We start from the raw sequence: 56,270 nt of genomic DNA on the forward strand, positions 1-56,270 counted from the left end.
AAAGTTCAACGCTGTTTGACAACGTTGGTCCGACAAGACTTTCCCCAAGATGCAATCCGGCAGGGTTGGTCCTCTGAACGGCCTTTCGACGGGCATACAACTGAGAACTTGAAGCGAAAGCTGGCATCCGACTGGCTGCGCGTCGAGATCAAAGCGCCATTGGAGACCGAGCTTCAGTGGCGAGCGCGCAACGAAAGATAGGTCGGGTTCCGACCGAACGCCATTAATCCCGCTCGACCAGGTTGCTCCCGTAATTTGGTATTCTGTTGAGGCCTTAGAGCCAGGCTCCGATGCGTTGTCGGATCCGGCGCTGATGGCGCGCGAGGAGACGCAGCGGCACAGTCAAACGCCAAGTGAGGCGCGAGCGCATCCAGGCGAGTGAGGCGGACGCCCCTGCAAGCCGTGCTTCTAGATCGCAGACCTCGGCTCGGAGGGCGGCCACCGCTGCCGTATGGGCTGATCGCTGCTCCGTCTCCTCAGACCGTCTCTGTGCGAGAGCAACCTCCAAGGTGGCGACAAGGTCCACATGCTTCGCCAAGGAGCGGTCGCGCTCTGCCACGGCATTTTTTCTTTCCGCCAGCGTTCGGTCACGCTCCGCGAGCACCTCGTGCAGCCCGGCGATCCGCGCATCGCGCTCCTCGACGGCGCGGATATTGAGCGCATCGACCTGTCCCCCCCATTCGCGCAGCCGGGTGGCCCGATCGATCGTCTGAGCCCGCGCGAACAGGGTCTCCATGGCGAAGTTCCGGTGTTCGATAGTTCCGATGCGCAGAGACAGGGCAGCGACGCGCAGGGCGATCTCCTCCCCCGGCTGAACATCGCCTTCCTCATCAAAGACCTCCCGGTAGAGGGGGTCGTCGAATTCAGCGAAGCGTCCCAGGACCTTGGCGTGCTCAAACGAGCTGCGCAGCCGCGTCTCTGGGCTTGGGGCGCTGGTGTTGGCGTGGTTGGCGCGGATGCGGAAGGCCGTCAACGGCTCGGGCAGCAGGTGGATGCCGTGGCCCGCCATGAGCATCCGGATCCACATGTCGAAATCTTGGAGGTTGGTGAGGCGCGGGTCGTAGGGCCCGACCGCCTCGTAGGCCTCGCGGCGGATCATTGCGGTCGGCGCATTCAGGACGTTGCCTTGAAAGAAGAAGTGCCGAAGCCATGCGCGGCGGGGGAAGGGCGCAAAGCGCAGCGCGTAGGCAAAATCGTTGAACGCTGTGGTCGGGAGACCGTCCTCATCCACCGGCCGCGGTAGGCCGAAAACCAGGGAAACCTCTGGATGTGCGTCGAGGAAAGCGACTTGGCGGCGCAGACGTCCCGGCAGCGCCCAGTCGTCGGAGTTAAGGATCGCAAGGTAGCGTCCCCTGGCCCTCGCGATCGTGGCGTTCATCGCCGCTGAAATGCCCCGGTTCTCCGGCCAGCATTCGAGGCGGATGCGCGGATCGGTGAAGCTGCGAAGGATGTCGGCCGTCCCGTCCGTGGAGCCGTCGTCGGTCACAACAATCTCAAAGTCCTGGAAGGACTGGGCTAGCAAGCTCTCGATCGTTTGGCGGACGTACCGGACGTGCTGAAACGACTTCACCAGGACGGACACGGTCGGGGCCGCCCCAGGCGTGGCGGGGACCAGCGGCGGCAGCGGTGTCGGGTCCGCCCGGCGCAGGGCCTGCTCCTCCCACCACAGGGGGCGGATACAGACCTCATTCGGCACCACCTGCGTGAGATCAACCGACTCGCGATCCATCTCATCCCAGAAGGCGCGCAGCCGCTCGCGGCCCCAGAGGTAGTGCTGGCCTAGGCCCTGTGCACGGTCGACCTGTCCAAGCCGCTCGGCCTGCAGCGCCTCGCGGTTAGCGTTCCGGATGAAGCCGAGGTGCTTGTAGTGCCACAGTACCAGGTTGTCCTGAGCGGGCAGGCATAGGTCTCCCTGCGGTACCGCCCCGTGACGGCCAGGGCCGAAGCCGGTCTCGCGCAGGGCCTCAGGCTTAAAGAGGCTGAGCTTGTTGAATGCTATGCGCGGTCGCCCGTGGATGATGCGCTGAGTCAATAGCCCCACATCATCGGGCATGTCTAGGTGATTCAGGTCGAAGCCCAGGGCCGGGATCAACGTAACCCCCCGGTCGGCCTCCTCGGCGAGATACCCGGCCATCTCCCGTCCGGGCACATGCAGGTGCTCGTCGATTGCTGTGACGACGATCCAGTCGGCTAAGCCGCGGCTCTCCTTCCACACCTCGTTTTGCAACGCCCGGTGCGACAGCACGAAAGATTCTGCATTGGTACGAACGAAGCGGCGCAGTTCCACCTTCGGATGGGCGTGTAGGATGTCGAGGGAGCCATCGGTGGAACCGTCGTCGTAGATGACGTAGCGGTCGACCCAGGGATCGTAGTGCCGGAAGAAGAAGCCGAGCATGTCGGCCTCGTCCCAGCAAATGGTGTAGAGGTGGACGATCGGCGTCTTCACGTGACTGCAAGCCCCTTGTAGCCGCCGCAATCGCTGCGAACGAGACGAGCAGGGTTGCCCCGCACGAGGGCCCCGGCCGGCACATCGCGGGTCACCACCGAACCGCCGCCGATCACAGCGTTCTCGCCGATCGTCAACTCCGGCAGAACGGTGGAACCGGCCCCGAGCACCGCACCCCGGCCAATGGTGACGTGCCCCGCCACGACGACGCCAGGCCCGATCGACACGAAGTCACCGAGACGCGAGTGATGCCCGAGGCTCGCCCCGCGGTTGATGAACGTAAATGCGCCGAGCACCAAACAACTGCCGAGGCTGCACCCGGCATTGACGTAGCTGCCCAGCCCGATCTCCAGCCGTCGGGGCGCCGGGACGCTGCTATCGATCAGCGTGAACGGGCGCGTCAGCCCGGCTCCTTCGGCCTCTCTCGCGGCGACCTGCCGGTGGACCGGGGTGAACAAGGGCACGAGGAACGGCAGCGCCCGCAGCGCCTCGTCCAGTTCCTCGACCGACCGATGCGGCAGGTCGGCGGGCAGGTGACACGCGCCGGGGCGGTTACGGATACCGGCCGCCACGGACAGGCCCGCCCTATGGAGGCTCTCTTCAACATCGACGAGAACTGGCGAGCCGGTGCCAAACAGGATTATGGCGGTCATCTCGCCATCGCCGCGAAGGTCACGACCGCAGCGGAGATCCGCTCGGCGTGATCGCCCGCCACCTCCGGTTGGATCGGCAGGCTGAGAAGCGTCTGGCTTAGGGCCTCGGTCACCGGGAGACGCCCGTCCGCGTTCTCGTAGAAGGCGGGGTGGCGATGAAGACCCGGCGCGTAGTGGACGGCGCTGCCGATACCCGCCAGCGCGAGGTGATTCATGAGACCGTCCCGATCGGGATGAGTCAGCGCAAACTGGTGATAGACGGAGCCCCCATGATCCGGCGGGAGCCCAAGGTCGGGAAAGTCAGTAAGGGCCGAGCGGTAGCGGGCGGCGATCGCCCGGCGCTCGGCATTTGCGGCGTCGAGGTAAGGCAGGAGCGCCGCGAGGATGGCCGCCTGGATCTCGTCGAGCCGCGAATTGAAGCCGAGCGTCCGGCTAATGCGCTCGCCCTGCGCAAAGCCGTAATTTCGCAGCGACCTCACCCTCTCGGCCAGCCCGGCATCGTTCGTCACGACGGCACCGCCGTCGCCGACGCAGCCGAGATTCTTGGTGGGGTAGAACGAATAGGCGGCGGCATGGCCGAAGGTGCCGAGAGGGCGGCCATCAAGGGTGGCACCGTGGGATTGGGCGCAATCCTCGACCACCGCCAGCCGGTGCCGGACGGCAAGCGCCATGAGGGTAGGCATATCGGCCGGGTGCCCGAACAGGTGGACCGGCATGATCGCAGCGGTGCGCGGGTTCACAGCGTCGGCAGCGGCGGCGGGGTCGATGCAGCGGGTACGGGGATCGACGTCAACGAAGCGGGGCTGCGCGCCGCACTGAAGCACGGCCTGCGCGCTGCCGGCGAAGGTGAGGGCCGGCAGAATGACCTCGTCGCCGAGTCCGACCCCGAGCGCACGCAATGCCAGCGCCAGCGCATCCGTCCCGGAGGCGACGCCGACGCAGTGCTCGCTCCCGCTATAGGTCGCGAAGTACGTCTCGAAGCCGGCCACGGCCGAGCCCAGGATGTAGCCGTGTCCGCCAAGCACGGAGGCGACGGCCGCATTGATCTCGCCCCGGAACCGAGCGACACGCCACTGCGGCGCAGCTTGAGGGATCATGCGGCGCGGTCGGCCAAGATCAGGTTGGGTTGCGCGCAGGGGTAGTGGCGCGTGTCCGAGAACCGAGCCGACGCACAGACGAGAAGAATCGTGTTTGGCGCAAAGTCCAGCAACGAAACGACAACTCCGGGTTTAATCCTGTAGCGCCCTCGGTTTGTGAGACACCGGGAAGGAGCCTACGCGGCGAGAGCCGCGGGTGAAAGTCGTGCCTGGCGGGCGGCGGCGGGCGATTGGAAGCCGAGCCGCTCGATGAGCCAGGTGGTGTTGTAGGTCTCTCGGAAGGCCAGGAGTGCGTGGCGCAAGGCCTCCAGGGTGTCGAAGCTCTGCACCCAGAGCAGGTTCTCCTTCAGCGTCCGGATGAAGCGCTCAGCGCAGCCGTTGCCCTCGGGCGCACGCACGAAGGCGGGCGAGCTCTCCGCCCCCAAGAAGACCAACTCGGCCTGGAAGTCGTGAGCCATGTAGCAGCTGCCGTGATCGTGCCGGATGGCGAGCCCGCGTGCCACGTCCTTGGCGACGGCGCCGAAATGGCGGCGGACGCCCTGGCGCAGCGGCTCCAGCGCCTCGAAGCGGGTGCCGCGCCGGGCGGCATGGATGCCGACGCACTCGGCGTTGTGATGATCGATGGCGATGAATACCGCGACCTGTCCCTCGCCCGTCCAGGTCGTAGTCATGTCGGTGCCCCACATCGTGTTCAGCGCCTCGGGGATGATGGTGCCGTCGTGGTTGCGCGGGCCCCGGGAGGATCCGACGCGGGCGGGGGCGAGCAGATCGTGCTCGCGCATCAGCCGCAGCACGCGCTGTTTGGAGGTGCGCACGCCAGCCACGCGCAGCCGTGCCCAGACCTTGCGGTGGCCTTCACCGTGGAACGGGCTGGCGGCCAGGACGCCGCGGATCCGCGCCACCAGGTCCGCGTCCGGCATCGGGCCGGTCGGTCCAGGCCGCTGGGCCTGCGGCCTTGCGGGATGACGCTGCCGATAGACGCTGGCACGCGCGGTCCGCCAGACCCGGCAGACCCAGGCCAGACCGTAAGGCCTGCCGCGGCTCGGCGAGGGGGTCCGGCTCATGGCCTCCACCTCCGCCGCGCTAAAGGGCGGCCGCCCTCCAGGAGCGCGATCTTGGCCTCCAGAAGCTCGCGCTCCAGCAGCATCTCACCGAGCTTGGCCTTCAGACGGGCGCTCTCCAGCGCCTCGCCATCGGTCGCGCGGGTCGCCAGGTGGGCCTCGCCGCCGGACAGAAAGGCATCGCGCCAGTCGCTCAAGGTCGCCGCCGTGACGCCCAGCTCGCGAGAGACCATCTCCAGGTCCTCACCGCGGATCAGCCGCAGCACCGCATCGCGCTTGCGCTGCCGGGACATCCGCCCGCCTCGCCCCGGACTTGCCGCCACGGCCGTCGTTGTCTCTGTCGTCATCATCCACCTCTGCTGCGGACAGCGTCCGCTAACGAGGTGTCTCACTCAACCCTAGGGCGCAGGAATCCAAACCATCTCATTGCCGCTGCTGAGGCGAACGCCGGCTTTCTGGTAGCCATTATTGGCCTCGACAAGCACAGAACCGCTCAACGCGATGATCGCCTCGTCGCAAGAATTGGCGTGGCCGCCGCGGGGCATGCCCGCCATCCCAGCCTTGATGAAGAACACTCGCTCGAGGGGGAACGGAAGGTTGTTGAAATCCTCGAATGCCCCCAGCTCCCCGCGGAGATCGACGTTGACTCCATGCTTTAGAAGTTCAGCACCCTCGATCAAGCGCACGACTTCCTCCCAACGAGACGCTTACTTAGCTGTTGGCGAACTAACTAACATCTTTGTGATTAGATGCAAATACGAGCAATAAAGGCAAAGTCAGTTGCCTAAAATGCCCGAATCGATTTGCCGAAGCATCTCGCGCTTCCGAACCGCTACAGAGGCTGCACCGTCGATCTCTCCCAAGGGCTTCGGCATTGATCGCGTGGTGCTGCAGCACGACTGCACGATGCAAATTTGCGCCTCTGAGGTAATTCTACAGACCCTCCACCGTCTGCTTTTCGGACCCCACTATCCGCAAGCCGACCGGCAGGAACCCACCCGACGCAGTCGTTCACGCGCAACCGTGCGGATCCAGCAAGCGGACGTGTGTTCCGGTGCTACTATGGCAGCCACGTGCCTAACCCAGCCGTTCGACTGTTGGTCACGACTTCCCCGAAGCGGTCATGGCGAATTGTAACGCCGTCACTGCCCTACTGATGGCCCGGGCAAACAACCTCGATTCCAAAACAGATTTTTTGCGCTACCTTGAGCCGACGCACTGGGTGGATCGGCCGGCCTAGCCTCAACGGGGGACGCCTTCATGTTCGATGAGTACGGCATCCCACGCGGTGCCGAGCCAGGCGACACGGACATGCCCGCCCTATACCATTTCGTGTACTGCAGCCGTGCCGCCAAGGGCATCGATTACGCCGAAGTCGGCCGCCTCGTCGAGTTAGCACAGCGCCATAATCTCGCGCGTGGCATCACCGGGGTCCTCGTATTCGGCAGTGGTATCTTTTTCCAGTGGATCGAAGGGCCGGCGGCCCAGATGAAGAAGTTGATCGCGAGCCTGCATCGCGATCCGCGGCATCACGATCTCGTCGTGCTGGACCAGAGTGAAGAGGAGCGGGAGCGCCTCTATCCGACTTGGGACATGGAGAGGGTCGAGGCCGACGATATCCGTGTTGTCCTTCAGGACGCACTGGAGAGCGCCGAAGACCAAAATAATGCTGCGGCGCTTAGGCGGATCCTGATGCAACTCGATACAGGACCTCTGCATTCGCTCGGGCGAGGATAATCAAGCCCGGATAATGAGATCCGTCGGACGTGCTGTCAGCTTCGCAGATGTAGATATCACCGAACGATGATGGTCCGATATCAGGAAATCCGGCTCATCCTTTACAACGTCGCAATCTGAGTTTCTCATGGCGCACAGTGATCGAGCGGCCAGCAAGGCTGCCGGCGCGAGAGCGCCCAGGGGGGACGATGCAGAATTTCGGTGCGTCCGAACATCTGTGGGGCGATGGTGTCAGGCACGATAGCGAGGGCGCGGCTGAAGCGCGCCGGCAGTACGCAAGAAAGCGGGCCGCCGAGTCAGCACGCGAACGCTTTCTCGCCCTGGAGCTAGTCGTCCAGGCTGAAATTATCCCTCAGTTGGTCCTCCTCCATCGCGGTGTGAGCACCGAGCTGACCAAACCCGCATACAAGCCCAATGAGGGGCAGATCGCGGCCTTTACCGATCTCACCCTCTCGCCGGACGATCGGGCTGTGATCGAGGCTTTCTCGGCTCTGGTCGCGGCAGGCTATCCTCTCGATCGCCTGTTCCTCGATCTTCTGGCGCCGTCCGCCGCCCTGTTGGGGCGCATGTGGGACGAGGACCTCTGCGACTTCTTCGAAGTTACCACCGGGGTCGCCCGGCTCCAGCATCTCGTGGCGCGCTTCCGGGCCGACGACGGGCTGGCCTCACTCGATCGGAAGCGCCGCCTGCTCCTAATGGGGGCGCCAGGTGAGCAGCACACGTTGGGTGTGCGGATCGTCGAGCAGTTTCTGACGAGGGCAGGCTGGGCCGTGTCTCTCGTCCTCTCCTCCAGTCCAGAGGAGATCACCGATTTGGTAGCGTCAGAATGGTTCGGCGTCGTCGGACTGACGCTCAGTAGCGAGACCCGCGTCAATCCACTTGCGACGGCGATCCGCTCTGTTCGCGATGCGTCGTGCAACCGAGCCATCGGCGTCATGGTGGGCGGCCCGATGTTCCTACAGAACCCGAACCTCGTACGACAGGTCGGAGCGGACGCCTCCGCGGTGGACGCGCCGACGGCGGTGCTCTTGGCCCAACGGCTGCTCGATCTCTCGCTCGAGCATCACAAGGCGTGAGGTTTCAACCGCATCGACAGCCGACCGCCCGGCTTGATGACGGCGCAGCAGGGAAATGCCTCGACCGCCTTGCCGGCGGCGTCGTGGTCAGCGGCGCTCACCCATCCTTCGACTGATCATGCCCCAGTGTGGGCCTAATGCAGAGGGCTGGCCAGGCGCGTGATGTCGTGTCATGGGCCGGTCTGTGACCGATCATCCCACCGCCTCCCAGCCCGTGCCGCTTGCAAGTCTGGGTTGGTCCGACTTCTTCGAAGACCAGCGCGAGCCCCATGAGGCCGATTTCGCCCCAATGCGGATTGCCTCAATCCACCGCTCTCGCCTGACCGCCCTATCGGAGGCCGGCTCGGTCGAGTTGACGCTGGGCGTTCGTGCTATCGCGGGCGACTTTACGGTAGGCGATTGGATACTCGTCGCCCCCCAGACCCAGACTTTGCATCGCCGTCTCGGCCGCAGGACGGTTATGGAGCGGCGCACGGAAGGCAGTCAAACTCTTCAGGCCGCTGCGGCCAATATCGATACCCTCTTCATCGTTACCTCCTGCAACGCCGACTTCAATCCCGCGCGCCTGGAGCGCTATCTGGCCCTGGCCAATCAAGGCGGCACGACCCCGGTGCTCTTGCTCACCAAGGCCGACACAACCGACGATCTGGAAAATTACCAGAGCCAAGCGTCCCAATTGCAACGCGGGCTCGAAGTCGTGACCGTCAATCCACGTCTCTCCGACGCTGCAAACAGGCTTGCTCCGTGGTGCGGAACAGGGCGAACCGTGGCGCTCGTCGGCTCCTCCGGTGTCGGCAAATCCACTCTGGTGAACACCCTGGCGGGCCCGGGTCAGGCACTTGCTCAGCAGACCGGAGGCATTCGCGAGCACGATGCGAAGGGACGCCACACAACCACTTTCCGTTCGCTGCATCGCATTGCCGCCGGCGGCTGGGTCATCGATACGCCGGGAATGCGAACGCTGCACCTGGGTGGCGCCGCGGAGGGAATCGAAACTCTGTTCGCCGAGATCGTCGAACTCGCGCCCTCGTGCCGATACCGTGACTGTACCCATGCCTATGAGCCCGGTTGCGCCGTCAGCGTCGCTGTCGCTGAAGGCAAGATCGAACCTGAGCGATTGATCCGGTGGCGGAAACTTTCCGAAGAGAACCGCAACAACACGCCGACATCCGTTGGGCCGAGGGGCCGCCCGCGTGTCCACCGGTAGGCTCCGCGACTCATTTCTGCGGCATTGAAGCCGTATGCAAGTGATCGCCCCCCATGGGAGTGGTCCTCGCTTTGGTGCGGCTCTTGTCGCGCCCTACATGTCCACGATGAGAGATTTTCGAACGATCGGGACCTTATGTGAGTCGGGGATCATCTCCGAAGACGAGGTGGACGCGGCAGTCGAAGCGTTGTTGTCTGGCGTGGGGGAAAGCGAGTTTCACTTCAAAGCAGGCTATCGATTGAACCTCGTCAAAGCGGTTCGCAGCCACCCCGGCGCTCAGGAATTCGTTAGTCGCCCAAAAGTTGGGGTCGGACTGAAGCGTCCCTTTGTGCGCGCTGCCATTCTTCAGGCGCGACCCGTCCGGGGTGAGGGCTAGCGCCTTTCCCGGGAAGCTTGGATCGTGCCGTCGATCTCGTCCTTGCGACCGGAGCGCAGCAATCCAGGTTAGCACGAACAACCCAAGCAGATCGCCGCCTGCGACGCCATCTCAGAGGCTAGTGCGGCAGCGCTCATCGTGGTGAGTTTCAGGATTTGTTTTCTGCTTCCTCTGTCGTCACACGAAAGTCCATGAGGGTGTTCGCCCCAAAGGTAAGCGTCAGCGGTACGTCGGCAGCATCGCGACCGTAGGCGATCAGGATCCGGCCGATCCGTGAACTGTTGTTGCGTGGGTCGAAGGTGTGCCAGCGGCCGTCGAGATACACTTCCATCCAGGCGGCGAAATCACCCGGCGCGTGCGGTAAAGGCAGACCGATATCGCTGACGTAACCGTTGCAATAGCGTGTTGGGATGTTAAGGCAGCGGCAGAACGTGATTGCCAAGTGCGCGTAATCGCGACAAACGCCCCGCTGCTCCTCGAAGACGTCGAAGGCCGTCCGAGTCGGGCGGGCATGCTCGTAACCAAATGTGATTCGATCATGCACATAATCGCAGATCGCCTGCACACGGCCCCAACCGGGCGGTATATTCCCGAAGAGATTCCAGGCGATGGGCAAGAGGCGATCGGTCTCGCAATACCGGCTGCCGAGAAGAAAGAGCACGCTCTCTGAAGGCAGTCTTTCGACCGCGATCTCCTGGGCGTCGGCCTCCCGCGCATCGCCGCTGCCGTGATCCCGCACGATCGTATCGGTCTTGAGGGTGAAACGCCCTGCTGGAGCAACCATGCGGTTGCACCAATTCCCAAAGCTGTCGCGATAGCCATCCAGCGGAACAGCCGGGCTCGTGATCAGGTGGTCGGGCCGTTCGAGATCAGAGAAGCGCGATGCGTGGACGTTGAGCATCGCGATGACAGGAGTGGGCTGCGGAAATTCGTAAGTCATCTCGCAGCCGACGTGTATGCGCATGGGATCTCTCGAGGAGCGGTATGGGGTTCCGCGCTAGTCCAAGCCGAAAGCGCAAGCTCGGGATCGCCTAACGCCGCAATCCGGCGGCCTCAATCACATGGCCTGTCCGGTCACACTGATCCGAGCTTAGTATCGCTCGAAGCGCTCTCCGGCAAACCGCCATACGGCGCGCCGGAAAGCTTCCTAAGTTCATTCGGAAGATCAGAAATCCATGCCGCCCATACCCCCCATACCGCCGCCGGCGGGCATGGCAGGAGCCTCCTTGCGCGGAGCCTCGGCGATCATCGCCTCGGTGGTCACCAAGAGGCCGGCCACCGAAGCCGCCCCCTGAAGGGCAGCGCGAACGACCTTGGCCGGATCGACGATACCGGCCTGGAGCATGTCGACATACTCTTCGGTCTGGGCGTTGAAGCCGTAGGTCGAGGAGGAATTGTCTAGGATCTTGCCGACGACGATCGAGCCTTCCACGCCCGAATTCGAGGCGATCTGACGGATCGGGGCCTCGAGAGCCTTCAGGACGATCTTGATGCCGGCTTGGACATCCGGATTGTCGTTCGAAAGGCCCTGAACGGCCGCCTTGGCACGCAGGAGCGCCGTGCCGCCGCCGGGGACGATGCCTTCTTCGACCGCCGCGCGGGTGGCGTGCAGCGCGTCGTCGACCCGGTCCTTCTTTTCCTTAACCTCGACATCGGTCGAACCGCCGACGCGGATCACAGCGACGCCGCCCGCGAGCTTGGCCAGACGCTCCTGCAGCTTTTCACGGTCGTAGTCCGAGGCGGTCTCCTCGATCTGCCCCTTGATCTGCGAGATCCGGCCCTCGATGTCGGACTTCTCGCCCGCGCCGTCGATGATCGTGGTGTTCTCCTTCTCGATCCGCACGCGCTTGGCGCGGCCGAGCATCTCGAGCGTGACGTTCTCGAGCTTGATGCCGAGATCGTCGGCGATCATCTGACCCTTGGTCAGGATCGCGATGTCCTCGAGCATCGCCTTGCGGCGATCACCGAAGCCCGGCGCCTTGACGGCCGCGACCTTCAGGCCGCCGCGCAGCTTGTTGACGACGAGCGTGGCGAGAGCCTCACCCTCGATGTCCTCGGCGATGATCAGGAGCGGCTTGCCGGTCTGAACGACGGCCTCGAGCACCGGCAGCAGGGCCTGCAGCGAGGCGAGCTTCTTCTCGTGAATGAGGACGTAGACGTCCTCCAGGTCAGCCCGCATCTTCTCCGCATTCGTGATGAAGTACGGGGAGAGGTAGCCGCGGTCGAACTGCATGCCCTCGACGACGTCCAGCTCGGTGTCGGCGGTCTTGGCCTCCTCGACGGTGATGACGCCTTCGTTGCCCACCTTCTGCATGGCATGGGCGATCATCTCGCCGATCTCCTTGTCGCCGTTGGCGGAGATCGTGCCGACCTGGGCAATTTCGTCGGAGGAAGCGACCTTACGGGAGCGGCCCGCGATGTCCTTCACGGCAACGGCCACCGCCTGATCGATGCCGCGCTTCAGGTCCATCGGGTTCATGCCGGCGGCGACATACTTTACGCCTTCACGCACGATGGAGGCGGCCAGGACAGTCGCGGTCGTGGTGCCGTCGCCAGCCATGTCGCTCGACTTCAAGGCCACTTCGCGCACCATCTGGGCGCCCATGTTCTCGAACCTGTCGACCAGCTCGATCTCCTTGGCGACCGTCACACCATCCTTGGTGATCCGGGGCGCACCGTAACTCTTCTCGATCACGACGTTGCGGCCCTTCGGGCCGAGCGTCACCTTCACCGCATTGGCAAGTAGCTCGACACCGCGCAGCATCCTCTCGCGGGCATCGACCGAAAAACGAACGTCTTTGGCGGACATGTTAGGGAGCTCATCATCTGTCGTTCGGCCCCAAGGCGTGCTGGAACGGGCGCCTCGAAGGGCAGGGCGGGTTCAAGACCGTGCGTGGCCTGATCGGAGCTAGGCGACGACGCCCAGGATGTCGGATTCCTTCATGATTAGGAGGTCCTGACCATCGATCTTGACCTCGGTGCCGGACCACTTACCGAACAGGACGCGGTCGCCGGCTTTCACATCGAGTGTGTTGATCTTACCCGCCTCGTCGCGTGCGCCGGGACCGACAGCCACAACCTCGCCCTCCTGCGGCTTCTCCTTGACCGTATCGGGAATGATGATGCCGCCCTTGGTCTTTTCCTCGCCCTCGATGCGACGGAGCACTACCCGGTCGTGTAGCGGACGGAATTTCATCGTTAGATCCTGATCGATCCCTAGCGAGATCCAACCACGACGGTTGGCGCTATCGCGGGATGGGTAGCGGCGACGCAGCGCATCGCAGCCCGACTGACCCGTCCTTAGCACTCGCTACACTTAACTGCTAATGTGCCCACGAAGAGAGACAGGGAGGATCGAGGTGGCGGCAATGCGCCCGACGGCACTCGACCTTCTGCGGATCGAGTAGCGGCCCCCTGCGCGGGATCCTCAGCGTACCGAACCGGGTCGGAGGCAGATCGGCCTTTTTGGAAAGTGCCGAGTGCGGATCTAGCGGTTGCCATGGATCGGCAGGAGGCCGTCCGCGCTTCTGGCCAGCCTATCCCGAATCCGTCGTTCCGCCTTCGGCCAGAGGCTGCCGAACTTCGAACGTCTGCTTCCGGGCAGACTGCCAACTTCCGCTCATGGCCGGAAGCGGCCGGTCGGCTTTGAAGCTCGGATTGCAGACAAACGGACATTCAGCGCGGCGCATTTGGTGGGTTTAGAGTACCACCCTCAGGATCATCGATATCATACCACCGAAGGTGTGCATCAAGTTGCGAATCGCGCATGACGCTGATGACGATGGCCCAAACCGAGCCCTAGTTGATCCCAGCTCCAATGTTGTGATCTGGGACCCAATGTTCGGGTCTAAAATCACCTGAAGTTGAGCGAGGCCGCATTCCGACGAGTGCGGCCTCGCTTACGTTTTCTAGTTAGTTCTTCCACCCACGCTTCAGTGCGATAGGCCAAGCACGCGAACAATCGCATCCAAGCCATCGGTAAGGGCAGCAGGGCCGGGCTGCAGGATGAGTGGGGACTTGATCTCGACGATCCGTCCCTGCGCAACCGCCGGCATCGAGGACCAGCCGGGCCGCGACGCGATGCGGGACGGCACCACCTTCTTTCCGCACCAGGATGCCAGGATGACCTCTGGCCTGGCGGCCAACACCGCCTCGGATGTCACGATGCGGTCCTCGGCCGCCGGCTGCCGGGCGAGTTCGGGGAAGACGTCGTCACCACCCGCGATGCGCACGAGCTCGGATACCCACCCGATGCCGGAGATCATCGGCTCGTCCCATTCCTCGAAGTACACCCGTGGCCGCGGGCGTCCGTGCGATTGTCCGGCGACCGTCGCCAGTCGCTCCTCGTAGCCGCGGGCCAGCGCCTCCGCGCGGTCCCTCGCATCCACGAGGGCCCCCACCGTCCGGATCATGGCGAGGATGCCGGCCACGTCGCGCTGGTTGAAGAGGTGGACCGCGACGCCGGCCCGGGCGAGGTCGGCCACAATGCCGGCCTGCATGTCCGAGAAGGCCAGGACCAGGTCCGGCGCGAGTGCCATGATCTTGGGGATGTCGGCGCTGGTGAAGGCCGACACCCGGGGCTTCTCGCGACGTACCTGGGGCGGGCGGACCGCGTAGCCGGAGACGCCGACGATCCGGTCCTGCTCCCCCAGCAGGTATAGGGTCTCGACCGTCTCCTCGGTCAGGCAGACGATCCGTTCGGGCGGGAAGCGACGCATGCCTATCCATAGCGCAGGCGACCGCGTGCCGTCCGCCTCAACTCATGTCGGGGTCGCTCAAGCGTCGAGGACCGACCGTATCCGGGCGCCGAGCTCGGCGATGCCGTAGGGTTTCGTCAGGAGGTTGGTTCCGGGTTCGAGGGTCCCGTTGTGCATGACCGCGTTGCGGGCGTAGCCGGTCGTATAGAGGACCCTCAGTTTCGGGAGCACGCCGCGGGCCCGCTCGGCGAGCTCCGGACCGGTCATGCCGGGCATGACGATGTCGGTGAACATCAGGTCGAAGGTGCGCCCGGCCTCGATCATGCGCATGGCGTCGTCCCCGCCCGGGGCGTGCGAGACGTCGTAGCCGAGTTCGCGCAGAGACTCGACCGAGCAGGCCCGCATCCGCTCGTCGTCCTCGACCACGAGCACCGTCTCGGTCCCGCGCGCCTCGCCCACGTCACTACGGACGGTCGTCGCCGGGGCCTCCTCCGGACCGCGGTAACGGGGAAGGTAGACCTTCAGCGTCGTGCCGTGGCCGGGTTCCGAGTAGATCTTCACGTGCCCGTTCGACTGGCGGATGAAGCCGAACACCTGGCTCAGGCCGAGCCCCGTCCCCTTGCCGGGGGGCTTGGTGGTGAAGAACGGGTCGAACGCCCTGGCGACGACGTCGGCCGGCATGCCCGATCCGGTGTCGGAGACCGAGATCAGGACGTACTGGCCCGGGGAGGCCTCATGGTCGCGACCGTAGTCGTCGTCGATGCTGGCGTTGTTCGTCTCGATGGTGAGGCGGCCGCCGTCCGGCATCGCGTCGCGGGCGTTGACGCAGAGGTTGAGGATCACGTTCTCAAGCTGGCTCGGGTCGGCGTGCGCCTTCCACAGGCCGGCCGCGAGCACGGTCTCGATCCGGACGTCCTCGCCCAGCGTGCGGACCAGCAGGTCGTGCATGTCGGCGACCATGCGGTTGGCGTCGACCGGGACGGGTGCGAGCGGCTGCAGCCGCGAGAAGGCGAGCAGGCGATGGGTGAGCGCCGCGGCCCGGCCCGCCCCGTCGAGGGCGGCGTCGACGTAGCGTCCGACGTCGGTCTCGCCCTTGTCGAGGCGACGTTGCAGCAGGTTCAGGCTGCCGACGATGACGGCGAGCATGTTGTTGAAATCGTGGGCCAAGCCCCCGGTCAACTGGCCGACGGCCTCCATCTTCTGCGATTGCCGCAGTTGAGCCTCCGCATCGCGCCGCTCGGTCACGTCGACGGCCTCGGGCACCATGCCGACGACCGTGCCGTCGGTGCTAAGGACGGGCCGCATCGCGAAATCGAAGATTCGCCGCCGCCCGAGCATCGTGGCCTCGACCTCGTCGCGCACGGTCCGGCCCGCGGCGACCTGGTCGACCCACCCACGCACCCGGTCCGGCAAGCCCGGCGTCTCGGTGAACCAAGGCGTGTCCCAGAAGGGGCGTCCGACGACCTCGTCGAGGGTGCGCTGGACCGCCCGCAGGGACACCGCGTTGGCGTCGATGAGCCGGCCGTCCCGGGCCAGGAGCCCCTGGAACTGGTAGATCGTCTCGAAGACCGTGCGCAGCCGGCCCTCCTGCGCGCGGAGGGTCTCGGTCCGGGTTGCGAGGTCCCTCACGGCCCGCCGCAGCTCAATCTGCGCCATGACCTGGCGCGCCAGCACGGAGATGGCTGTCGCCTGGTGCGGCTCCAGTCCCTGCGGGCGAGGCTCGCGGTCGAGGACGCAAAGGGTGCCGACGGCCTGCCCGCCCGCCGTCACCAGCGGCGCCCCGGCGTAGAAGCGGAGGCCGTCGGCCTCCTCGACGGACGGGTTCGCCCTGGTGCGCTCGTCGCACCGGAGGTCGGGTATCACCGTCAGGCCCGGCTCCGCGGCGGCATGGACGCACAACGACCTCGCCAGGCCGGTCTCCGAGGCCTCGAAGCCGACGCGGGCCTTGAACCACTGACGGTCCTCGTCGAGCAGCGTGATCAACGCCATCGGCGTCCCGCAGACCTCCGAGGCCAGCAGGGCGATGTCGTCGAAGGCCGGTTCCGGCGGGGTATCGAGGATACCCAACTCGGCCAAGGCCCTCGCCCGCAAGGCGAGATCCAATTCCTTAGGCATTGCGCCACGTTGCGACGCGGGCCGTGATACGGTCAAGTCTATCGTGTGCCTCAGGATTAACCGCCCGCGGCGAGCATCTAGCTGGTTCGGGTGTATCTGTGACCTTTCGGCCCAGGCGTGCCCGGGCCGATGTTAGAGGCACTGTTCTGGGACCGCCTCGGGATGGCGAACTGGAACGTGCGGCCGCGTCTGCGCCGGCGGGTAGGGTTGCCCCGGGCCTGCGGCCGGCTTCCGACCGCACCGGTCGATGCATCGTCGGCTCGAAAGGCCAGGGACAACCGGCGCGACCGAAGACGGCGAGACGAACACGCGACGGGATCTGCGATAAGGAAGCGGCGCCAGGAGCGGGTTGGCAGGCCGGGAGGAGACTCGGGACGGTGGAAGAAGGAGCGCAGGGCGGCGACGGCGGCCTCGGGACGGCAGCGGCCTTCCGTTCGGGCGGCGGTCGCATGGGGGCGATGCTGCGCGGGCACGACTGGTCCGGTTCGTCGCTCGGTGATCCGGGGACATGGCCCGCGTGCCTGCGCTCGACCGTGAGCCTGATGGTGGGCTCCCGCTTCCCGATGTTCGTCGCCTTCGGCCCCGAGCTCCGGCTCGTCTACAACGATGCCTACGCCGAGATCCTCGGCCAGAGGCATCCGGCCGCGCTCGGCGGCCGATTCCGCGACGTCTTCTCGGACGTCTGGTCCCACGTCGAGCCGCTCGTCGACCGCGCGCTCGCCGGCGAGGCGACATGGTCGGAGAACGTGCCCTTCCTGATCGTCAGGCATGGTTACGAGGAGACGGCTTCCTTCACCTTCTCCTACTCGCCCCTCCGGGACGGGGACGACCGGGTCGTCGGCATGTTCTGCGCCTGCTCCGAGACGACGGCGCAGGTCTCCGCGCAGGCGGACCTGAGCGAGTCCGACGTCCGCCTGCGCCTCGCGACGGAGGCATCCGGGATCGGGTTCTGGGACGTCGACGTCGTCAACGACACCGCGTTCTGGCCGGACAGCGTGAAGGCGATGTTCGGGATGTCGTCGGACGGCCCGGTCACGGGGGCGGAATTCCTCGCGGGCGTGCATCCGGCCGACAGGGACGCGACGATGTCGGCCTTCGCCGCCGCGGTCGATCCCGGGCGGCGGGCCGCCTACGACGCCGAGTACCGGACCGTGGGCCGGGACGACGGGGTCGTCCGGTGGGTCGCCGCCAAGGGACGCGGCCTGTTCGAGGACGGACGCTGCGTGCGCGTGCTCGGGACCGCCATCGAGATCACCGCCCGCAAGCGGTCCGAGGAAGCGCTCCGCGCGAGCGAGGAGCAGTTCCGCGTCCTCTCGCAGGTGTTGCCGAACCTCGTTTGGGCTACGGATGCGGCCGGGGCGGCATACTGGTTCAACGAGCGCGTCTACGCCTATGCGGGCATGCGTCCCGGCGACCTCGACGCGGAGGGATGGCTCGCCATCATCCATCCCGACGACCGGGCCCGTGTGGCCGAGCGCTGGGCCGCCATCGTCGCCGCCCGCTCGGACTACCAGTGCGAGTATCGCCTCCGCCGCGGGGACGGCACCTACCGTTGGTTCCTGGCGCGGGCGCAGCCGGTCCTGGACGCCGACGGGACCGTCGTGCGCTGGGTCGGCACCAGCACCGACATCGACGACCAGAAACTGGCCATGGCCGAGCTCCTCGGCTTCAACGAGAGCCTGGAGCAGCGCGTCGCCGAGCGTACCGCCGAGCGCGATCGGGTCTGGCAAAACTCGCGCGACCTGCTGGTGGTGGTCGGCGCCGACGGCCTCTTCCGGGCGGTCAATCCGGCCTGGCAGGCCATCCTCGGGCAGAGCCCGTCCGAGGTGGTCGGGCGCAGCTTCCTGGAATTCGTCTGGCCGGAGGATGCCGCCCTCACCGAGGCGGCCCTGGCCCGGGCCTCGGCCGCCGACGACCTCGACAACTTCGAGAACCGCTACCGCCACGCCGACGGCACCCCGCGGTGGATCTCCTGGCGCACCTCCGTCGAGGGTGGCCTCGTCTACGCCTACGGACGCGACGTCACCGCGGAGAAGACCCAGGGGGTGGCGCTGCTGCACGCCGAGGAGGCGCTGCGCCAGTCCCAGAAGCTGGAGGCCGTCGGCCAGTTGACCGGGGGCGTGGCCCACGATTTCAACAACCTGCTGACCATCATCCGCTCCTCGGTGGACTTCCTGCGCCGGCCCGCCCTCGCGGAGGAGCGCAAGGTCCGCTACCTCAACGCCGTGTCCGACACGGTCGACCGGGCCGCCAAGCTGACGGGACAGCTCCTCGCCTTCGCCCGGCGCCAGACGCTGAAGCCGGAGACGGTGGACGTCGGCACCCGCCTGCGCGGCGTCGCCGAGCTCCTCGACACCGTGACGGGCGCGCGCATCACGGTGCGGACGGAGTTGCCGGAGCATCCCTGCTGCGTGCGCGTCGACGTCAGCCAGTTCGAGACCGCCCTCGTGAACATGGCGGTGAACGCGCGGGACGCGATGGACGGCGAGGGCACGCTGACCCTGCGCCTCGATTGCGGCGTGCCGTTGCCGTCCATCCGCGGTCATGCCGGCGCCGCCGGGCCGTTCGCGGCGGTCTCGCTCGCCGACACCGGCTCCGGCATCCCCCCGGACGTCCTCATGCGCATCTTCGAGCCGTTCTTCACCACCAAGGAGGTCGGCAAGGGGACCGGCCTCGGCCTGTCCCAGGTGTTCGGCTTCGCCAAGCAGTCGGGCGGCGACGTGGCCGTCGCGAGCCAGCCCGGCCGGGGCACGACCTTCACCCTGTACCTGCCCGAGGCCGAGATGGACTTCGTCGCCGGCGGCGGCGGCGACGAGGCGGCGCACCTGGAGCCCGGCGGCGCCGGCCAGCGCGTGCTGGTCGTGGAGGACAACGTCGAGGTCGGGCGGTTCGCCACCCAGATCCTCCAGGACCTCGGCTACGAGACGACCTGGGCGGCCAACGCGGAGGAGGCGCTCGACAGGATCGGTCCGGACGGCGGCGGCTTCGACGTGGTGTTCTCGGACGTGGTGATGCCGGGCATGGGCGGGATCGAGCTCGCCAAGCTGCTGCGGGCCCGCCTGCCGAACCTGCCCGTGGTGCTCGCCTCCGGCTACAGCCACGTCCTGGCCGAGAAGGGCGCCCACGGCTTCGAGCTCCTTCAGAAGCCGTACTCGGCCGATCAGGTCTCGGCCGTCCTCCGCCGGGTCGTCCGGAACCGGCGCTCGCGAAGGACCTGAGGTCGCCTGGCCGGTGGCGGACACCGGAGGTTGCGGCATCGCGACCGACCTGGAACCGGAGCGTAATAGAGGGACTTTTACCGCGGAAATCCGGATTGTAGCCACTCTTGCGCAAGCACGTGGCGCCTGAAGAACCGAGGATAGATCCCGCGATGATCTATAGGCTTGCGCTTGCTCTTCCGTTCGCCCTGGCCCTCTGCGGTACCGCCACCGCTCAGACGGCCGCCCAGCATGGGCGAACGGCCCTGATACACGGGAACTACTGCGGTCCGGGCAACAACGCCCCCGCCGCCCCGGTGGATGCCCTGGATGCCGCGTGCGCACGACACGATGCATGCACGCCCGATGGCGGGTTGGCGACGAAGGCCTGCAACCTTCGCCTCCAGCGCGAGGCCGAGGCCATCTCGCATGATCCCCGGCAATCGGACGACCTGAGGGCCATGGCCGGCCTGGTATCCATGGGTGCTTCGATGATGCTGTCGTCACGGGAGCCGGAACACCCGGCGGTGGACGCCCGGGGCCGTGGCGCCAAAGCCTGGGCGGCCTATACCCGCTAGGCGATGACGGCTGTTCCCAGGTCGGGAGGCGAACCGGAGTGCCCGGCTCGCCATCTCGTGTCTGTGGGAGGTCCCTATGACGGTTGGCTGTCGAGGCAGGGTTGCGACGAGAGCCGTTCTCGTCGGAAACCCATCACCGGATTCGCCGTTGGATCATCCATGTCGGGGAAGCGCGCGCCGGAAGCATCAGTGATCCTCGTCGTCGAGGACGACGACCACGTGCGGATGAACGCCGTCGAGGCGCTGCAGGACAATGGATTCAGCGTCATCGAGGCGCGTCACGCGGACGAGGCCTGGAGCATCCTGGAGAGCCGCGGCGACATCGGCGTCGTGTTCACCGACATCGACATGCCGGGCTCCATGTGCGGCCTGACGCTTTCGGAGCGCGTGCACCGCGCATGGCCCGAGATCCGCTTGGTCCTTACCTCCGGCCGCCACCGCCTGTCCGCCCGGGACGTGCCGGACCACGGTCGGTTCGTGGCGAAGCCTTACCGTGCGTCCGAGGTCATAGACGCGATCCACCACGCCGTCTGATCGGAGACGGTCGGGGCGCGGGACGGGCATGCCGTCCCGCGCCCGTGCGCACTAGGCCTTGCCGGTGACCTTGTCGGCGACGTGCTTGGCGCTGTCCTTGACGTCGCCGGTCGTCTTTTGGGCCTCGCCCTTGAGTTCCTGGGCGTGGCCCTCGGCCTTCATCTTGTCGTTGCCGGTCGCATTGCCGATGCCCTGCTTCACGTTGCCGACGGCCTCGTTGGCAAGGCCCTTGATCTTGTCGGTGGTGCTGCTCACGGCGCTTCTCCCAAACCATGACCGGGATCGGTCGAGGTGCGCAGGAACGGCCGCGGTACAGTTCCCGTTCCTCGATGGCCATCACGGCCCCGCGATGGAGCCCCCGATCCGATGGGCGGCGGGATACGTATCTCTGCGACACATCCCACTACCGCGCGTGTCGGCCTTCGCCGGCGAAGGGGTCTACACCTACGTGAGGGACGGCGCCCTGACCCTGGCGGGGCTGCGCGGAAGCCGGGCGGCGCAATTGATCGGGCGGCGCGGGGCCCGCAACCAGGTGGCGGAGGACGCGCGCCACCTCCTCCTGACGGGTCGCCTCAAGGACTGACGCCCGACATTCAGTAGAAGGCTAGCGTCGCGCTTCGAGGGAGGCCACGGCGTCGCCGTTCCAGACGATGCCGAACCCGGCCAGTTCGACGGCTTCCGTTACGACCGCCTTCCAATCCGCGAGCGGCCGGTCCTCGGCTCTTGCGTAGACGGACTCGCAGATCCGGTTGACGCTGCCGACCGACGCGGCGCCCCGCTCTTTCCAGTGTCGATTCAGTGGCACCAGGGCGGCATCGTAGAGCCGCGCGCGTTCGTCCATGGCCAGGAGGTCGAGGCGCATGTCCTCGAATTCCGCGGGACCGATCATCTCAGGGACTCCCTCATGCTCGTGCGGGCCGGTCCGCGCGGGGGCGGACCGGCGAACGGAACGCTACGGCAGGGCGCCGATCATGCCCTTGGCCTCGGTCATGGTGTTCTCGCAGGCCCGCTGGTTGCCCCGGCGGTCCTCCGCGACCGCCCGTGCGATCAGGGTTCGTGCCTCGGCGACGTGGTCCGCGGTCGAGACCGTGGCGGGGTCGCTCGGCGCGTTTAGGCGCACCGTGGTCACGCCGCGGGGCGAGCCCGTCCGGAGGGTGTGCCCCGCCTGCAGGCCGGTGACTTGCACGGCGCCCGCGCTGTCGAGGCGGCGTTCGATGGTTCCGATCTGCTCCGCGCAGGAGGATGCCAGCGCGGGCAGCGGGAGGGTGGCGAGGCCTAGGGCGGCCAGAGTCATTGCGAGGCGCATCGTGTCGCTTTCGGAGGATGGCAGCGCCGCGGCCCCGTCCGACGAACGGGCGACCCGGTGCCGTCCCTCACGCGGCGATGCGAGGGTAGCGCTCGAACAACCCTCTTCGGCAATTAATGTTGCACCGCAGCATAAACGATTCGGCGCGTTCGGCCTTTCGCATGCCGGTGCAGCCCGAAGCGCGGATGAAGCACAAGGTTATCCACACCCATCAACACCCGAAAATTTCGGCAGGCGTGGCCGCTTGGCGGAACCTGCCCCGTGTGTTCCACTTTTGTTCTTTGCGGATTCGTGGAGCGCACGCATGCAGGTCCTGGGTATCACGGTCGGGTTGCCGACCCCGGTTCCCATCCTCGCCAGGGCGGTCCGCGCGGGCTTCCCCAGCCCCGCGGACGACTTCGTCGAGGACGAGATCGACCTTCAGCGCTTGCTGATCGCGAACCGGCCGGCGACCTTCCTCGTCCGGGTGGCGGGCGACAGCATGCTCCTGGCCCGCCTGCACGACGGCGACCTCGCGGTGGTCGACCGGTCACTGAGCCCACGCAACGGCGACGTGGTGGTAGTCGACGTCGACGGCGAACGCTCGTTCAAGGTCTGGCGCCGCCAGGGCCCGCGGGTGATCCTCTCCTTTGCCAACCCGCGCTTCCCCGAGTTCCGCCTCGCCCCGGACGCGGTGGTCGAGGTCTGGGGCGTGGTGTCGGGGTCGATCAACCCAAGGCGCCGCGCGGAATGACCCGGGCTTACGCCCTCTCGGACGGCAACAGCTTCTACTGCTCGTGCGAGCGGGTGTTCGACGCCCGGCTGGCCCGGGTGCCCGTGATCGTGCTGTCGAACAACGACGGTTGTGCGATTGCCCGGACGTCCGAAGCGAAGGCGCTCGGCATCCGCATGGGCGAGCCGTTCTTCAAGATCCGAGACATGTGCCGGTCGCAGGGCGTGCGGGTCTACTCCTCGAACTACGCCCTATACGGTGACATGTCGGCCCGGGTGAACACGGTCTACCGGGGCTTCTCGCCCCGCATCGAGATCTACTCCATCGACGAGAGCTTTTTGGATCTCTCGGACGTGCGCGAGGCCGACCGCGTGACCCTGTGCCGGGACATGCGGGAGACGGTGCGGGTGTGGACGGGCATCCCGACGTGCGTCGGCATCGGCGCCACCAAGACGCTCGCTAAGCTCGCCAACCACGTGGCTAAGAAGGCACCCGAGCTCGGCGGGGTCTGTGACCTGACCGATCCGGTGCAGTACGACCACTGGATGGCCCGCATCCCGCCCGAGGACATCTGGGGCGTCGGACCGGCCAACGCCCGCAAGCTGGAGGCCCTTGGCTGCGAGAGCGTCGCCGACGTGCGCGACCTCGACACCCGGGCGGTGCGCAAGGCCATGACGGTGGTAGGCGAGCGCCTCGTGCAGGAACTGCGCGGCATGGCCTGCCTCGACCTTGAGGAGGTCGCACCGACCCGGAAAGGGTGCGCCGTGACCCGCAGTTTCTCCGACCGCGTCGAGGACCTCGCGACCATGGAGCAGGCCGTCGCGACCCACGCCGCCCGGCTGGGCGAGAAGCTGCGCGCGGGGGGACTCGGGACCGACCATGTGACGGTCTTCTTCCACACCTCGGAGCACGACCGGGACCGGCCGCAGCGCTCGGTCTCGTCGGTGGTGACCCTGCCGGAGGCGTCGAACGACACCCTCGTGCTGGTGAAGGCGTGCCTGCACGGCGTCCGGAAGACCTGGAGGGACAGCTACCGCTATTCCAAGGCCGGTGTCGTCACGACGGATCTCGTGCCCCTGGCGGCCTCGCAGCGGGCCTTCCCGGGCCTGGGGCAACTCGACCGGGAACACGGGGCGGCGCTGATGGGGGCGCTGGATGCCTGCAATCGGCGTTTCGGGCGGGGCGCGGTCGTCCCGGGCAGCGCCGGGTTCGCCCCGAGACGTGAGTGGTCGACCAAGTTCGAGATGCGCTCGCCCCGCTACACCACCAGGGTCGACGAGGTGCCGGTGGTGATGGCGGCTTAAAGGGCTGACGAACTCGAACGTGGTCAGTAAGCCGTACCTCCGGAAGAAAGACGCGTTCATGCATGGGCCCGGGGATGGCGACGGCTTCGCCTCGTCGCGGCTCCCCGCGGAGGGAGGGCCGCATGTCGCGGTCGTCGTTGGCCCCTTGCACGTGCCCCGAGACTGGCCGGAAGAGTCGACGCTCGTCGGCAAGCCATTCGGTGCCGGGTCGTCCGACAACACGTCCGCAGTATCCTGCCCGAAGAGTACCGACCTTAGCCGTCGAGGACGCGGGGACGCCGATGGTCTTGCCCCGCTTCCGTTGGGCGATGCCGTCATCCGCCTATCCGCGTCGAACCTGGGTTTCGCACGCGCCATCGTCGCGATGAAGTTGCTGATGTCGGCCTATCGCTTGCGATCGTCCTAACTTGATCATCCAGGCCAAGGCGTGATGCTAGGTCGCGCCGCCCTGGCTCCCGGTGGAGCGCCACGAGGAGTCCTACTTGGTCCTCGATTTCGCGCCAGCCATGTCTGCTTTAGAGATGCAGCCGAACACCGACAAATGACCGGCTTGGGCGCAAAGCGGAAGATCCGCTTGTATGCGTCCCAGAAGGCTCGCGCTGCGATGTTAGTAAACTGACAAGGCCGTTATTCTGCAGGACTGTCCCTTGCACACCGCTATCCGATGACCTCGCCAACGGACGATCGTCGCTGTCGAACCCGTTCCCATGGTTTGATGGGTGCCCCAAAACGTTGCTACGAAGTGCGAACTCGGAGCGAAAAAGCTTTTTTGCAGTGGGATTGAGCGTGCGACGTTGAATCCCCTTCTCCGCCAGTTACCTTTCCGCCGCACCATCCCGTAAGCGCTGCGTGTCGACATGCCGGCCGTGCTTGGAACGGCAGGGCCCGGGATCTCCGACGAGAGCGCTCCTGCCTCGCTCAAAGGGAGCCGGGCTGGTCGGTTATTCTGAGTCAGCCTCACAACCCGCGATGAGGTTGAGGCGCGAAGCCGAATTCGCCGGCTGGATGGCGAAGCTGGGGCTCTTTCGCTTTCCTCAGGAATCTCGGCTAAAGCGATTGTTGGCAATATACCTATAGTTTCGAACCTAAATTCGTCGGTCATTAACAGTATTTGCTATCACTGAATCAGACCACAAGGATGACTATCAAGCATAACTCCCGAATATTCGGCGATAGAATATCCGATTATTCACCTATCATCCGACGGGTCCGGCATATTTTTCCAGCAGCGCCCAAGATTCGCCGCCGAATTTTGTTTTCCACGTCTTGTAAAAATCTGTCTTTTCCAGATGCTGCCGAAATTCATTGGGGTCGGTTGAATTAAAAATCATACCCTTGTTTTCCAGGGAAGCCTTCAGTGCGAGACTGTCCTTGAGGTTGTCTTCGCGCTGTCTTAGTGCGGCAGCATTGAAGTGCTTCGCCATCACATCTTTGAATTCGGTGGGTAATGATCTCCATGAGCGACCGCTGGCCAGTAGCCAAAAGCCGTCCCATGCATGGTTGGTGAGTGAACAGTATTTCTGGACCTCGTAGAACTTGGTCGCATTGATGATCGCCAGCGGATTCTCCTGTCCATCCGTAATCTTGGTCTGGAGCGCGGCATAAGCTTCACTCAGCGGAATGCTTGTTGGTGCAGCATTGAGCGCCGCAAACAGCGAGACCCAGAGCGGAACGACCGGCACGCGGATCTTGAAGCCTTTCAGATTGCTCGGGTTTACGATCGGTTTCGTGCTTGTCGTGATCTGGCGAAAGCCATTGTCCCACATCGCTTCAAACGGCTGCAGGTTCGCCTTCTCGATGTTGCGTCGCATGAAGGCGCCGACCTCACCGTCCATCGCCGGCCAAACCTTGTCGTAGCTCGGGAAGACGAACCCGATCGCCGGGAGGGCTGCGGAGGGAACCAGGGTCGACAACAGGGTCGTGGGCATAGTGGCGAGTTCGAGCGCCCCAGAGCGCAACTGCGAGATCATGTCCGTGTCGCTGCCGAGCTGGTTGTTCGGAAACACGGAGATCAGAAGACGCCCGTTCGTCTCCTGTTCGATCGCGCCGATGGCCTCGGCGAGCCGCACGTTGAGGGAATGCGTGAGCGGCACATCATTGCCGAATTTCAGCTTCGTCGGCGCGCCTTGCGCGCGAACGATCGCAGGGCTGAACACGCTGGCCATCCCCATGACGGCGGCGCCCGCCAGACGAAGCGCCGTGCGGCGGCTCAGGGCGGCGGGGCCATCGCGACGCGCGGCCTCGTCGTTCGGTTGACCCACGGCGTTTCTCCCTCGTTCGCGACTTGGCCGCCGCTCACTCGACTGGCGTCCATCTGAATTCAGATATTGAATGCGAATATGCTTGGCGGCAAGACCGAAATCCGTCCGCCGTGGGCTCTTCCCCCTTTACGACTTCGTGATCGCGCGTTCGACGAAGGCGATTACGCTGGCAATATAAGCGCCGATGGGCGTGCCGCGTTTCCGGTATTTCGCACGCTTGACGTACCAATCCTGCAGCAATGGCTTGATGAGCGCGGCTGTCAGGTTGACATCGGGGATCGCGAAGACGCCTCGCTCGACCCCACGCGCCAGCACATCCGCGAAGATCCGCTCCGTGGCGAGTTCGCTCTCGATGGCGAAGGCCCGCGCGGCGGCGGGGAAGCCCTTCGCCTCCATGAAGGCGAAGACGAACCACGGCTGCATCGCCTCGGTGAGCCGAATATGCGTCTCGATCAGCCAGCGCAGATGCGCGGCGGGATCGGCCTCGAGTCCAGCGGGCGCATCCCGCAAAACCGCCTCCACCGTCTCGGACACCTCCGTTAGGATCATGACGAGGAGGGTGTTCTTGTTGTCGAAATAGGAATAGAGGCCGCCCATGCTGAGGCCGGTGACGCGGGCGAGGTCGCGCAAGCTGATTTCGTGAAAGCTCTGCCGGCTCGACAGTTTCAGCACCGCCTCAATGATTCGGGCGAGGTTGGCGGTGGCGAGGTGCGGCTTGCGCACGCTCACGTGGTCGCGATGACGTTCGAGGATGCGGGCGCAGACCGCTTCGGTCGTCGTGGCGTTTCTGGGGAATGCCTCCACCGCCGCACCCTTCACATCCGGATCCCGTGCCAGCGTCATGGGTCCATCGTCTCGCCCATGGGGTTTCATAGCCTGTTGCCACGGCCGAGTTCAAACGCTAAATAAAGCGAGCGCTCGCTCGTTTTTTCGACGATCTGGGGAAGCCGCTCCCGATGGATTTCACGATTTCCCCGCGCGTCGAGGAGTACCGCTCCCGCATCGCGGCCTTCGTCGACACCCACGTCATCCCCGTGGAGCGGGACAAGGCCGCCTATGACGGCCACGGCAACATCGCCCTGCCGGAGTTGGAGCGCCTGCGCGGCCTCGCCCGCGCCGAGGGGCTGTGGTGCCTCCAGCTCAAGCCGGAGACCGGCGGGGCGGGCCTCGACAAGGTCGGCATGGCGGTCTGCTACGAGGCGATGAACCGCTCGATCTTTGGGCCGGTGGTGTTCAACTCCGCCGCCCCCGACGACGGCAACATGATGGTGCTGGAGAAGGTCGCCACCCCCGAGCAGAAGGCGCGCTGGCTCGATCCGATCGTGCGCGGCGAGGTCCGATCCGCCTTCGCGATGACGGAGCCCCATCCCGGCGGCGGCTCCGACCCCGGCATGATCCAGACCCGCGCCGAGCGGCGGGGGGACAGCTACGTCGTCACCGGCCGTAAATGGTACATCACGGGCGCGGAGGACGCGGCCCACTTCATCCTGATGGCGCGAACCTCCGACGATGCCCGCAAGGGCCTCACCGCCTTCCTGTTCCACCGGGACAGCCCCGGCTGGCATATCGTCCGGCGCATCGGGATCATGGGGCCGGAGGAGCACGGCGGCCATTGCGAGATCGCCTTCGAGGGGCTGGAAATCCCCGCGCGCGACGTGCTGATGAACGAGGGCGACGGGCTCAAGCTCACGCAGATCCGCCTCGGCCCGGCACGCCTGACCCATTGCATGCGCTGGCTCGGCCTGTCGAAGCGCTGCGTCGAGATCGCCCGCGCCTACGCCGCCGAGCGGCACGGCTTCGGCATCCGCCTCGCCGACCGCGAGAGCATCCAGCTCATGCTCGGCGACCTCGCCATGCGCATCGAGATCGGTCGGCTCCTCGTGGCCAAGGCCGCCTGGGCGCTGGACCGGGGCAGCTTCGCCCGCAAGGAGGTCTCCATGGCGAAGGTCCATGTGGCGAACCTCCTGCACGCGGCGGCCGACACGGCGATCCAGATCAACGGCGCGCGGGGCTATTCGACGGACACGCCCCTCGAATGGATCTACCGCTACGCCCGGCAGGCACGGCTCGTGGACGGGGCCGACGAGGTCCACAAGATGGTGCTGAACCGCAACCTCGAGTCCGAGGGCGACGCCTTCTGGACCTGGGATGTGGGGGACGCGGCGTGAGCATCCCCTCTCCCCGCTGGCGGGGAGAGGGGGGATGCGCTCGATCGCGTGAGAGAGAAAGGAAACGGTCTTCATGACGGACGTGGTCATCACCGGGGCCGTGCGCACGGCCATCGGCACCTTCGGCGGGTCGCTGGCGGCGATCCAGCCCTCCGAACTCGCCGCGCGATGCGTGACCGAGGCGCTGGCACGCTCCGGGACCAAGGGTGAGGAGATCGGCCACGTGGTCTTCGGCCACGTCATCCCCACGACCCCGCGCGACGCCTATATCGCCCGCGTCGCGGCGATGGAGGGCGGCATCCCGCAGGAAGTGCCGGCGATGACCGTGAACCGCCTCTGCGGCAGCGGCCTGCAGGCCATCGTCTCGGCCGCCCAATCCGTGATGCTGGGCGATGCGGATGCCGCGCTCGCGGGCGGCGCCGAAAGCATGAGCCGGTCGCCGCACCTTCTCTCGGCGGCCCGGTTCGGCCAGAAGATGGGCGACATCACCGCCGTCGATTACATGACCGGCGCGCTCTCCGATCCGTTCGGCAACGGCCATATGGGTGTCACCGCCGAGAACATCGCGAGCCGCTACGGCATCTCCCGCGAGGATCAGGACGCTTTCGCCGAACAGAGCCAGTCCCGCGCGGCCCGGGCCATCGCGGAAGGCCGGTTCCGCGACCAGATCCTGGCGATCCCGGTGCAGCGCAAGCGCGAGACCGTACCTTTCGACACCGACGAGCACCCCAAGGCCACGAGCCGCGACGACCTCGCCAAGCTCCGCCCGGCCTTCGCCAAGACCGGCAGCGTCACCGCCGGCAACGCGTCCGGCCTCAACGACGGCGCCGCCGCCCTCGTGCTGATGAGCGCCGACAAGGCCGCCCGCGAGGGCGCCAAGCCGCTCGCCCGCATCGTCGGCTATGCCCATGCCGGCGTCGACCCTTCCGAGATGGGGATGGGCCCGGTCCCGGCCGTGACGCGCCTGTTCGCGCGCACCGGCCTGCGCGCCGCCGACTTCGACGTCATCGAGTCGAACGAGGCCTTCGCCGCCCAGGCCTGCGCGGTGTCCCGCGCCCTCGACCTCGACCCGGACAAGGTGAACCCGAACGGCGGCGCCATCGCGCTCGGCCACCCGATCGGCGCCAGCGGGGCGATCATCGCCGTGAAGACCCTCTACGAACTCGCCCGCGTCGGCGGCCGCTACGGTCTCGCCACGATGTGCATCGGCGGCGGCCAGGGCATCGCCGTCGCCTTCGAGCGCGTGCAGTGAGGCGAGCATGAGCGGCATCTTCGACCTGACCGGCCGGCACATCCTCATGACCGGCGCGTCGAGCGGGCTCGGGCGCCACTTCGCCACCATGCTGGCGACGACCGGGGCGACGCTCTCCCTCGGCGCCCGCCGGGCGGAGGCCCTGGCGGAGACCGTCGCCGCCGTCGAGGCGCGGGGCGGACAGGCCCAGGCGATCGTGATGGACGTCACCGACCGGGCGAGCATCGAGGCGGCTCTGACTCAAGCAGAGGAGCGCTTCGGCCCGGTGTCGGTGCTCGTGAACAACGCGGGCGTCACCACCACGACCCCGGCCCTCGACCTCTCGGAAGCCGAGTGGGACGGGGTGCTCGACACCAACCTGAAGGGCGTGTTCCTCGTCGCCCAGGCCACCGCAAAGAGCATGGTCGCGGCGGGGCAGGGGGGCAGCATCGTCAACGTCGCCTCGATCCTCGGCCTGCGGGTCGCGGGGGGCCTCGCTTCCTACGCCGCCTCGAAGGCCGCCGTGATCCAATTGACCAAGAGCCTCGCCCTCGAATGGGCGCGCCACGGCATTCGCGTGAACGCCCTGGCGCCGGGCTACGTGCGCACCGAACTCAACGCCGCGTTCTTCGAGTCCGAGCCCGGCAAGGCCCTCATCAAACGCGTGCCCCAGCGCCGCCTCGGCGAGGCCGGCGAACTCGACGGGGCGCTGCTGCTCCTCGCCTCGCAGGCCGGATCGTACATGACCGGCTCGGTCCTCGCCGTCGATGGCGGCCACCTCGTCTCGGGGCTGTGAGCATGGACGAGACGCGGCTCACCGCCTGGATCGCCTCGCATCTCGGCGTGCCGGATCTGCGGATCGAGGAGAGCCGCCCCCTCGGCGGCGGTTCGATCCAGGAGAACCGCCTGATCCGCTGCCGGAGCGGGGAGGGGGTGCGGGAGTTCGTCCTGCGGCGGGACGCGGCCGCCACCATCGCCTCCAGCCGCTCCCGGCGGGAGGAGTTCCGCCTGCTCGAAGCCGCCCACGCGGCGGGGGTGCGCGTGCCCGAGCCGGTCGGCTTCTGCGACGATGCGGGGGTGATCGGCGCGCCCTTCGCCCTGATGGGGCTGGTGGCGGGGGTCGGCCTCGGGCCGCGCATCGCCAAAGACCTCACCCTCGGCGGCGACCGTGAAACCCTCGCCGAGGACCTTGGGCGCGAACTCGCCAAGATCCACGGCGTCCTCGATCCGCGCCAGGACCCGCCGCCGGCGCTCGCCTTCCTCGGCCCGCCCGAGCCGGACCCGGCCCGCGCCGAGATCGCGCGCCTGCGCGAAAACCTCGATGGGATCGGCGCCAAGCGCCCGGCCATCGAATGGGGCCTGCGCTGGGCCGAGGTCGCCGCGCCGTCCTGCCCGGCGCCGGCCCTCGTCCACCGGGACTTCCGCACCGGCAATTACATGGTCGATGAGACGGGGCTGACCGCGATCCTCGATTGGGAATTCGCCGGCTGGGGCGATCCGGCCCAGGATCTCGGCTGGTTCTGCGCCGCCTGCTGGCGCTTCGGCCGCCACGACAAGGAGGCGGGCGGCATCGGCTCCCGCGACGCGTTCGAGCGCGGCTACGCCGCCGGGGGCGGGCAGCCGGTGGACCGCCAGCGGGTCGCCTACTGGGAGGTGATGGCGCATCTGCGCTGGGCCGTCATCGCCCTCGAACAGGGCGCCCGCCACGTCTCGGGCCGGGAGTTCTCCCTCGAACTCGCCCTCACCGGGCGGATGGTGCCGGAACTGGAACAGGCGATCCTCGCCGCCACCGCCCCCGCCGCCTGGCCACGGAGCCTTTCCGATGCGTGACGACCCTTCCGGCGCCGACCTGATCGAGGCCGCCCGCCGGGCGCTTGCCGAGGAGGTCGTGCCCGGCCTCACCGGCCGCCCGCGCTACGTGGCGCTGATGGTGGCGAACGCGCTGGGCATCGCGGCCCGTGAGATCGGGGAGGGGGATGGGCTCGCCGCCGCCGAGGCCGACCTCCTCGCCGGGGAGGGAGCCGATGCGCTCGTCCGTGCGATCCGCGCGGGGCGACGGGACGCCGACCCCGCGCTCCACGCCGCCCTTTCCGCCAAGGCCGACGTGGCCTCCAGGATCTGGAAGCCGCGCCCACCGGTAAAGTAATTCAGGCTTGAAGCGAGGGCCCGTCGCCGGAGCGCCAAGCGCGCTCCGCCTCGTCCCAGGAGGCGAGGGGCTGGAGATCCGGCACCCAGGCGAGGCCGGTCTTGGCATCCGACGAGACCGCCTCCGGCGTGACCACCACGTCGAGGAGCGCGGGCCTGTTGGCGAGGGCGCGCCGGATCGCCGGCCCCAGATCCTCCTCACGCTCCACGCGCTCGCCGTGCATCCCCAGGGCGCGCGCCATCCCGGCGTAATCGCTGAACGACAGCCGCGTGCCCACCACCTTGCCGTGGGTCACGGTCTGGTCGTGTACCTCGATCTGCCACGCCCCGTTGTTGGCGACCACGATCAGGACCGGCGCCTTGTGGCGCGCGGCCGTGTCGAGCTCGATGGCGTTGAAGCCGAAGGCGCCGTCCCCTGTCGCGACCACAGTCGTGCGCTCCGGGCAGGCGAGGCTCGCCGCGATGCCGTAGGGCACGCCGACGCCGATGCACCCGAACGGTCCCGGATCGAGCATGGTCGTGGCCGAGAGGCCGATCCGGGCGAAGCTCAGGAAGTCGCCGCCGTCGGTCACGACGATGGAATCCGGCTCGATCGCGGCCTGGAGCGCCGCGATCACCCGGTTCGGATGGAGCCGCCCGTCGCTGCCGGGCGCCGCCGAGGCCATGGTCTGCTTGAGCTTCCGCGCCCGCTGTTCGTGCTGGGACCGGAGCGAGGCCGCCCAATCCCGATCGACGGCACTCGCGCGGTTCCCGACGGCGTCCAGGAGGGCGCGGAGTGCGGCGGCGGGATCGGCCAGGACCTCGACGGCGCCCCGGCGATTGTCGCGCAACTCCGCCGCCGTGTCGGCGAACCGCACGAAGCGCGCGTCCCCGAACACGGCCGGCGATCCGTAGGCGAGCTGGAAATCCAGCCGGCGCCCGATGGTGAGCACCACGTCCGCGTCGCCCATTACCGCGCCGCGCATTGCGCCGACGACGGACGGGTGGGCGTCCGGCACGAGGCCCCGGCTCTCGCCGGTGTCGAGGTAGACCGCGCCGAGCCGGTCGAGCAGGGCGACGAGTTCCGGCCCGGCCCTGCGGGCGCCGCGCCCCGAGATCACGAGGACGCGCCGGGCCGACCAGAGCAGATCGACCGCCGCCGCGATCCGGTCGGGGTCTGGCTGCGGGACGACGCGGGGCTTGGGCCGGAGGTGCTCCTCCATCTGAAGGGGCTTGGGCACGAGGCCGCGCAGGGTGTCGGCGGGGAAATCGATGTAGGACGGACCGGGCTCGCCGCCCTCTCCCAAGGCGCGGGTGATCGCCTCGTCGAGTTCGGCCAGGGCCAGCGCCGGCTCGCGCACCGTCCGGGCGTAGCGGGTGATCGTGCGCACGAGATGCGTGTGGTCGAGATCCTGCAATCCGCCGCGGTTCTCCTGACCGCGGGGATTGGTGCCGGACAGGACCAACACGGCGGCGCGGGAGACGTGGGCGTTGGCGATGCCGGTGATGGCATTGGTCATGCCGGGACCGGCCGTCACCAGGGCGACTCCGAGTTCACCCGTCACCTCGTGATGGGCCTGCGCCATGTGGACGGCGGCCCGCTCGTCGCGCACGTCGACGATCCGGATGCCCTCGGCGTCGAGGCGCATCCAGATCGGCATGATGTGGCCGCCGCAGAGCGCGAAGACGCGCGTGACGCCGCGCGCCTTGAGGGACCGGGCGACAACGGCCGCGACGCTGTCGGACGAGATCTGCATGGACATTTCCTTCGATCGTCAGGGCCGGCGCTTCAGCTCGCAGCCCGCTGGTCGGCCTTGGCGGTGCGCTCGCTCTCCAGAACCTGCTCCTTCAACACCCGGTGCAGGACCTTGCCGGTCGCGTTGCGCGGCACGTCGTCCACCGCAACGAAGGACACGCTGCGCGGGCACTTGAAGCCGGCGAGATGCTCCCGGCTCCACTCGATCAGCTCGTTGGCGTTCAGGACGGCCCCGTCATGGAGCACGGCGACCGCGTGGACACGCTCGCCCCATTTGGCATCGGGCAGGCCGATCACCGCGACATCCCGCACCGCCGGGTGGCGCCCCAGGGCCGCCTCGACCTCGGACGGGTAGACGTTCTCGCCGCCGGAGATGATCATGTTGCTCTTGCGGTCGACGAGCTGGATGAAGCCGTCCGCATCGCGGATCGCCATGTCGCCCACGGTGCAGTACTCACCCCGGAAGGCGGCCTCCGTCTTCTCGGGCAGCTTCCAGTATCCGTCGAACAGGTACGGGTTGTTGCAATACAACTCGCCCGGCTGCCCGTCCGGCACCTCGTTCCCGTCGGCGTCCAGCAGCTTGATCGGGGCCGAGCCGACGCATTCGCGGCCGACCGAGCCGAGCTTGGTGAACTGCTCCCGCGGGTGGAGCATCGTGACCCAGCCGGTCTCGGTGGCCCCGTAGAGCTCGAACAGGCCGGAATTCGGAAACAGCTCCATGACCGCGCGCTTGGTTTCCTGGCGGGCGGGCGCGGACGAGATCATCAGCTTGGTGACACCGTCGAGGTTGTACTTGTCCCGCACCCCGGCCGCGAGGCCGAGCATCATGATGTAATGGGTCGGGACCAGGGAGGTGAAGGTCGCCTCGCCCTCGGCCAGCGTCTTCAGGCAATGCTCCGGGTCGAAGCTCTTGCGGGAATAGATCGTGATGCTGCCGCCGCAATAGCTGAACGCTCCGAAGAAATAGAGCGAGTTGGCATGGCACATCGGCATGACGAGCAGCGCGCCGTCGTTTCGGTGGATGCCGAGTTCGATTTCCGTGCAGAGGGCGAGGTTCGCCGCCCCGCGATGGCTGCGGATCGCGCCCTTCGGGTTTCCGGTGGTCCCCGACGTGTACATCAGCATCCAGGGGTCATCGGGAGACACCGCAACCTCCGGCTCCCGCGGGCTCCCCTGAGCGAGGAATTCCTCGTAGTCGCGAAACCCACCCTGGCCGGGCCGGCTCCGGCCGAACTGGATGACGTTCGCCGCCGGCACCGGCAGATCGGCGCGGATCGCCTCGATGAGGCCGGCGAGTTCATCCTGAACGATCAGGGCCTCGGCCTCGGCGTTCTCGACGATGAACTGGACCTCCTTGCCGACGAGCCGGAAGTTGATCGGCACCGCCACGAGACCGGCCTTGGCGGTCGCCGCGTAGATCTCGGCCCACTCGACGCAGTTATAGGCCAGCACCGCGACACGAGCGCCTTTTGCGAGCCCGAGCCCGAGGAGCGCGTTGCCGAGGCGACACGCCCGCTCGTTCCACAGGCGAAAGCTCATCGCCCGCTCGAGGTCCCTTGCACCGCTTGCCTCAGGGCGCAGGCGGGCGTGAACCGCGAGCATCTGGCCGAATGTCAGGAGGTCCTTCATCGCACTCTCTCAGGCGTCACGAGGTGGCGCTATGGACGGTCGTCATTTGCCCCGCGGCGGGCCGACCGAGTTCAGGACGGCGATCCGGTAGGCACCGTCCTTCTCGCCCAGCAGGAAGACGTTGGCTGATGGTTGTTCGTCGGGCGCGCCTTTGTCCTCGTCGAAGACGATCCGCAGCCGCTTCGTCACCGGCATGTTGGGCTTGAAGCTGCCGCGGGCCTCGATCTCCGCGAGCCCGTCGGCCGGGAAGTCTTCGATGGCCATGTCCTTGATCGGGCGTCCGAAAGTGGTCCTGATCTGGTAGAGCGTCAGGCGCTTCCGGGGCAGGCGTACGCCGTCCCAGTTCACCAGCCGCTCGATCGCGTCCTCGTCGTGGTCGCGCACGGCGGTCTTGACGTAATCGACCACCCCCTGCGGGTCGGAGGGCAGCGCCCCCCGTTCCGCCGCAGCGCGGGCCGGGAGGCCGGGGGCGAGGCCGAGGAGCCCCGCCGCCAGCGCCGCCGCCAGGATCACGCGCCTCATCGCGCGGACGCCTTGGTGCCGGCCGCGTCGGCGCGCTTGCCGCCCGTGGCCTTTTCCACCGCCTGATCCATCACCTTGAACACCCACACGACGCCGCCCTGCGGGGCCATGCGCACCCGGCGCTCCTCCGGCAGGTGGCTGTTGATGCCGCCGAGCATCCGGTCGGCATCGACGCCCCAGCCCGACTGGACCGCCACGTATTGCACGCCGTCCACCGCGAAGGAGGAGGGCACGCCGATCGTGCCGGAGTTCAGGCGCATCTCCCACAGGACCTTGCCGGTCTTGCCGTCGAAGGCGCGGAACTTGCGGTCGCTGGTGCCGCCGGCGAATACGAGGCCGCTGCCGGTGGTCAGCACCGGGCCCCAGGTGGCCGAATCCATGAAGTCATGGGTCCAGACCTGCTTGCCGGTGTTCGGATCCCACGCCTGAAGCTGGCCGATGCGCACCGGCTTGCTGACATCGAGCCCGTCCTTGAAGCGCAGGCTCGACAGGATCTCTTCCACCGGCACGCCGATGTAGAGTTCGCCCGGCTTGCGGTTCTTCACCGCCACGCCCTGGATGTCGGCGCAGAGATTGGTGTTGGCCGGGATGTAGAACAGGCCGGTGCCGGGATTATACGCCTCCGGCGGCCAGTCCTTCCCGCCCCACAGGCTCGGGCAGAATGAGACCTTCTTGCCCGTGTTGGGTACCTTGTCCATATGGTAGGTCGGCCGCCCGGTCTTCGGGTCGAGACCGGAGAAGACGTCCTGCTCCACGAAGGGCTTGGCGTCGACGAAGTTGATCGGCCCGTCCTTGGTCCGCTCCAGGGTCCAGAGATAGCCGTCGCGGCCGGCGTGGATCGCCGCCGGGATCTTCTTGCCGTTGCGGGTGATGTCGATCAGCACCGGCGCCGAGACCTCATCCCAGTCCCACGCATCGTTGTAGTGGTACTGATGATACCCCTTGATCGCACCCGTATTGATGTCCAGGGCGAGGGCGGATGTCGAATAGAGATTGTCGCCGGGGCGCGTGTCCGGCATCCACGGGCCGCCGTTGCCGGTGCCGAAATAGGCCAGTTCCGCCTTCGGGTCGTAGGTCCCCTGGATCCAGACCGGCGCGCCGCCGGTCTTCCACGCATCGCCCTTCCAGGTCTTGAAGCCCGGATCGTCGGGGCCCGCGACGGTGAAGGTCTTCCACTTCTCGTCGCCGGTCTCGGCATCGAGGGCGGTGATAAAGCCGCGGATACCGAACTCGCCGCCGGAGACGCCGACCACGACCTTGCCCTTCGCCACCAGCGGCGACAGGGTCATGTAATAGCCGTCCTTCCACTTGGCGACGCACTTGGTCCAGGCGACCTTGCCGGTCTTGGCTTCCAGGGCGACGACACAGGCATCGGTGGTGGCGACGTAGACCTTGTCGCCGTAGAGCCCGACGCCGCGGTTGGTCGGATGAAGCTGGAACAGCTCCGGCGGCAGGTCCTTCTGGTAGCGCCACAGCACCGTGCCGTCGCGGGCATCGACCGCCAGCACCTGCGCCTGCGGCGTCGAGATGAACATGATGCCGTTGTTGACGATGGGCGGCGACTGGTGGCCGTCCATCACACCGGTCGAGAGTGTCCAGGCGGGCACGAGCCGGCCGACGTTCTCGGGCGTGATCTTGTCGAGCGGGCTGTAGCCCCAGCCAGCGTAGTTGCCGCGATATTGCAGCCAGTTCTCCGGCTCGGGGTTGGCGAGGCGCTCGTCGGAGACCGGCTTGTAATCCTGCACCGCATCGCCGGCCTTGGCGGCGCCGAGCGCACCGCAGGTCAGCGCCGTCGCGCCGAGGAAGGCGGCGAGCATCGTCCGCCCGGTCTTGCGACCACCCTGATGGATCATCGTTCCACTCCCTGTTCGTCGGTTCTTGTCGTGTCGCGTCAGGCGCCCGGACCGGGTTTCCCGAGGAAGCTGCCCGCGACCTGGGCCTCCCCCTTGTCGTTCTTGGCCAAGGGCAGCATCGGAATGCGCTTGCGCGCCGGCCCCTTGGCGACGCGCCCGCCCTCGCCCGGCACGAATTCCGAACCGTGGCAGAAGCAGAGCAATGCCTTGTTGGCGGGATCCCAACCGTTCACCGTGCAGCCCTGGTGGGTGCAGATCGCCGAGAGGGCGATCACGTTGTCTGCGGTGTGGGGCTTGGTGTCCTCGTCGATGTCGGCCTCAGGCACCCGCACGAGGACGATCTTGGCGAAGCGCGATTCCGTCCGCTGCACGCCGGACGGATCGACGGCGGTGGCCAGCACCGGCTCGGCCTCCTTCAGCGCCGCGAGGACGATCGGCTTACCCTCCAGGTCGCCGTCCGCGTAGACGAGGCTGTCGCCCTTCTCGGGCAATTCTTCCTCGGGCCCTGCCAGGACGGGACTGGCGAGGCAGCAACCGGCGATTCCCAGAAGGGCGGTTCGCCGGTCGATCCTCACTCCGCATCCGTTCTTCACCGACATCTGAACGTTTCCTCTGCTGACCGGTTGGCGCGGCCTCGGCCCGTGGGCGAACGCAGCACATGCCGCGTTCGGACGCCTTTTCGATCGGCTTCCCTTACAATTGACCGATCTCCGTCACCTCAGCGATAGATCATGTCCCGTTTTTATTGCCAGGTTTGGCTTGTACTCATAATATATTATCACGGAATATAGACATACTTTAAGTATACGGCATTCGTCGGCGTCATGTTGACGCCGTAGACGCTGCGCGAGTAGCGCACGGTGATCGACTGCTTGGGATCGTAGAACCACGCCAAGCCAGCGCCGAGGGCGAGATCCTGTCCGTGGCTGTTCGGGATGATCAGGTGGCTCAAAGCCAAGTCGGACGCCGTGTTGTACTGGTAGTCGAGCGACAGAAATGGCTCGACCGGAAATTTCGGCTCGTTCAGCTTGTAACCGAGGCGCAGGTTGGTGTGGAACGTCATGCCGGGATTGATCCGCGGCTGGCCGGGCGCGTTCTGCTCGCTGCGGAAGATTCCGCCCGCGTCGCCGGTAAAGCTGAAGCGCTCGCCCTGCACGTCGAACAGGATGCTGGAGAGGTTGGCGTAGTAGTTGTTCGTGAAGTTGTCCGTGCCGATCGGCGCCTGAAGAAAAGTCTGGAAGCCGAGCGTGCTGTTCTCAGTCGGCTTGATCCAAGTGGCCACGCCCCAGATCGTGTCGCCGAAACCGAGCTGCTCGCCGCCGCCGCGCACGCCGAGATAGGCCTCCGGCAGGATCGCCTCGAAGGCGATGCCGACGCCGGGGAGCGAATCAAACGTCGTGAAATAGACGAATTTGCTGAGACCGATGGCGAGGTTCTGACGGGGCTGGCTCGTCAGGTTGCCGCGTGCGTCGAAGTATTGCGACGACGAGTTAAACTCTCCGTATTGGACGAATGCGAAAAAGTCCTTGTAGTTGACCGGCAGTTCGTACTCACGCGGGCCGATCACCGCGAAAGTGACGTCGGCGGCCGAGGCCGAGCTATGTGGCGTGGCCAAACCGGCGAGGCTCAGCATGGCCGCAGCGAAATGTTTCCAACCCTTCGACATGGCGTTCCCCCGGCATGCGTATGATTACGCACTCGCGAGACGGATTATTATGATTATAGCCGTTCGCGCGATCGATCTATTTTAGTTTTTCTTTCAGTGGCATGTAAATAACGCATATGCCGCTGCTACGCTGATATCAAAATCTTTTTTTCAGGCGTTGTAAATCTGCATCGATGACATCAGGACTGTATATAAACGACGTGCGTGCTGGTGTATTCGTAGAGCCCGTGCTTTCCGTCGGCCCCGCCGATCCCCGATTTGCGGTTTCCGGCATGGAAGCCCTGCATCGCCTCGAAGTTCTCGCGGTTGATGTATGTCTCACCGAAGCTCAGCTCGCGGCTTGCCTTCAACGCGCTCGACAAGTTCTCGGTGTAGATCGAGGAGGTCAGGCCGTATTCGCAATCGTTCGCGAGAGAGATCGCCTCGTCCAGGCTGTCGACGGTCATCACCGGCAGGACGGGTCCGAAAATCTCCTTGCGCATGACGTCCATGTCCTGGCGGCAGCCGGTGATCACGGTCGGCTCGTAATACGTGCCCTTGCCCTCCTCGGCGGTTCCGCGACCGCCGGTGACGAGGGTCGCGCCGCTGTCCAGGGCGGAGCGGACGAGCTCTTCGACCTTGCACACGCCGGCGCGGTTGATCATCGGCCCCATGTCGATCTCGGTCGCGCCGAGGGGGTCGCCGACCCGCATCGCCTTCATCTCTTTGGAAACCCGCGCGACGAAGGCGTCGGCGATCGACCGTTCGACGTAAACGCGCTCGGCTGCGTTGCAGACCTGCCCACTGTTCAGAGTGCGCGAGGCGGCAACCGCCTTGGCCGCCTTCTCAAGGTCGGCATCCTTCAGCACGATGGCCGGCGCCTTGCCGCCGAGTTCCAGGTTCACCTTCGTGATGTTGCGCGCGGCGGCGGCCATGATGCGCGAGCCTGTGGCCGCGCTACCGGTGAAGCTGATGAGCCCAATATCAGGGTGCGAGGAGATGGCCTCGCCCACGCCGGCGCCGGTGCCGTAGACGACATTGATGACGCCCTCAGGGATGTCGAGCCCGTCGAGCAGTTCGATGAAGGCGGCGGCGTTGAGGGGGGTCTCCTCGCTCGGCTTGATCACGATGGAATTTCCGGTGACGAGCGCCGGGCCGAGCTTGCGGGCGATCAGGAAGAACGGAAAGTTCCACGGCAGGATCGCACCGACGACGCCGATGGGCTTGCGGAACAGGAAGATGTTTTCGCCCGGCCGGTCGCTCTCGATGATCTCGCCCTCGATCCGGCGCGCCCACTCGGCCATGTAGTCGAGGTAATCGGCGGCGAAGGCGACCTCGACCTTCGCGAGGCCGAAGAGCTTGCCCTGCTCCTGCGAGATGATCCGCGCGATCGGCTCGACCCGCTCGCGGATCCGCGCCGAGATGGCGCGCAGGGCGTTGCCGCGCTGGATCGCCGGCAGGCGGCCCCAGGCGACCTGGGCCGTCTTGGCGGCGGCGACCGCCTCGTCCACGGCCTCACGTGAGGAGACCGGCATCTCGGAGATGACGGCGCCGCTGGAAGGATTGAGGACCGGGATCAGGTCGCTGCTGCCGCTGGCGATCAGGCGTCCGCCGATATAATTTGAAAGAGGGGCGTTCACGGTCATCCTCCCAATCTGCCGGATGTATGGTCTGCTTATTGTCGAGGCAGCGGCCATTCTTTGGGACGCTGTTGGCGTGTCTTGCGGAAGATCTAAAGTTTTAAAAAATCTCAGAAGCGGACATCGTCAGCGATGCGGAAAGGTCGGGGCGGCCGCACTGCGACGACGGCGGCGCAGGGTTGGCACCTTGCGGCCGGTCACGCTTTGCGGGCATGAACGCGTGGTCCTCGGACCCTGGGACACGTCTTTGAATTCAAAGTTTGCATTCGAAGTCGTACACGTCTCGGGAGCCGAGTGCAAGCGGCTGCGCGACAGGACGGGGGATTGCCCCAGGCGGGCGGACGGATGTCGATGCCAAAACCCACAATCGCTCCGAACCTGGTCGGGCAGGTCTACGAACGGATCCTGGACGAGATCTGCGACGGCACCCTGCCGGCGAACACGCGCCTGATTCAGGACGAGTTGGCCGAGGCTTACGAGGTGTCGCGCCAGCCGATCCAGCAGGCGATCATGCTCTTGCGGGACCGCGGGTTCGTGGCGGATGCGCCCAAGCGGGGCGTGGTCGTGGCGGAGCTCAATGTCGCGTTGATGCGCAGCGCCTACGAGGTGCGCGAGGTGCTCGATGGCCTATCCTGCCGGCTGGCGGCCCAGCGCGCGGGCGAGCAGGCGGAGGCGCGGGGCCGCGAGATCATCGCCCGTGGCCGCGAGGCCATCGCCAGCGGCTCGATCGCCAGGCAGATCGCCGAGGACATCGCGTTCCACCAGTTCATCACCGAACTTTCGGGCAACGCCGTCATCGAGGAGGCGGCCCGCCCGCATTGGCACCACATGCGGCGCATCATGGGCGAGGTGCTGCGCGTCGAACGCAACATCTCCACCAACATCTGGGACGAACACGCTGAGATCCTGCGGGCGATCATCGCGAAGGATGCGGACGAGGCCGACCGGCTCGGTCGCGCCCATATCAGCCGGGCCTCCGCCAAGTTCGTCTCGAAGCTGGAGAAGATGCACGAGACCGCGAAATCCGAGCAGCGCCGCCGGTCCGTCAGTCGCAGCCTGCGGTGAGCCGCGATCCCCGATCCGGGGTGGGCGCCCCCCACGCATGACGTGCCGGGGGGCGCCCCGCAATCACGGGTGACGGCCGTCCTGCGAATCCTTCATCCGCGGCACTTCGAGCCCGTTGACCTTGTCGGGACCGGTCGTGTTGGGATCGTTCGGCGCAGGGGCCGGAACCGCCTCCCGGCTCGGCGCGCGCCCCTCCCGGTTCGCCGGGGCACCATCGGGCACGGTCGTCGGCGCCGGTTCGGGCGTGGCCCCCGCCGGTTGCGCAAGGGCCAGACCGCCGCTCCCGCTCACAAGGATCGCGGCGGCGAATAGAAGCGTCTTCATTCGATTCTCCTGTCACGCCCCCTAACGGGCGGACGAAGGCGAAGTTGCACGCCAAAGCGACGGACGGTTACTCGAGATCAACTGGTTGAAAGCCCTATACCGGGATCGCGCCGGCTCGCGAGTCAAGCAGATCCCCGATCCGGGGCGCCGACACCCAGGGCAGGACTGGAACAGGTGCGCGGCGCGACGGCCAACACAGCCGAGCAAGATTGGGCAGGAACTGAAGGACACTATCGATGTTTTGATGTTGAGAATTCCTATCGGCGGGACATTGGATATGCGGTCAGCGGCAATCTTCGGCGCTACAATCCTGCTCGCCGCCTTCGTCGGCGCCCAGCCGGCCACGGCCGCACCGGGGCTCACGCCGGGCGCCCGAGCCATCGGCAGCAGCGTCGAGCCGGTTCGGATGGGTGGGAGGCGTCATTATCGGTCGAGCGGGCGCCGGGTAATGGGCCTCCCCACGCCAGGAAGCCGGGCGCGGCATTCGCGGACCCGGTTGCCCCGTCTCTGAGACGACGACACGCCGTCTCGTCCGCGTGGCGGCCTCCTTGCCCATCACCCTCTTCGCTTCAGGGAATCCTTCGGATGCGCGCCGTGTTCATCGCCATCGTGACCGGTGCCGTGGCGCTGGCCGGGACGTCCGCCGTGCTGGCCCAGGTCGAGCCGACAAAAGCGCCGACGGCCGACGGCGGGAACGGCGTGATCAACGGTGGCGAGGGCTCGGGAACGGGGACTGCGTCGCCGGGACCGGGAATGACGCTGAAGGACGGCAGCAACCCCACGCCGACCGCAAGCCCCACCGGCAACGGCGGTAACACGGCCACGAACGGCGGCGCCGGCGCGGGGACTGGAACGAAGGAGCCGAAAGGCGACCGATAGGTGCACTGTCCCGCCGGGACGCGAAGCGGCGGGCGATGGCGGGAGGGGATCGGAGATGTCGGCAGCCATCGTCCTGCGCGCGCATGGCGGGCCGGAAGCCCTGGTCTTGGAGGATGTCGCCGTCGGCGCGCCGGGGCCCGGTGAAATCCTGATCCGGCAGACGGCGGTGGGGGTGAACTTCTACGACTGCTATGTCCGCTCGGGCCTCTACCGGACCCTGCCGCTGCCGGGCGTGCCGGGCATCGAGGCGGTCGGGCGGGTGGAGGCGCTGGGCCCCGGCGTCGAGGATTTCCAGGTCGGCCAGCGGGTCGGTTACATCACTGGAGCCTATGGCGGCTACGCGGAGCGGCGGATCCTGCCTGCCTCCCTCGCGGTGGCGCTGCCCGATGGGCTCGGCGACGTCGAGGCCGCGTCGCTGCTGCTCAAAGGGTTGACCGCCTGCATGCTGTTGCAGCGTGTCCATGTCGTGAAGGCGGGGGATGTGATCCTCGTCCATGCGGCCGCAGGCGGGGTCGGGCAGCTCCCGTGCCGTTGGGGGAGGCATCTGGGCGCCACGGTGATCGGGACCGCTGGCAGCGCCGATAAGGCCGAGAGAGCCCGGGCGGCCGGCGCGCACGAGGTGATTCTCTATCGCGACGGCGGTTTCGCGGAGACCGTGATGGCGCTCACCGGAGGACGCGGCGCTGATGCCGTCTACGACGCCGTCGGCCGCGAGACATTCGACCAATCGTTGAAGAGCCTCGCCTATTTCGGCACCCTGGTGAACTACGGTCAGGCCTCGGGTCCGGTCGAGCCGATGCCGCCTGCAGCTCTGGGCGGCCGCTCGAATTCCCTGTCCCGGCCGGTGGTGTTCCACTTCGTCCGCGACCGCGCCTCCCTCAATGCAATGGCTACCGAGGTCTTCGCGGCTTTTGCCGCCGGAGTGCTGCGCGTCGAGACCACGCTGCAAATGCCCTTGGCGGAGGCCGGCAGAGCTCATGCCGCCTTGGAAGCCCGTGCCACGGTCGGCGCGACTGTGTTGCTGCCGTGACCTGAGCAGCGGAATTCATATCTGCAGGGAACTCGCGAGGCTTGCGAGGGGCCAGCCAATCTAATCCAAAAGATCCATTGTGCGTCGCAGCGCAATGTGCGGCAATGCACAAGAAATCTCCTTGGGGCGCACCACTTTCAAAGTGTCGAAGCGTCGATACCAGACGCGCCCCCTAGGAGATTGTCATGATCCGCATACTCGTTGCTGCCAGCTTGACCCTGGGCGCAGGGAGCGCCTTCGCGCAAACTGGCCCAGCGCATGGCAAAAGCGCGGTGTCAGACACGCGTAACGTCGGTTCCAGCGTACGCTCCGAAACGGACTACGGCTTCGCCCGCCCGGCCTACCGCCGCGACGTCGAGACGACGGGGACCATCGCCGTTCCGTCTTACAAAGCCCAAAAGGTGATGGGTTTGCCTGTCCCGGGTTCCTATTAAGCTATGGCTCGGATCGACGCTGCACTCTGGCGTCGATTCATTTCAGACGTCGCAAATGTAGTACTCAAGCATAAGATGACCGGAGCGCGACTGGGACCCCACGTGCCATATCGGCTACGGACCACGTAGGCGACAGGCCGGCGCATGCCGAGCTTGCGGACTTCGGGCTGCACGTTTGGTAGCAGTCGTTCGAGCGGCTGGAAATCGGGAATCGCGCGCACTTGCCGGGCGATAGTGTTCGGTCCCACGCCACCGGGTCCCCGGCCAGACCACGTTGTGGAAGGCCCCGCAGTAGAGGCGGGCGCAAGGAGCGCGAGGTTCACGCCTTCGCCGGTGAAGGGCGGCTTGGCGTGGGCGGCATCCCCGAGGATGGTCAGTCTGGATTGCGTGTCCCAACGGTGGTCCGGGATGGCACGCATGCCCCAAAAGCAGTCGCTCTTTTCGTATACCACCGCCTCATCGTGCAAGGCGACCAATGCGTCCTTTGGTGCCGCCTCCCATCCGACAGCTTTCGTAACCTTCGATCTGAAGCTTGTCCGTTTCGAGCAGGTCAGTCGTCCTCCGATGGTGAGGGTATCGCGCCTCGGAACAGACGAGCGCCTCGAAGCTTCCAGCTGGTACACCCACGGCGTGTGATTGCGGGTGAGTGGGAATGTGCACGTGCTCTTGCGAACCTTCTTCATTGTCACCGTAGTGACTTCCGCTATGATCGGTCCAAGCGGAGCGCACGATCGGGAAAAACAGGCCTTAGCCCTTCTCCGAGCGTCCAGCGCGCAGTCGGCGATTATCACCTTCTGCACAAAGCATTTTACGATCGACAGCACGACCGCACTCAGGATCTCTCAGACTGCCCGCGATGTTGCGAAGGAAATACTTGGTGAGGAGCAATCAGAGGCTGCTTTCAAGAGCGAGCTGGCGCGCCGCTTTGACGAGGTGAAGGTGGTTGGCGAGCAGCAATGGTGTGCCGATCAGCGCATGGCGCTCGCAGGCGACGAGGTGCAGATCTTCCGAGACTGAAGGCCCCACCGCCGATGGATCCCTCCCTCTGTCGGGCTGCCGAGTTCACAGACGTCCGGCGGTTTGAGGCAAATACGCTGGACCGCATCTGCGCGGCCCTCGTCGAGGCATCGGGCTCGGAGGTCTTCGAACCGAGCTCGGGCGCCATGCAGCGCATCCTGTCGGTTGAGGCGGCCCTGCGGTCCTTGGATGCGGATCTCAACGGCATGACCGTGGTCCTCGCCGCGAGGGCAGCTTGGTGCGAAGCCTAGTGGCCCGCCACGGGAATCTTCGACGCTGCGGGCGCCCGGGCGCCCGAGTTCCTGTTCGAGGCGGCGCTTCGCTTCGCCCTGGCCATGCCACGTCCCCTATCCGATCGCCTCGCCACGTTCGTTGGATGCATTGAGGCTCTAGTCCGAACGTGGCCGGCCACTGCCGGTATCGCGCGGCGCTGCCTTGACCGCCTCACCAGGGTTACGGACATGGAATGTGGCGGCCCTCAACCCACGACCATGACGTCAAACAAGTTGCACAAGTAGCTGTGGATGAGGCTGACCATTGGGTTGGGGCAAGCGCGTAGGCTTTAGGGGAGCAGCATCGTTCGAGGTGGCTGGGTCCTACTCGGACTTACGCGCTGAGCTGGTGGTATCCGCTTCGGCGACGGCGCTGGAGTTGGCTGAGTGACTGGAATGGGCGCTTTGCAGCTGGGCTGGTTTGGAAGCCCCTCGACACTGTAGCCGAGGGGCCAAACGCTCAAATCTCAGTACCCTCGGCCAGGGTCAGAGCATCCTCGACGTCCACACCGAGGTACCTGACCGTGCTCTCGATCTTCGTATGGCCGAGCAGAATCTGGACGGCACGCAGGTTGCCGGTCCGCTTGTAAATCAATGACGCCTTCGTGCGACGCAGGGAATGGGTCCCGTAGTCCTCGCTTCGCAGCCCGATGCCTGCAACCCACTCGTCGACCAGGCGTGCATACTGCCGGGTGCTGATGTGCGTGACGCCGTCGAGCCTGCTCGGGAAGGCATAGTCGTCAAGCGTTCCACCCCGGGCCTCCAGCCATGCCAGGATGCTGGTGCGGGCAGGTTCCAGCAGTTCGAACTGTACCGGCCGACCGGTCTTGCGCTGAACGACGATGGCCCGACTACGGACGCGACCACCGGTGACGAGATCGCCGATCTTGAGCTTGACGATGTCGCAGCCGCGCAGCTTGCTGTCGATGGCGAGGTCGAACATCGCACGGTCGCGCACGCGCCGTTCGCGGTCGAGCCAGAACCGGATGGCCCAAACCTGCTGAGGTTTGAGGGCGCGCTTGGCGCCGAGCTTGCGACCGGCGTTCCAGGCCGGCCGCCCTTTCGTGACCGGATCGTATGCGGAGTGTCCCATCGTTTATCTCCTCGCCGGCCAATGCCGACGAGGCGAGAAGACACCCAACTCGATACCTATGAGGTGAGGCCAGCCTAAGCAGACGGGCTGGTTGCGACCCAACCCAGACGCCCCAATCGAAATCCATAGTTCTCCAAAGCATTCGTTCGCCAGTCCTCCGGCAACTTCAGCGCGCTGGATTCCGTGATGCACCACTCAACATACTTGTCGGATGGATCGGAACGCCCTGAAGCTCCAGCCAAGCCCAGCGCCTCTAATCACCGTATGCATGCGGTAATTTGGTAGAAGCGCGATCGCATCGCTGCCAGCGTCTGAAGCCTATACAGGTGGACGGGCGGGAGCTTGTGCATCCGGCTTTTTCTATCACGAACGCTTCTGCCGCCGTAGCGACCTGAGAGCGGCAGCAATCAGAAGCGCGCGATGATCTGCGCCCTGATCGTTCGGGGTGCGCCCGGCGTGATGTTGTTGTTGTTATCGGCCGTGGCAATATAGCGTCGGTCGAACAAGTTTTCGATGTTGACCTGCGCGCGGACCGACTCGCTGATGGTGTAGAACAACCCTAGATCGATACGGGTGTAGCCCGGCAGGCGGACGGTGTTGTCCGAGGCGGCGAAAGTATGTGAGTAGTTCAGGACGCCGACCCCAACCGACACGTCGCGCGTCACGTCGAACTTGTTCCACAGCGTGAAGGCGTTGAAGGGCACCAAGCCCACCGTATTCCCGGCCACGATGGTGGCCGAGGTCGCGCTGGCGATGCGGGCATCGGTGAAGGCATAGCCGCCCGCGATCTGCCACCAATCGGTCACGTACCCGTTGGCGCCGATCTCGAAGCCCTGCGTGTTGGTCTTACCCGACAGGATGAAGAAGCCGGGGTTGTTGGGATCGGCCAAACGCTGATTGTACCGATCCAGGTTGTAGGCCGCCGCGGTGAGCTGAAAGCGCGGGTTGACGTCGTACTTGACGCCGACCTCAGTGTTCTCGAATTGCTCCGGCTTGGCGATGACCAAGCCCGGCGTGAAGGCTCCGATCTGGTCCCCCGACGAGGGCAGGTAGGAGACGCTGTAGCTCGTATAGAGGGCGAGGTTCGGCAGGGGCTTCAGCACCAGGCCGGCGCGCGGCGAGATCGGATCGTCCACGCGGGTGTTGGTCAGCAAAGTGCGCCGGTCCGTGGACGCGAAGTCGAAATGGTCGTAGCGTAGGCCGCCGACGAGCTGCAGCCAGTCGGTGATGTCAATCTGATCCTGCGCGTAGACGGCAGCGACGCCGAGGCTGTAGCGCGAATTGGCATCGGTCGTGCCGTTGTTGCGCAGGGTTGTTGGTGCAAAGGTCAGCGGGCTGAGCGGATTGACCACGACGCTGTTCGCCAGGCTGTTCCCGAAGAACAGGGATTGGCGGTAGGCCAGCCCCTCCTGATAGCCGAGCTCAAAGCCACCGAGGAGGGTATGCTTGATGTCCCCGGTCAAAAAGCGGTAGGTGAAGTCGTTCTGATTGAAGTAGTTGGTCCGCGGCGTATCGTTGCGGTACCCGGTGATGGTCACGGCGGTCCCGGCCGCGTTCACGGCGCCGCCCGGAAGCGTGTTGACGTAGTACCGGTCATAGTCGGCGAAGCGCAGCTGGCTGTGCATTTCGACGCCCGAGTCGAATTGATGGTCGAGCTGCATGGTCGCGATGTTGGCATCGACCCGCGTGAAATTTACGTTCGGATTACCGAAGAAGGTCCGGATATTGTCGCGGTACCGGTAGGGTCGGCCGAACTGCGAGGGGATACCGCGGTCGGGAAAGCGCTGGTCGTGGAAGTACTCGTAGGAGAGTTTGAGCGTCGTCTGCGGATCGATCAGGACGGTGGCGGTCGGATTGACGCCGTAGCGGGTTAGGTCGCCGAATTGGCGGTAGGTCCCCGAATCCTCGAATACGCCGTTCAGGCGGAAGAAGACGCTGTCGCTGATCCGGTCGCCGACATCGACGGCGACGCGCTTGTCGCCGAACTGGCCGCCGCCGGCCACGACCTCCCGCACACGGTAGCCGTCCGCCTCCTTAAGAACGCGGTTGATGACGCCGCCGCCGCCGCCGCGGCCGAAAATGAGCGAGTCCGGCCCCTTCAAGACTTCGATCCGCTGGATATTGTAAAGATCGCGGAAATATTGGACGTCGTCGCGGATGCCATTGATGTAGAAGTCCGCGCTGGTATTTTGGCCTCGGATCAGCACTTGATCGCGATTGCTCTCGCCCTGCGCGGGGATCAGGCCTGGCACGAACCGCAGCTGCTCGGTCAGGTTCTGATAGTTCTGATCGAGAAACTGCTCACGCGGAACGACGGTGATGGATTGCGGTATGTCGATGACCGGCGTGCTCGTCTTCGTCGCGCTCCGCGTTTGCTTAGTTAGATAGCCGATGGTGACACCGCCCTGCGGTTCTGGACGCTGGGACGCGCCTTCGACGGTAAGCTGATCGAGCGTCACAGCCTCAGCGCCATCCGCGATAGCTACCGTCTGTTGCGCTTGAGCAGTCGAAGCGAAGAACGTGCTAGCCAACAGAAGGCCAAAGAGGCGGCGCTGGGGGGCGACAATCATTTATCCACTCCACAGCTTCAGACTGAAGCTGATACAGACTGGACCTGCTCCCAGGCCCAAGAGTGGAGGTAGTGATAAGATACGGATTGAAGCAATATTTTATCCGGCGATTTTCAAATAGATATTTAAAGTTATTTTTAGAAAAATTCCAAGATCTTGCGCATCCTTCTGCGGAGTGATGTTTTCTCCAGATCATCACGATTTATAACATTTATGAACTGAAAATATTGTTTCTGTTGTGTTGCATAAGGGCAACGCGCGATACTCGCTCGTCTGATGCCCGCTCCAAAAATCCTGCAGATGACTCCGGACAGCTGCTCCAACTGATTGGCCGACCATCAAAGTGGGGGAGTGGGTCTACCCAGCTATGATGTCAGTCTCGATTAGAAAATCAGGATGAATCCTCCTTCCGCCGCACCCGCCAAATTTAGATCGATATTTATAGAAACGGACGTGCTGAAGGTATAAGAAGGGTCACAACTAGAAGCAGTAGCGACGTCTGTTTAGTTGTGTTGCCGGCCGAAAGCGGACCGGCCGAAAACCACCCATCAGAGACGCCTTGAAGGCGATCCACGGGCGGGACATGGCCGAAAGCGGAATGGCTGCTTTGGCTCCATCGATCAGATAGGCGGACAGGCTTCAGGATAAACCGAAACCGGTGGCGTGACCGTTGCACCGGGAGGTCCCTTCGGCAGAGAGTGTACCGGACATCCGTCCGGGCCGCCGGAGCGGATTGCGATCCCGGAGAGGGTCATGACGGACCAGTCCGCAGGGGCGGTGGCGATGGATTTGCTGTGTCCATGAAGGTGGCGAACGAGGGCGATCGTGTTGGGGCGATCTCCTAGGCCCTGCGACGGGCCATCGTGGAACGGGCGCTCGCCCCCGGCGACTACCTGCCGGAGGACGCCCTCGGCGAGCGGTTCGGGGTGAGCCGCACCATCGCCCGTCAGGCCCTGCCACAACAGGCTCTCGCGAGAGCTGGGATTGTCTCAACGCTCCGCGGATGGGCTGCAACCGAACTGAGACCGGTAGCTACGCGAGAAATGGCCCGCGCTCGAGAAGCCGCAGGCCGTGGCGATCTCCCCGATCCTGAGCGGGCTCTGACGCAGCAGGCGCCGCCCGTGGGCGAGGCGGATCGCCCTGTACTGGGCCGAGAAGCTCAGTCCGAGCTTCTCACGGAAGAGTCGGTCGAGATGGCGCGGGCTGATCGCGGCGAGGCGCGCCATGGCGAGGCGGCCGAGCGGCGCCTCCACCGTCCTTTCCATCATCTCCAGCACCGCTAGCAGGGCCCGATGGTGGATCCCGTACCGCTCGACCGGGGACGCCCGCTGCGGGTCGTCGGCGGCGCCGATGGCGGTGTGGAGGAACCAGTCGGAGACACGGCGGGCGAAGGCCTCACCCATGCGCTCCGCGATCAGAGCATGGCCCATCTCCAGGGGGGCGACGCCGCCGCCGCAGGTCAGGCGATCGCCGTCGGCAACGTAGCGCGCCCGGCTCAGGCGGGCCTCCGGGAAGGTCTCGACCGTGGCACCGGCGTATTCCCAGTGGAGCGTGAACGCGCGATCGGCCAGCAGGCCCGCCGCAGCCATCAGGTATGGGCCGCCCGAGATGCCGCCGATGCGGACGCCGAGCCGGGCCATCCGCCGCAAGGTCGCGTGAATCTCGGGCCTGTCCCACCCGGTCGGCTCGCCGCCCGCGCAGACGAAGAGGGTATGCAGCTGGCCGCGCAGGCGCGGCAGCGCCTCGGTGGGAACCTCCGCGCCCGACGAGGCGACGACCCGGCCCTCCGCCTCGCCGAAATAGCGCAGCCGGTAGAGCGTCCGCCCGGCGAGGTCGTTGGCTGCGCGGAACGGCTCGCAGCCCGAGGCGAAGGACATCAGCGCGAAGCCGGGTACGAGGATGAAGCCGATCTCCTGCGGCCGGTCTCTGGTTTCCGCATCCATCGCACCTGCGCCCTCCGCCACCCGACGGCTCAACCGTGCAGGAAACCGTCCGTCGCGGTCAAACGCGCCGCGCGGCATCCATCATTCTGTGTGCCGACTTTCCGTGCCGCGCGAGACCGCCTCCGGATGCCTCGACCTGCAGAACTGCCCCCGTTCCACGCTGCGGCAACGCCCCCTGCCAGCAGCCTGCGGGATGGCCGGCCGTGAGCCGTCGCTACGATGTCGCCGTCCTGGGACTCGGCGCGATGGGCAGCGCCGCGCTCTACCAACTGGCTAAGCGGGGCGCCGCGGTCATCGGGCTCGATCGCTTCGCGCCGCCCCACGTGCTCGGATCAAGCCACGGCGAGACGCGGATCACCCGGCAGGCGGTCGGCGAGGGCGCCGACTACGTTCCCTTCGTCACCGCCTCGCACCGCATCTGGCGCGCGCTGGAGGCCGAGACGGGCGAGACCCTGCTAAACGCCTGCGGGGCCCTCGTCATGGCGCCCGGCCACGGCGTTTCCTCGCATCACGGCAAGCCGGACTTCGTCGGTCGCTCCATCAGCGCCGCGGAGGGCGCCGGCATCGTCCACGAGGTGCTCGACGGTGCCGAGGTGGCCCGCCGGTTCCCGCAATTCCTGAACCTCGCGGGCGACGAGAAGGCCTATTACGAGCCGGGCGGCGGCTACGTGTTCCCAGAGCGCTGCCTCGCGGCGCAGCTCGGCCGCGCGGGCGCCGCAGGTGCCGAGATTCGCACGAACTGCGCCGTCGTCGGGCTCCAGCAGGACGGAGGCGGCGTTCGCATCGAGATGGCGGAGGGGACCATCCTGGCCGACCGCGCCGTCGTGGCCGCCGGCGCCTGGACGGCCCCGCTGCTCGGTAGCCCGTTCGACCGGCTGCTAACCGTCCGCCGTCAGCTCCTGCACTGGTACGCGCTGGCGGATGAGACCGCCTACGGGCCGCATGCGCCGGTCTTCATCTGGATGTACGGGACGAGCGACACCGAATATCTCTACGGCTTCCCGCCGCTCGACGGATCCATCAAGGTCGCGACGGAGCAGTACAGCACGTCAACCAGCGCTGACGGGGTAGAGCGCCGCGTCGACCCGTCCGAATCCGACGCGATGTACCGGCTGCGCGTCGCGAGCCGGTTGGCCGGCGCGACCCCGGAGGTCGTGCAGGCCGCGGCCTGCGTCTACACGGTGACCCCCGACCGCGGCTTCATCATCGACCGGCATCCCGCGATGGAGCGTGTCCTGGTCGTCTCCGCCTGCTCGGGGCACGGCTTCAAGCACTCGGCCGGCATCGGCGAGGCCGTCGCGGCGGAACTGGCCGGGACAGGCGGCATGGTCGATCTTACGCCCTTCGCCCTGGCACGTTTCAGGTGATGCGCCGGCTAGAGCCGTACCCGATCGCGTTGCAATCGGGTACGGCTCCAAGCCTTTGTTTTGACGCGCTATCTTGCGCCGAATCGGTATCCACTTCGGCAGAGAGCGCTCTCATGGCTCGTGGATTGCTTGAAACCATGCCAAGATCGTCCGACCCGAGCAGGAAAGTTTCGATGCGCCTTACGATCCGCACCCTTCTGACCACTGGGGCGATGGCCGCACTCGCGACGTTCTCGGCCGTCACGCTGCCCGGCCGGGCCGCGGCCGCCGACGGCGTCGACGCGATCAAGCAGCGCGGGACGCTGATCGTCGGCGTGAAGGCGGATTACAGGCCGTTCGGCTTCCGCGACCCGAGTGGGGCGATCATCGGCCTAGAGCCCGACCTCGCCGCCGACCTTGCCAAGCGGCTGGGTGTGAAGCTCGAACTCGTGCCGGTCGTCTCGGCCAACCGGATCGAGTTCCTGCAGCAGGGCAAGGTCGATCTGCTGATCGCCACCCTGTCGGACAAGCCGGAGCGTCGCCGCGTCGTGCAGGCGATCGACCCGAACTACTATTCCGACTTCGTGAACGTCCTGCTGCCCAAGTCTTCCGGCATCACCGATTGGGCGCAGCTCAAGGGCAAGCCGCTCTGCGCCACCTCGGGGGCGTGGTACAACAAGGATGTCGCGCGGACCTACGGGGCGGAGATCGTCGCCTTCGACGGGTCCGAGAAGCCGCTCTTCGCGCTCAAGCAGGGCAACTGCATCGGCTACGTCTACGACCAGAGCATGCTGCAGGGTAAGCTGCTCGACGACGACTGGAAGGCCAACTACGCGCTGCCGCTGAAGGGCATCCTCGACGCCCCGTGGATGATGGCGGTGGCGCAGGGCAACACCACGCTCCAGGCCGCCGTCGAGGACGCCACCAAGGACTGGATGAAGACCGGCCTCATCGTCAACGAGGAGAGGAAGTGGGGCATCGAGCCGACCGCTTACTCGAAGGCGATGCACGAGAAGTACAAGAACGCGACCAACTGATGCGGTCCTGCACGACGAAGCCGAGCGTTCGCCCGCGATGATCGCCACGATCCAGGCGTGGTTCCAGCAGCTCTACGAGACCACGGGCTTCAACTTCACGGTCTTTTACGATCCCTACGACTGGGACCGCTACGTGGCCGGCCTGCGGATGACGCTGCTCCTCGGGATCAGCACTATCCTGGCGAGCCTCGTCATCGGCGCCGTCGGCGCGCTCCTGCAGAGCGGGCCGTCGCGCGTCCTGCGGGCGCTGGTCAACGGCTTTGTCGTGGTCTTCCGCAACACGCCGCCACTCGTGCAGATCTTTTTCTTTTACTTCGGCCTCGGGACGCTGCTCCCGGACATCCGCTCGGCGGACGGCCTGCGCGCCCCGATCCTTACCAACGTTCAGTGGGCGATCATCTCGCTGTCGCTGTTCGCGGGCGCGTTCAACGTCGAGATCTTCCGCTCCGGCATCGAGGCCGTGCCGCGGACCACGATCGAGGCCGCCGAGGCCCTGGGCTACACCCGCTTCAAGGCCTATCGCCACATCGTGCTGCCGCTGGCCCTGCGCGTCTGCCTGCCGGCCCTGAACAACAACCTGATCAACCTCCTGAAGACCACGACGCTGGCCTACGCCATCGCGGTCCCGGAGACCCTGTACGCGGTCAAGCAGATCTGGTCCGAGTCCCAGAACGTCCTGGAGATGATGCTGGTGCTGCTGGCGACCTACGCGGTCCTCGTCGGCGTGCTCGTCTGGATCATGCATCGTTGGGAGCGCGCCCTGCGCATCCCGGGATACGGCCGATGAGCGTTGCTGATCCGCAGGGCGGGCGTCCGGGGGATCTGCCGGTCCTTCTGCCCTTCGCGCTTCCGAAAGACCACGCGGCGGCGCGCCTGCGCCCGGCCCATCTCTGGCTGCTCATGGGGCTCGCCCTCGTCGCTGTCCCAGCCTGGGCGCAGGGTGGAACCGCCGCGCTGTCGCCGCTGGAGGTCGTGATCAAGTGGGCGCCCCTCCTGCTCACGGGCTTCGCCTCCAACGTGGCGATCTCGCTGATGGCGATGGCGATCGGCACGGTGGCGGGCATCGGGCTCGGGCTGGCCATGCTGGCGGAGGGGCGGATCCTGCCCCGCCTCGCGTGGTGCGCCACGCAGGTCTTCCGCAATGTGCCCTGGCTGGTGCTGCTGTTCTTCGTGATGTTCCTCGTGCCGTTCCAGATCACGGTGTTCGGCCTCCGCGTGCCGCTGCCCGACTGGGTGAAGGCTACCTTCGGCTTCAGCCTGCCGGTCATGGCCAACGTCGCCGAGATCGTCCGCGGCGCGGTGCGCTCGGTGCCGAACACCCAGTGGGAGGCCGCCGAGTCCCTGGCCTTCACCCGGCGGCAGACGATGTGGCGCATCATCCTGCCCCAGTGCGCGAAGCGCATGCTGCCGCCCTGGATGAACGTCTACGCGCTCATCGCGATGGCGACCGTGCAGGCCTCCATCGTCGGCGTAACCGAGATGCTGACTCTGACCGCGCAGGTGCACGCCGCCGAGGGCGGCCGCCCCGAGCTGTTCGCGCCGCTCTACGGCTTCGCGCTGCTGTGCTTCTTCCTCTACTGCTACCCGATCGACCGGTTCACCGCCGCCCTGGAACGCCGCTTCGAGACCCGCTGAGACCATGACGCGCGCGACCCTGGCCGCCACCCCGTCCCCGAGCTGGACGCCCGATCAGCCGATCGTCCGACTCGCCGACGTGCACAAGTCCTTTGGGACGTTCGAGGTGCTGAAGGGCGTCAGCTTCGACGTCCGCAAGGGCGAGGTCGTCTGCATCATCGGCCCCTCAGGCTCGGGCAAGTCGACGCTGATCCGCTGCGTCAACGCCTTGGTGCCGGTGAGCGCGGGCTCGATCCAGGTCGAGGGGATCGAGGTGACGGATCCGCGGCTCGACAAGCTGGCGCTGCGCCGCAAGGTCGGCATGGTGTTCCAGCAGTACAACCTGTTCCCCCACAAAACCGCGCTGCAGAACGTGATGATGGCCCCCATCCACGTTCTTGGGCAGGAGAAGCGCGAGGTCGAGGCCCGGGCGCGGGCGCTGCTCGCCAAGGTCCGGTTGGCCGGCAAGGAGAACGCCTATCCCGGAGAGTTGTCCGGTGGCCAGCAGCAGCGCGTGGCCATCGCCCGCTCCCTGGCGATGCGGCCGGACGTGATGCTGTTCGACGAAGTGACTGCCGCCCTCGACCCGGAGACAGTCAAGGAGGTGCTGGTGACGATCCGGGAGCTCGCTGAGGAGGGCATGACCTGCATGCTCGTCACGCACGAGATGAGCTTTGCCCGAGACGTCGCCGACCACATCTATTTCACCGACCGCGGCGTG

The 56,270-nt window shown here is 66.3% G+C and carries 51 protein-coding genes and 2 pseudogenes (1 of these 53 running past the window's edge); 26 read left to right on the forward strand and 27 right to left on the reverse strand.

Annotated features, from left to right (window positions below; all coding sequences use genetic code 11):
• Positions 1-274: 274 nt before the first annotated feature.
• The 5 genes and pseudogenes from MFF22_RS01055 to MFF22_RS01075 form a co-directional block, all read right to left on the reverse strand.
• Positions 275-2,446 carry a glycosyltransferase gene (locus tag MFF22_RS01055; RefSeq protein ID WP_238247262.1) on the reverse strand — a complete coding sequence of 724 codons (2,172 nt, stop codon included), beginning with the start codon at positions 2,444-2,446 and terminating at the stop codon, positions 275-277.
• Positions 2,443-3,099, reverse strand: coding sequence for an LbetaH domain-containing protein (locus MFF22_RS01060; protein WP_238247264.1), 657 nt, complete (start codon positions 3,097-3,099; stop codon positions 2,443-2,445). The genes MFF22_RS01055 and MFF22_RS01060 overlap by 4 nt, the downstream gene beginning before the upstream one ends.
• Positions 3,096-4,196, reverse strand: a complete 1,101-nt coding sequence (locus tag MFF22_RS01065) for a DegT/DnrJ/EryC1/StrS family aminotransferase (protein ID WP_238247266.1) — start codon at positions 4,194-4,196, stop codon at positions 3,096-3,098. Before MFF22_RS01065 ends, MFF22_RS01060 begins: the two co-directional genes overlap by 4 nt.
• Positions 4,197-4,372: 176 nt before the next feature.
• Positions 4,373-5,604 (reverse strand): annotated as a pseudogene (locus MFF22_RS01070) (IS3 family transposase).
• A gap of 51 nt (positions 5,605-5,655) precedes the next feature.
• Positions 5,656-5,943 (reverse strand): sugar 3,4-ketoisomerase, encoded by a 288-nt coding sequence (locus tag MFF22_RS01075; RefSeq protein WP_238247268.1) that lies wholly within the window; start codon positions 5,941-5,943, stop codon positions 5,656-5,658.
• Positions 5,944-6,517: 574 nt separating this feature from the next.
• Between MFF22_RS01075 and MFF22_RS01080 the strand changes: the two genes are divergently transcribed.
• From MFF22_RS01080 to rsgA, 3 genes are all read left to right on the forward strand, one after another.
• The gene (locus MFF22_RS01080) at positions 6,518-6,994 is read left to right on the forward strand and encodes a BLUF domain-containing protein (protein WP_238247269.1); all 477 of its coding nucleotides are present in this window, start codon (positions 6,518-6,520) and stop codon (positions 6,992-6,994) included.
• Positions 6,995-7,182: 188 nt separating this feature from the next.
• The gene (locus MFF22_RS01085; protein WP_238247271.1) at positions 7,183-8,070 is read left to right on the forward strand and encodes a cobalamin B12-binding domain-containing protein; all 888 of its coding nucleotides are present in this window, start codon (positions 7,183-7,185) and stop codon (positions 8,068-8,070) included.
• Positions 8,071-8,242: 172 nt separating this feature from the next.
• A complete protein-coding gene (gene rsgA, locus MFF22_RS01090) occupies positions 8,243-9,277 on the forward strand; it encodes a ribosome small subunit-dependent GTPase A (RefSeq protein ID WP_238247273.1) in 1,035 nt (344 codons plus the stop codon).
• Positions 9,278-9,801: 524 nt separating this feature from the next.
• Here rsgA and MFF22_RS01095 read toward each other — a convergent pair.
• The 5 genes from MFF22_RS01095 to MFF22_RS01115 form a co-directional block, all read right to left on the reverse strand.
• Entirely contained in the window at positions 9,802-10,617 is an 816-nt protein-coding gene (locus tag MFF22_RS01095; RefSeq protein ID WP_238247276.1) for a transglutaminase-like domain-containing protein, read from the reverse strand.
• Positions 10,618-10,818: 201 nt separating this feature from the next.
• A complete protein-coding gene (gene groL, locus MFF22_RS01100) occupies positions 10,819-12,462 on the reverse strand; it encodes a chaperonin GroEL (protein ID WP_238247277.1) in 1,644 nt (547 codons plus the stop codon).
• A gap of 99 nt (positions 12,463-12,561) precedes the next feature.
• A complete protein-coding gene (gene groES / locus MFF22_RS01105; protein ID WP_238247278.1) occupies positions 12,562-12,849 on the reverse strand; it encodes a co-chaperone GroES in 288 nt (95 codons plus the stop codon).
• Between the two features lie 736 nt (positions 12,850-13,585).
• Complete coding sequence (locus tag MFF22_RS01110) at positions 13,586-14,371, reverse strand: cobalamin-binding protein (protein WP_238247279.1); 786 nt, start codon at positions 14,369-14,371, stop codon at positions 13,586-13,588.
• A gap of 57 nt (positions 14,372-14,428) precedes the next feature.
• Positions 14,429-16,465 (reverse strand): GAF domain-containing hybrid sensor histidine kinase/response regulator, encoded by a 2,037-nt coding sequence (locus tag MFF22_RS01115; RefSeq protein ID WP_238247280.1) that lies wholly within the window; start codon positions 16,463-16,465, stop codon positions 14,429-14,431.
• 449 nt (positions 16,466-16,914) lie between these two features.
• Here MFF22_RS01115 and MFF22_RS01120 point away from each other — a divergent pair, with 449 nt between their 5' ends.
• From MFF22_RS01120 to MFF22_RS01130, 3 genes are all read left to right on the forward strand, one after another.
• Complete coding sequence (locus MFF22_RS01120; RefSeq protein ID WP_238247384.1) at positions 16,915-19,683, forward strand: hybrid sensor histidine kinase/response regulator; 2,769 nt, start codon at positions 16,915-16,917, stop codon at positions 19,681-19,683.
• Between the two features lie 155 nt (positions 19,684-19,838).
• The gene (locus MFF22_RS01125) at positions 19,839-20,240 is read left to right on the forward strand and encodes a phospholipase A2 family protein (RefSeq protein ID WP_370877598.1); all 402 of its coding nucleotides are present in this window, start codon (positions 19,839-19,841) and stop codon (positions 20,238-20,240) included.
• Positions 20,241-20,399: 159 nt separating this feature from the next.
• On the forward strand, positions 20,400-20,774 hold the full coding sequence (locus MFF22_RS01130; RefSeq protein ID WP_238247282.1) for a response regulator: 375 nt from the start codon (positions 20,400-20,402) through the stop codon (positions 20,772-20,774).
• A gap of 51 nt (positions 20,775-20,825) precedes the next feature.
• Here the strand turns inward: MFF22_RS01130 and MFF22_RS01135 are convergent, their stop codons facing one another.
• Complete coding sequence (locus tag MFF22_RS01135) at positions 20,826-21,029, reverse strand: CsbD family protein (protein WP_238247283.1); 204 nt, start codon at positions 21,027-21,029, stop codon at positions 20,826-20,828.
• Between the two features lie 157 nt (positions 21,030-21,186).
• On the opposite strand from MFF22_RS01135, the gene MFF22_RS01140 reads away from it, so the two are divergent.
• Positions 21,187-21,357: a hypothetical protein gene (locus tag MFF22_RS01140; protein ID WP_238247284.1), complete on the forward strand. Its 171-nt coding sequence runs from the start codon at positions 21,187-21,189 to the stop codon at positions 21,355-21,357.
• Between the two features lie 21 nt (positions 21,358-21,378).
• Here the strand turns inward: MFF22_RS01140 and MFF22_RS01145 are convergent, their stop codons facing one another.
• Positions 21,379-21,663 carry a hypothetical protein gene (locus tag MFF22_RS01145; protein ID WP_238247285.1) on the reverse strand — a complete coding sequence of 95 codons (285 nt, stop codon included), beginning with the start codon at positions 21,661-21,663 and terminating at the stop codon, positions 21,379-21,381.
• A 63-nt stretch (positions 21,664-21,726) separates the two neighbouring features.
• Positions 21,727-22,080 (reverse strand): hypothetical protein, encoded by a 354-nt coding sequence (locus MFF22_RS01150; protein WP_238247286.1) that lies wholly within the window; start codon positions 22,078-22,080, stop codon positions 21,727-21,729.
• Between the two features lie 304 nt (positions 22,081-22,384).
• On the opposite strand from MFF22_RS01150, the gene MFF22_RS01155 reads away from it, so the two are divergent.
• On the forward strand, positions 22,385-22,813 hold the full coding sequence (locus MFF22_RS01155; RefSeq protein WP_238247287.1) for a LexA family protein: 429 nt from the start codon (positions 22,385-22,387) through the stop codon (positions 22,811-22,813).
• Entirely contained in the window at positions 22,810-24,096 is a 1,287-nt protein-coding gene (locus MFF22_RS01160) for a Y-family DNA polymerase (protein WP_238247288.1), read from the forward strand. The genes MFF22_RS01155 and MFF22_RS01160 overlap by 4 nt, the downstream gene beginning before the upstream one ends.
• A gap of 1,196 nt (positions 24,097-25,292) precedes the next feature.
• On the opposite strand, the gene MFF22_RS01165 is transcribed toward MFF22_RS01160, so the two are convergent.
• The gene (locus tag MFF22_RS01165) at positions 25,293-26,267 is read right to left on the reverse strand and encodes a TRAP transporter substrate-binding protein (RefSeq protein ID WP_238247385.1); all 975 of its coding nucleotides are present in this window, start codon (positions 26,265-26,267) and stop codon (positions 25,293-25,295) included.
• A 216-nt stretch (positions 26,268-26,483) separates the two neighbouring features.
• The gene (locus MFF22_RS01170; protein ID WP_238247289.1) at positions 26,484-27,200 is read right to left on the reverse strand and encodes a TetR/AcrR family transcriptional regulator; all 717 of its coding nucleotides are present in this window, start codon (positions 27,198-27,200) and stop codon (positions 26,484-26,486) included.
• 113 nt (positions 27,201-27,313) lie between these two features.
• Between MFF22_RS01170 and MFF22_RS01175 the strand changes: the two genes are divergently transcribed.
• The 5 genes from MFF22_RS01175 to MFF22_RS01195 all read left to right on the forward strand — a co-directional run bounded on the left by MFF22_RS01175 (position 27,314) and on the right by MFF22_RS01195 (position 31,902).
• The gene (locus MFF22_RS01175; protein ID WP_238247290.1) at positions 27,314-28,525 is read left to right on the forward strand and encodes an acyl-CoA dehydrogenase family protein; all 1,212 of its coding nucleotides are present in this window, start codon (positions 27,314-27,316) and stop codon (positions 28,523-28,525) included.
• A gap of 73 nt (positions 28,526-28,598) precedes the next feature.
• Complete coding sequence (bktB, locus tag MFF22_RS01180; protein ID WP_238247291.1) at positions 28,599-29,777, forward strand: beta-ketothiolase BktB; 1,179 nt, start codon at positions 28,599-28,601, stop codon at positions 29,775-29,777.
• Positions 29,778-29,784: 7 nt separating this feature from the next.
• Positions 29,785-30,552: an SDR family NAD(P)-dependent oxidoreductase gene (locus MFF22_RS01185; protein ID WP_238247292.1), complete on the forward strand. Its 768-nt coding sequence runs from the start codon at positions 29,785-29,787 to the stop codon at positions 30,550-30,552.
• 2 nt (positions 30,553-30,554) lie between these two features.
• On the forward strand, positions 30,555-31,586 hold the full coding sequence (locus MFF22_RS01190; protein ID WP_238247293.1) for a phosphotransferase family protein: 1,032 nt from the start codon (positions 30,555-30,557) through the stop codon (positions 31,584-31,586).
• Complete coding sequence (locus MFF22_RS01195) at positions 31,579-31,902, forward strand: DUF6285 domain-containing protein (RefSeq protein ID WP_238247294.1); 324 nt, start codon at positions 31,579-31,581, stop codon at positions 31,900-31,902. The genes MFF22_RS01190 and MFF22_RS01195 overlap by 8 nt, the downstream gene beginning before the upstream one ends.
• A 1-nt stretch (position 31,903) precedes the next feature.
• On the opposite strand, the gene MFF22_RS01200 is transcribed toward MFF22_RS01195, so the two are convergent.
• The 7 genes from MFF22_RS01200 to aldA form a co-directional block, all read right to left on the reverse strand.
• Positions 31,904-33,637: a 2-hydroxyacyl-CoA lyase gene (locus MFF22_RS01200; protein WP_238247295.1), complete on the reverse strand. Its 1,734-nt coding sequence runs from the start codon at positions 33,635-33,637 to the stop codon at positions 31,904-31,906.
• Positions 33,638-33,669: 32 nt separating this feature from the next.
• Positions 33,670-35,265, reverse strand: coding sequence for a class I adenylate-forming enzyme family protein (locus MFF22_RS01205; RefSeq protein WP_238247296.1), 1,596 nt, complete (start codon positions 35,263-35,265; stop codon positions 33,670-33,672).
• A 42-nt stretch (positions 35,266-35,307) separates the two neighbouring features.
• A complete protein-coding gene (locus MFF22_RS01210) occupies positions 35,308-35,787 on the reverse strand; it encodes a hypothetical protein (RefSeq protein WP_238247297.1) in 480 nt (159 codons plus the stop codon).
• Entirely contained in the window at positions 35,784-37,640 is a 1,857-nt protein-coding gene (locus tag MFF22_RS01215; RefSeq protein ID WP_238247298.1) for a PQQ-dependent dehydrogenase, methanol/ethanol family, read from the reverse strand. The genes MFF22_RS01210 and MFF22_RS01215 overlap by 4 nt, the downstream gene beginning before the upstream one ends.
• A gap of 38 nt (positions 37,641-37,678) precedes the next feature.
• A complete protein-coding gene (locus MFF22_RS01220) occupies positions 37,679-38,239 on the reverse strand; it encodes a QcrA and Rieske domain-containing protein (RefSeq protein ID WP_238247299.1) in 561 nt (186 codons plus the stop codon).
• 179 nt (positions 38,240-38,418) lie between these two features.
• The gene (locus tag MFF22_RS01225; RefSeq protein WP_238247300.1) at positions 38,419-39,273 is read right to left on the reverse strand and encodes a transporter; all 855 of its coding nucleotides are present in this window, start codon (positions 39,271-39,273) and stop codon (positions 38,419-38,421) included.
• Between the two features lie 212 nt (positions 39,274-39,485).
• Positions 39,486-40,925, reverse strand: coding sequence for an aldehyde dehydrogenase (gene aldA / locus MFF22_RS01230; protein WP_370877596.1), 1,440 nt, complete (start codon positions 40,923-40,925; stop codon positions 39,486-39,488).
• A gap of 351 nt (positions 40,926-41,276) precedes the next feature.
• On the opposite strand from aldA, the gene MFF22_RS01235 reads away from it, so the two are divergent.
• On the forward strand, positions 41,277-41,990 hold the full coding sequence (locus MFF22_RS01235; RefSeq protein ID WP_238247302.1) for a GntR family transcriptional regulator: 714 nt from the start codon (positions 41,277-41,279) through the stop codon (positions 41,988-41,990).
• Positions 41,991-42,053: 63 nt separating this feature from the next.
• Here the strand turns inward: MFF22_RS01235 and MFF22_RS01240 are convergent, their stop codons facing one another.
• A complete protein-coding gene (locus MFF22_RS01240) occupies positions 42,054-42,314 on the reverse strand; it encodes a hypothetical protein (RefSeq protein ID WP_238247303.1) in 261 nt (86 codons plus the stop codon).
• A gap of 585 nt (positions 42,315-42,899) precedes the next feature.
• On the opposite strand from MFF22_RS01240, the gene MFF22_RS01245 reads away from it, so the two are divergent.
• From MFF22_RS01245 to MFF22_RS01255, 3 genes are all read left to right on the forward strand, one after another.
• Positions 42,900-43,193 carry a hypothetical protein gene (locus MFF22_RS01245; RefSeq protein WP_238247304.1) on the forward strand — a complete coding sequence of 98 codons (294 nt, stop codon included), beginning with the start codon at positions 42,900-42,902 and terminating at the stop codon, positions 43,191-43,193.
• Positions 43,194-43,248: 55 nt separating this feature from the next.
• Positions 43,249-44,223, forward strand: a complete 975-nt coding sequence (locus tag MFF22_RS01250) for a quinone oxidoreductase family protein (RefSeq protein ID WP_238247305.1) — start codon at positions 43,249-43,251, stop codon at positions 44,221-44,223.
• 185 nt (positions 44,224-44,408) lie between these two features.
• Entirely contained in the window at positions 44,409-44,657 is a 249-nt protein-coding gene (locus tag MFF22_RS01255) for a hypothetical protein (protein WP_238247306.1), read from the forward strand.
• On the opposite strand, the gene MFF22_RS01260 is transcribed toward MFF22_RS01255, so the two are convergent.
• The gene (locus tag MFF22_RS01260) at positions 44,654-45,340 is read right to left on the reverse strand and encodes an FAD-dependent monooxygenase (RefSeq protein ID WP_238247386.1); all 687 of its coding nucleotides are present in this window, start codon (positions 45,338-45,340) and stop codon (positions 44,654-44,656) included. The two genes, MFF22_RS01255 and MFF22_RS01260, sit on opposite strands and share 4 nt — an antisense overlap.
• On the opposite strand from MFF22_RS01260, the gene MFF22_RS01265 reads away from it, so the two are divergent.
• Positions 45,318-45,674 carry a hypothetical protein gene (locus tag MFF22_RS01265; protein WP_238247307.1) on the forward strand — a complete coding sequence of 119 codons (357 nt, stop codon included), beginning with the start codon at positions 45,318-45,320 and terminating at the stop codon, positions 45,672-45,674. The genes MFF22_RS01260 and MFF22_RS01265 overlap by 23 nt on opposite strands.
• 14 nt (positions 45,675-45,688) lie before the next feature.
• A complete protein-coding gene (locus MFF22_RS01270) occupies positions 45,689-45,925 on the forward strand; it encodes a hypothetical protein (protein WP_238247308.1) in 237 nt (78 codons plus the stop codon).
• A gap of 481 nt (positions 45,926-46,406) precedes the next feature.
• Here MFF22_RS01270 and MFF22_RS01275 read toward each other — a convergent pair whose 3' ends face one another.
• Together MFF22_RS01275 and MFF22_RS01280 are read right to left on the reverse strand one after the other, a co-directional pair.
• Positions 46,407-47,039: a tyrosine-type recombinase/integrase gene (locus tag MFF22_RS01275; RefSeq protein WP_238247309.1), complete on the reverse strand. Its 633-nt coding sequence runs from the start codon at positions 47,037-47,039 to the stop codon at positions 46,407-46,409.
• A 407-nt stretch (positions 47,040-47,446) separates the two neighbouring features.
• On the reverse strand, positions 47,447-49,609 hold the full coding sequence (locus MFF22_RS01280; RefSeq protein WP_238247310.1) for a TonB-dependent receptor: 2,163 nt from the start codon (positions 49,607-49,609) through the stop codon (positions 47,447-47,449).
• A gap of 848 nt (positions 49,610-50,457) precedes the next feature.
• On the opposite strand from MFF22_RS01280, the pseudogene MFF22_RS01285 reads away from it, so the two are divergent.
• Positions 50,458-50,670 (forward strand): annotated as a pseudogene (locus tag MFF22_RS01285) (GntR family transcriptional regulator); the annotation flags it as partial.
• On the opposite strand, the gene MFF22_RS01290 reads toward MFF22_RS01285, so the two are convergent.
• Positions 50,599-51,552, reverse strand: coding sequence for a GlxA family transcriptional regulator (locus MFF22_RS01290; RefSeq protein ID WP_238247311.1), 954 nt, complete (start codon positions 51,550-51,552; stop codon positions 50,599-50,601). The pseudogene MFF22_RS01285 and the gene MFF22_RS01290 overlap by 72 nt on opposite strands.
• Before the next feature lie 203 nt (positions 51,553-51,755).
• On the opposite strand from MFF22_RS01290, the gene solA reads away from it, so the two are divergent.
• From solA to MFF22_RS01315, 5 genes are all read left to right on the forward strand, one after another.
• A complete protein-coding gene (gene solA / locus MFF22_RS01295; protein ID WP_238247312.1) occupies positions 51,756-52,919 on the forward strand; it encodes an N-methyl-L-tryptophan oxidase in 1,164 nt (387 codons plus the stop codon).
• Between the two features lie 173 nt (positions 52,920-53,092).
• A complete protein-coding gene (locus MFF22_RS01300) occupies positions 53,093-53,935 on the forward strand; it encodes a transporter substrate-binding domain-containing protein (protein ID WP_238247313.1) in 843 nt (280 codons plus the stop codon).
• Positions 53,936-53,972: 37 nt separating this feature from the next.
• A complete protein-coding gene (locus MFF22_RS01305; protein WP_238247314.1) occupies positions 53,973-54,722 on the forward strand; it encodes an amino acid ABC transporter permease in 750 nt (249 codons plus the stop codon).
• A complete protein-coding gene (locus tag MFF22_RS01310) occupies positions 54,719-55,570 on the forward strand; it encodes an amino acid ABC transporter permease (RefSeq protein WP_238247315.1) in 852 nt (283 codons plus the stop codon). Before MFF22_RS01305 ends, MFF22_RS01310 begins: the two co-directional genes overlap by 4 nt.
• Positions 55,571-55,574: 4 nt before the next feature.
• A protein-coding gene (locus MFF22_RS01315; RefSeq protein WP_283206146.1) for an amino acid ABC transporter ATP-binding protein crosses the window boundary here: on the forward strand, positions 55,575-56,270 show its 5' portion. It continues 84 nt past the right edge of the window; 696 of the gene's 780 nt are visible here — the first part of the coding sequence; its start codon is at positions 55,575-55,577; the stop codon falls past the right edge of the window.

It is taken from the genome of Methylobacterium persicinum, assembly GCF_022179525.1.
GTDB classification, from domain to species: Bacteria; Pseudomonadota; Alphaproteobacteria; order Rhizobiales; family Beijerinckiaceae; genus Methylobacterium; species Methylobacterium persicinum.

Excerpts from the sequence above, each read along its gene's own strand:
- MFF22_RS01190 (WP_238247293.1), top strand. The coding sequence starts at position 30,555 with ATGGACGAGACGCGGCTCACCGCCTGGATCGCCTCGCATCTCGGCGTG.
- MFF22_RS01175 (WP_238247290.1), top strand. The coding sequence starts at position 27,314 with ATGGATTTCACGATTTCCCCGCGCGTCGAGGAGTACCGCTCCCGCATC.
- MFF22_RS01215 (WP_238247298.1), bottom strand. The coding sequence starts at position 37,640 with ATGATCCATCAGGGTGGTCGCAAGACCGGGCGGACGATGCTCGCCGCC.
- MFF22_RS01280 (WP_238247310.1), bottom strand. The coding sequence starts at position 49,609 with ATGATTGTCGCCCCCCAGCGCCGCCTCTTTGGCCTTCTGTTGGCTAGC.
- MFF22_RS01260 (WP_238247386.1), bottom strand. The coding sequence starts at position 45,340 with ATGAAGAAGGTTCGCAAGAGCACGTGCACATTCCCACTCACCCGCAAT.
- MFF22_RS01290 (WP_238247311.1), bottom strand. The coding sequence starts at position 51,552 with ATGGATGCGGAAACCAGAGACCGGCCGCAGGAGATCGGCTTCATCCTC.
- groES (WP_238247278.1), bottom strand. The coding sequence starts at position 12,849 with ATGAAATTCCGTCCGCTACACGACCGGGTAGTGCTCCGTCGCATCGAG.
- MFF22_RS01240 (WP_238247303.1), bottom strand. The coding sequence starts at position 42,314 with ATGAAGACGCTTCTATTCGCCGCCGCGATCCTTGTGAGCGGGAGCGGC.
- MFF22_RS01310 (WP_238247315.1), top strand. The coding sequence starts at position 54,719 with ATGAGCGTTGCTGATCCGCAGGGCGGGCGTCCGGGGGATCTGCCGGTC.
- MFF22_RS01270 (WP_238247308.1), top strand. The coding sequence starts at position 45,689 with ATGGATCCCTCCCTCTGTCGGGCTGCCGAGTTCACAGACGTCCGGCGG.
- groL (WP_238247277.1), bottom strand. The coding sequence starts at position 12,462 with ATGTCCGCCAAAGACGTTCGTTTTTCGGTCGATGCCCGCGAGAGGATG.
- MFF22_RS01205 (WP_238247296.1), bottom strand. The coding sequence starts at position 35,265 with ATGAAGGACCTCCTGACATTCGGCCAGATGCTCGCGGTTCACGCCCGC.
- MFF22_RS01065 (WP_238247266.1), bottom strand. The coding sequence starts at position 4,196 with ATGATCCCTCAAGCTGCGCCGCAGTGGCGTGTCGCTCGGTTCCGGGGC.
- MFF22_RS01110 (WP_238247279.1), bottom strand. The coding sequence starts at position 14,371 with ATGCGTCGCTTCCCGCCCGAACGGATCGTCTGCCTGACCGAGGAGACG.
- MFF22_RS01250 (WP_238247305.1), top strand. The coding sequence starts at position 43,249 with ATGTCGGCAGCCATCGTCCTGCGCGCGCATGGCGGGCCGGAAGCCCTG.
- MFF22_RS01165 (WP_238247385.1), bottom strand. The coding sequence starts at position 26,267 with ATGGGGATGGCCAGCGTGTTCAGCCCTGCGATCGTTCGCGCGCAAGGC.
- MFF22_RS01300 (WP_238247313.1), top strand. The coding sequence starts at position 53,093 with ATGCGCCTTACGATCCGCACCCTTCTGACCACTGGGGCGATGGCCGCA.
- bktB (WP_238247291.1), top strand. The coding sequence starts at position 28,599 with ATGACGGACGTGGTCATCACCGGGGCCGTGCGCACGGCCATCGGCACC.
- MFF22_RS01255 (WP_238247306.1), top strand. The coding sequence starts at position 44,409 with ATGATCCGCATACTCGTTGCTGCCAGCTTGACCCTGGGCGCAGGGAGC.
- MFF22_RS01185 (WP_238247292.1), top strand. The coding sequence starts at position 29,785 with ATGAGCGGCATCTTCGACCTGACCGGCCGGCACATCCTCATGACCGGC.
- MFF22_RS01145 (WP_238247285.1), bottom strand. The coding sequence starts at position 21,663 with ATGATCGGTCCCGCGGAATTCGAGGACATGCGCCTCGACCTCCTGGCC.
- MFF22_RS01210 (WP_238247297.1), bottom strand. The coding sequence starts at position 35,787 with ATGAGGCGCGTGATCCTGGCGGCGGCGCTGGCGGCGGGGCTCCTCGGC.
- MFF22_RS01115 (WP_238247280.1), bottom strand. The coding sequence starts at position 16,465 with ATGCCTAAGGAATTGGATCTCGCCTTGCGGGCGAGGGCCTTGGCCGAG.
- MFF22_RS01235 (WP_238247302.1), top strand. The coding sequence starts at position 41,277 with ATGCCAAAACCCACAATCGCTCCGAACCTGGTCGGGCAGGTCTACGAA.
- MFF22_RS01095 (WP_238247276.1), bottom strand. The coding sequence starts at position 10,617 with ATGCGCATACACGTCGGCTGCGAGATGACTTACGAATTTCCGCAGCCC.
- MFF22_RS01305 (WP_238247314.1), top strand. The coding sequence starts at position 53,973 with ATGATCGCCACGATCCAGGCGTGGTTCCAGCAGCTCTACGAGACCACG.
- MFF22_RS01275 (WP_238247309.1), bottom strand. The coding sequence starts at position 47,039 with ATGGGACACTCCGCATACGATCCGGTCACGAAAGGGCGGCCGGCCTGG.
- MFF22_RS01245 (WP_238247304.1), top strand. The coding sequence starts at position 42,900 with ATGCGCGCCGTGTTCATCGCCATCGTGACCGGTGCCGTGGCGCTGGCC.
- MFF22_RS01195 (WP_238247294.1), top strand. The coding sequence starts at position 31,579 with ATGCGTGACGACCCTTCCGGCGCCGACCTGATCGAGGCCGCCCGCCGG.
- MFF22_RS01080 (WP_238247269.1), top strand. The coding sequence starts at position 6,518 with ATGTTCGATGAGTACGGCATCCCACGCGGTGCCGAGCCAGGCGACACG.
- MFF22_RS01170 (WP_238247289.1), bottom strand. The coding sequence starts at position 27,200 with ATGACGCTGGCACGGGATCCGGATGTGAAGGGTGCGGCGGTGGAGGCA.
- MFF22_RS01220 (WP_238247299.1), bottom strand. The coding sequence starts at position 38,239 with ATGTCGGTGAAGAACGGATGCGGAGTGAGGATCGACCGGCGAACCGCC.
- MFF22_RS01085 (WP_238247271.1), top strand. The coding sequence starts at position 7,183 with ATGCAGAATTTCGGTGCGTCCGAACATCTGTGGGGCGATGGTGTCAGG.
- MFF22_RS01155 (WP_238247287.1), top strand. The coding sequence starts at position 22,385 with ATGCAGGTCCTGGGTATCACGGTCGGGTTGCCGACCCCGGTTCCCATC.
- rsgA (WP_238247273.1), top strand. The coding sequence starts at position 8,243 with ATGGGCCGGTCTGTGACCGATCATCCCACCGCCTCCCAGCCCGTGCCG.
- MFF22_RS01120 (WP_238247384.1), top strand. The coding sequence starts at position 16,915 with ATGGGGGCGATGCTGCGCGGGCACGACTGGTCCGGTTCGTCGCTCGGT.
- MFF22_RS01130 (WP_238247282.1), top strand. The coding sequence starts at position 20,400 with ATGTCGGGGAAGCGCGCGCCGGAAGCATCAGTGATCCTCGTCGTCGAG.
- MFF22_RS01225 (WP_238247300.1), bottom strand. The coding sequence starts at position 39,273 with ATGCTGAGCCTCGCCGGTTTGGCCACGCCACATAGCTCGGCCTCGGCC.
- MFF22_RS01150 (WP_238247286.1), bottom strand. The coding sequence starts at position 22,080 with ATGCGCCTCGCAATGACTCTGGCCGCCCTAGGCCTCGCCACCCTCCCG.
- MFF22_RS01160 (WP_238247288.1), top strand. The coding sequence starts at position 22,810 with ATGACCCGGGCTTACGCCCTCTCGGACGGCAACAGCTTCTACTGCTCG.
- MFF22_RS01060 (WP_238247264.1), bottom strand. The coding sequence starts at position 3,099 with ATGACCGCCATAATCCTGTTTGGCACCGGCTCGCCAGTTCTCGTCGAT.
- MFF22_RS01200 (WP_238247295.1), bottom strand. The coding sequence starts at position 33,637 with ATGCAGATCTCGTCCGACAGCGTCGCGGCCGTTGTCGCCCGGTCCCTC.